General features: G+C 56.2%; 38 protein-coding genes and 1 pseudogene (1 of these 39 cut by a window edge). 24 read left to right on the top strand and 15 right to left on the bottom strand.

The genetic code is table 11. The annotated features are described in order from the left end of the window. Positions 1-189: 189 nt before the first annotated feature. A complete protein-coding gene (locus H6F46_RS11780) occupies positions 190-624 on the top strand; it encodes a GPW/gp25 family protein (RefSeq protein ID WP_190354954.1) in 435 nt (144 codons plus the stop codon). A 209-nt stretch (positions 625-833) separates the two neighbouring features. On the opposite strand, the gene H6F46_RS11775 is transcribed toward H6F46_RS11780, so the two are convergent. After that, a complete protein-coding gene (locus H6F46_RS11775; RefSeq protein ID WP_190354955.1) occupies positions 834-1,148 on the bottom strand; it encodes a hypothetical protein in 315 nt (104 codons plus the stop codon). A 347-nt stretch (positions 1,149-1,495) separates the two neighbouring features. On the opposite strand from H6F46_RS11775, the gene H6F46_RS11770 reads away from it, so the two are divergent. The 3 genes from H6F46_RS11770 to H6F46_RS11760 all read left to right on the top strand — a co-directional run bounded on the left by H6F46_RS11770 (position 1,496) and on the right by H6F46_RS11760 (position 7,078). Then, entirely contained in the window at positions 1,496-4,621 is a 3,126-nt protein-coding gene (locus tag H6F46_RS11770; protein ID WP_190354956.1) for a hypothetical protein, read from the top strand. Positions 4,622-4,697: 76 nt separating this feature from the next. Continuing rightward, positions 4,698-5,525 carry a DNA adenine methylase gene (locus H6F46_RS11765; RefSeq protein WP_190354957.1) on the top strand — a complete coding sequence of 276 codons (828 nt, stop codon included), beginning with the start codon at positions 4,698-4,700 and terminating at the stop codon, positions 5,523-5,525. Next, a complete protein-coding gene (locus tag H6F46_RS11760) occupies positions 5,525-7,078 on the top strand; it encodes a DEAD/DEAH box helicase (RefSeq protein WP_190354958.1) in 1,554 nt (517 codons plus the stop codon). Before H6F46_RS11765 ends, H6F46_RS11760 begins: the two co-directional genes overlap by 1 nt. 973 nt (positions 7,079-8,051) lie before the next feature. Here the strand turns inward: H6F46_RS11760 and H6F46_RS19345 are convergent. From H6F46_RS19345 to H6F46_RS11740, 4 genes and pseudogenes are all read right to left on the bottom strand, one after another. Then, positions 8,052-8,741 carry a tyrosine-type recombinase/integrase gene (locus H6F46_RS19345; protein WP_242027917.1) on the bottom strand — a complete coding sequence of 230 codons (690 nt, stop codon included), beginning with the start codon at positions 8,739-8,741 and terminating at the stop codon, positions 8,052-8,054. A 222-nt stretch (positions 8,742-8,963) separates the two neighbouring features. Next, positions 8,964-9,140: pseudogene (locus H6F46_RS19865) on the bottom strand (Arm DNA-binding domain-containing protein); the annotation flags it as partial. Between the two features lie 124 nt (positions 9,141-9,264). Then, complete coding sequence (locus H6F46_RS11745; RefSeq protein ID WP_190354960.1) at positions 9,265-11,787, bottom strand: GAF domain-containing protein; 2,523 nt, start codon at positions 11,785-11,787, stop codon at positions 9,265-9,267. A 412-nt stretch (positions 11,788-12,199) separates the two neighbouring features. Then, on the bottom strand, positions 12,200-15,349 hold the full coding sequence (locus H6F46_RS11740; RefSeq protein WP_190354961.1) for a hypothetical protein: 3,150 nt from the start codon (positions 15,347-15,349) through the stop codon (positions 12,200-12,202). A gap of 471 nt (positions 15,350-15,820) precedes the next feature. Here H6F46_RS11740 and H6F46_RS11735 point away from each other — a divergent pair, with 471 nt between their 5' ends. The 7 genes from H6F46_RS11735 to H6F46_RS11705 all read left to right on the top strand — a co-directional run bounded on the left by H6F46_RS11735 (position 15,821) and on the right by H6F46_RS11705 (position 23,318). Then, complete coding sequence (locus H6F46_RS11735) at positions 15,821-18,202, top strand: IMS domain-containing protein (RefSeq protein ID WP_206753588.1); 2,382 nt, start codon at positions 15,821-15,823, stop codon at positions 18,200-18,202. Between the two features lie 115 nt (positions 18,203-18,317). Continuing rightward, on the top strand, positions 18,318-19,463 hold the full coding sequence (locus tag H6F46_RS11730; RefSeq protein WP_190354963.1) for an AEC family transporter: 1,146 nt from the start codon (positions 18,318-18,320) through the stop codon (positions 19,461-19,463). A gap of 221 nt (positions 19,464-19,684) precedes the next feature. Next, positions 19,685-20,413 carry a L,D-transpeptidase gene (locus H6F46_RS11725; RefSeq protein ID WP_242026245.1) on the top strand — a complete coding sequence of 243 codons (729 nt, stop codon included), beginning with the start codon at positions 19,685-19,687 and terminating at the stop codon, positions 20,411-20,413. Positions 20,414-20,443: 30 nt separating this feature from the next. Then, a complete protein-coding gene (locus tag H6F46_RS11720; protein ID WP_190354964.1) occupies positions 20,444-21,100 on the top strand; it encodes a L,D-transpeptidase in 657 nt (218 codons plus the stop codon). Positions 21,101-21,366: 266 nt separating this feature from the next. After that, positions 21,367-21,597, top strand: coding sequence for a DNA-directed RNA polymerase subunit omega (locus H6F46_RS11715; protein ID WP_099534409.1), 231 nt, complete (start codon positions 21,367-21,369; stop codon positions 21,595-21,597). Positions 21,598-21,763: 166 nt separating this feature from the next. Then, positions 21,764-22,369 carry a hypothetical protein gene (locus H6F46_RS11710; protein WP_190354965.1) on the top strand — a complete coding sequence of 202 codons (606 nt, stop codon included), beginning with the start codon at positions 21,764-21,766 and terminating at the stop codon, positions 22,367-22,369. 31 nt (positions 22,370-22,400) lie between these two features. Continuing rightward, entirely contained in the window at positions 22,401-23,318 is a 918-nt protein-coding gene (locus H6F46_RS11705; protein ID WP_190354966.1) for a calcium-binding protein, read from the top strand. A 23-nt stretch (positions 23,319-23,341) separates the two neighbouring features. On the opposite strand, the gene H6F46_RS11700 is transcribed toward H6F46_RS11705, so the two are convergent. From H6F46_RS11700 to H6F46_RS11690, 4 genes are all read right to left on the bottom strand, one after another. Continuing rightward, on the bottom strand, positions 23,342-26,173 hold the full coding sequence (locus tag H6F46_RS11700; protein ID WP_190354967.1) for an EAL domain-containing protein: 2,832 nt from the start codon (positions 26,171-26,173) through the stop codon (positions 23,342-23,344). A gap of 186 nt (positions 26,174-26,359) precedes the next feature. Further along, a complete protein-coding gene (locus H6F46_RS11695; RefSeq protein ID WP_190354968.1) occupies positions 26,360-29,392 on the bottom strand; it encodes an HD family phosphohydrolase in 3,033 nt (1,010 codons plus the stop codon). A gap of 237 nt (positions 29,393-29,629) precedes the next feature. Beyond that, positions 29,630-29,776, bottom strand: a complete 147-nt coding sequence (locus H6F46_RS19140; RefSeq protein ID WP_190354969.1) for a hypothetical protein — start codon at positions 29,774-29,776, stop codon at positions 29,630-29,632. Between the two features lie 106 nt (positions 29,777-29,882). Then, the gene (locus H6F46_RS11690; protein ID WP_190354970.1) at positions 29,883-30,770 is read right to left on the bottom strand and encodes a hypothetical protein; all 888 of its coding nucleotides are present in this window, start codon (positions 30,768-30,770) and stop codon (positions 29,883-29,885) included. 226 nt (positions 30,771-30,996) lie between these two features. Between H6F46_RS11690 and H6F46_RS11685 the strand changes: the two genes are divergently transcribed. Beyond that, on the top strand, positions 30,997-31,383 hold the full coding sequence (locus H6F46_RS11685; RefSeq protein WP_190354971.1) for a peptidoglycan-binding protein: 387 nt from the start codon (positions 30,997-30,999) through the stop codon (positions 31,381-31,383). Between the two features lie 483 nt (positions 31,384-31,866). After that, the gene (locus tag H6F46_RS11680) at positions 31,867-33,456 is read left to right on the top strand and encodes an NAD(P)H-quinone oxidoreductase subunit 4 (protein WP_190354972.1); all 1,590 of its coding nucleotides are present in this window, start codon (positions 31,867-31,869) and stop codon (positions 33,454-33,456) included. Between the two features lie 141 nt (positions 33,457-33,597). Here the strand turns inward: H6F46_RS11680 and H6F46_RS11675 are convergent, their stop codons facing one another. Next, positions 33,598-33,840, bottom strand: coding sequence for a hypothetical protein (locus tag H6F46_RS11675; protein ID WP_190354973.1), 243 nt, complete (start codon positions 33,838-33,840; stop codon positions 33,598-33,600). Between the two features lie 465 nt (positions 33,841-34,305). Between H6F46_RS11675 and H6F46_RS11670 the strand changes: the two genes are divergently transcribed. The 7 genes from H6F46_RS11670 to H6F46_RS11640 all read left to right on the top strand — a co-directional run bounded on the left by H6F46_RS11670 (position 34,306) and on the right by H6F46_RS11640 (position 44,481). Then, positions 34,306-35,793: a DUF2157 domain-containing protein gene (locus H6F46_RS11670; RefSeq protein WP_190354974.1), complete on the top strand. Its 1,488-nt coding sequence runs from the start codon at positions 34,306-34,308 to the stop codon at positions 35,791-35,793. 130 nt (positions 35,794-35,923) lie between these two features. Next, entirely contained in the window at positions 35,924-36,613 is a 690-nt protein-coding gene (locus tag H6F46_RS11665) for a GDYXXLXY domain-containing protein (protein ID WP_190354975.1), read from the top strand. Between the two features lie 201 nt (positions 36,614-36,814). Next, the gene (locus H6F46_RS11660) at positions 36,815-37,513 is read left to right on the top strand and encodes a biopolymer transporter ExbD (protein WP_190354976.1); all 699 of its coding nucleotides are present in this window, start codon (positions 36,815-36,817) and stop codon (positions 37,511-37,513) included. 222 nt (positions 37,514-37,735) lie between these two features. Beyond that, complete coding sequence (hisIE, locus tag H6F46_RS11655) at positions 37,736-38,383, top strand: bifunctional phosphoribosyl-AMP cyclohydrolase/phosphoribosyl-ATP diphosphatase HisIE (RefSeq protein ID WP_190354977.1); 648 nt, start codon at positions 37,736-37,738, stop codon at positions 38,381-38,383. A 161-nt stretch (positions 38,384-38,544) separates the two neighbouring features. Beyond that, complete coding sequence (locus tag H6F46_RS11650; RefSeq protein WP_242027916.1) at positions 38,545-39,399, top strand: SDR family oxidoreductase; 855 nt, start codon at positions 38,545-38,547, stop codon at positions 39,397-39,399. A 130-nt stretch (positions 39,400-39,529) separates the two neighbouring features. Then, complete coding sequence (locus H6F46_RS11645) at positions 39,530-42,556, top strand: ATP-binding protein (RefSeq protein ID WP_190354979.1); 3,027 nt, start codon at positions 39,530-39,532, stop codon at positions 42,554-42,556. 608 nt (positions 42,557-43,164) lie between these two features. Continuing rightward, positions 43,165-44,481 carry a response regulator gene (locus H6F46_RS11640; protein ID WP_190354980.1) on the top strand — a complete coding sequence of 439 codons (1,317 nt, stop codon included), beginning with the start codon at positions 43,165-43,167 and terminating at the stop codon, positions 44,479-44,481. Between the two features lie 36 nt (positions 44,482-44,517). Here the strand turns inward: H6F46_RS11640 and H6F46_RS11635 are convergent, their stop codons facing one another. Next, positions 44,518-45,492 carry a hypothetical protein gene (locus H6F46_RS11635; protein ID WP_190354981.1) on the bottom strand — a complete coding sequence of 325 codons (975 nt, stop codon included), beginning with the start codon at positions 45,490-45,492 and terminating at the stop codon, positions 44,518-44,520. 405 nt (positions 45,493-45,897) lie between these two features. Between H6F46_RS11635 and bchH the strand changes: the two genes are divergently transcribed. Beyond that, positions 45,898-49,785 (top strand): magnesium chelatase subunit H, encoded by a 3,888-nt coding sequence (bchH, locus tag H6F46_RS11630; protein WP_190354982.1) that lies wholly within the window; start codon positions 45,898-45,900, stop codon positions 49,783-49,785. Between the two features lie 80 nt (positions 49,786-49,865). On the opposite strand, the gene H6F46_RS11625 is transcribed toward bchH, so the two are convergent. Next, complete coding sequence (locus tag H6F46_RS11625; protein WP_190354983.1) at positions 49,866-50,018, bottom strand: hypothetical protein; 153 nt, start codon at positions 50,016-50,018, stop codon at positions 49,866-49,868. Between the two features lie 218 nt (positions 50,019-50,236). Between H6F46_RS11625 and H6F46_RS11620 the strand changes: the two genes are divergently transcribed. Continuing rightward, complete coding sequence (locus H6F46_RS11620; RefSeq protein ID WP_190354984.1) at positions 50,237-50,962, top strand: calcium-binding protein; 726 nt, start codon at positions 50,237-50,239, stop codon at positions 50,960-50,962. A gap of 239 nt (positions 50,963-51,201) precedes the next feature. Here the strand turns inward: H6F46_RS11620 and H6F46_RS11615 are convergent, their stop codons facing one another. Beyond that, a complete protein-coding gene (locus H6F46_RS11615; protein ID WP_190354985.1) occupies positions 51,202-51,618 on the bottom strand; it encodes a hypothetical protein in 417 nt (138 codons plus the stop codon). Positions 51,619-52,361: 743 nt separating this feature from the next. On the opposite strand from H6F46_RS11615, the gene rimO reads away from it, so the two are divergent. After that, a complete protein-coding gene (gene rimO / locus H6F46_RS11610) occupies positions 52,362-53,684 on the top strand; it encodes a 30S ribosomal protein S12 methylthiotransferase RimO (protein WP_190354986.1) in 1,323 nt (440 codons plus the stop codon). 23 nt (positions 53,685-53,707) lie between these two features. On the opposite strand, the gene H6F46_RS11605 is transcribed toward rimO, so the two are convergent. Continuing rightward, entirely contained in the window at positions 53,708-53,860 is a 153-nt protein-coding gene (locus H6F46_RS11605; protein WP_190354987.1) for a hypothetical protein, read from the bottom strand. Positions 53,861-53,889: 29 nt separating this feature from the next. Here H6F46_RS11605 and H6F46_RS11600 point away from each other — a divergent pair, with 29 nt between their 5' ends. Beyond that, the gene (locus tag H6F46_RS11600) at positions 53,890-54,255 is read left to right on the top strand and encodes a phage holin family protein (protein ID WP_190354988.1); all 366 of its coding nucleotides are present in this window, start codon (positions 53,890-53,892) and stop codon (positions 54,253-54,255) included. A gap of 133 nt (positions 54,256-54,388) precedes the next feature. On the opposite strand, the gene H6F46_RS11595 is transcribed toward H6F46_RS11600, so the two are convergent. Beyond that, positions 54,389-57,671 carry the 3' portion of a PAS domain S-box protein gene (locus H6F46_RS11595; RefSeq protein ID WP_190354989.1) on the bottom strand. 527 nt of this gene lie beyond the right edge of the window, so the window shows 3,283 of its 3,810 coding nt (coding positions 528-3,810); its start codon lies off the right edge, out of view; its stop codon occupies positions 54,389-54,391.

Raw genomic sequence — 57,671 nt, 5'->3', positions numbered from 1 at the left:
GTGGGGTAAGGGCTTGAGACTGTACCTGTCGCCTGTTGCCCTGCATTGTCGATGGCTATAAAAAGCTGAAAGTACCGCCACTCCGTTGATACACCCCTGTTGGGCGGCAAAAATTAGCGGCCATCGTCGTTAACCGTCACCCCATTGGGACTGGTGCGATGGTGAGGGGGTTGGCTCATCCGTCACCCCATGCCGATCATCGCCACGCCATCCACGCCCTACCCTGCGATTACCGCCCAATACCAATCGGCTCGGTTGCAGCGGTTGGGCAATGCCACCAACCAAGGCGACACCCTTGGCCAAGTCCTGACGGATTTGGATGAGTTAGCCCAAAGCATCCGAATCATCCTGACCACGCCCAAAGGGAGTGACCCGTTGCGTCCCGAGTTCGCGACGGATATTTACCGACTGATTGACCGCCCGTTGGCAGAAGTGCGGTTGTTGCTGGTGAGGGAATGCGTGAACGCGCTCCGAAACTTTGAACCCAGGATTTCCCTTGATCGGGTGGAAATCCTGGGTTCGATTGACCGGGCCGATATCCCGGTTGATTCGGTCTATGCGGTTGTCCACTGGTCGCCAGTAAATTCATCTATCAGTGCGGCCACGGCAGTGTCCCTGGCATAAAAAAACCGGCGCAAGGCCGGCGGGAAAAATCAGGGGAGATGCACTTTCGACAGCTCGTAAATCGCTCGGAACAGATCAGAGGGTGGGCGGGTAGCGAGCCACGCGATCAAGTCTCTCAATTTCGCCACTTGATCGGGGGGCCAGTCAATCGGTTCGTTCTCTCTCTCTTTCGTGAGCATGATGCCTTCGACTCTAGCCACAAATATCTATTATGACTCGTTTTGAGTTCTGGTGACTTCATGAATAATTCTGAGCTGTTGATCAAAGGGGAGAGACCGGATCTGACTCACCAGCGTCTCGACGATGCGCCCATGGGCGTTTTTGATGTCATCGAGCGATAACCGTCCGGCCAAATAAGTGTCGATCAAATCCACCGGCAGGTCTAATGCCACGGCCAGCAAGGCCGCATGGCGAGAGGTCGGAGCCGTTTCGCCTTTGCGAATTTGATAAAACGACGCGCGATTGATTCTCATGGCCTCAGCAGCACCTACTTGATTGCCATAGACCTCAAGTAGGTAGTCCATCGCGTCCCAAAACCTTGAATCGTAATCCGTCATTACGTTTCCCCTGATTTTTAAAGAAAAGCTTGCCGTTCCCTAACAAGTTTTGATAAGATAACGGCAAGACCAGTATAGCGGTTTTATTGTCCTATGCTTCCTGTTACCTGTCTAGCAGCGCTGCAAAAGCGGTTGATTTCGGACTCTCGTACTTGGGGACGGCTCAAAAAAAGAGCCGCCGCCGAGGGTAAGACTCCCTCTCTTTGGATCGCGGATCGTGTGTGGCACTCTTCCGATTCCGGCACTCTCTCGGATCGGGTCGCCTCCGTTGATTTCGCTCACTTCATCGCATCCATCTAGAGAGGGACACAACCATGGCGACTGCTACTTTCAAAGTTTTCACCCGTACAACCCCTTGCCCGATCTGCGGTGCAACATCCGAGTGCCGTGAGGCTACCGACCGCAATGATGGCCGCCGTCAAGTTCACTGCCGTGGGAACGCTCAAGCCCCGTCCGGTTGGGGGCATGTTGGCGAGGATTCCCACGGGTTTCAAATTTTCCTTAACCAGTGGGATTCAAAGCCATCCCAGCGCGACCCGGAAGAAATCGCTCGGATGCAGGCGGAACGGGAAGCCGCAACGCGGGCCCATCTCGATTCATTGGTTCCGTTAGCCGATCGGCACAAGGTCTACTTCAGCCCCAAGCTTCTATCCGCTCAAGCGCTGACCACTGCCCATCGTTCCGAACTGATTCGGCGCGGCTGGTCTGAGGCGATGGTGGATTATTTTGAGTCCCTTGGGTGGCTCCGGTCTTGGAAGGTGGGAACGCCTTATCAGAATCACCCCAAGAACCTGGCTGGTTTTGGCCGCAACCGTGCCACCGGCAACGATGGATTGGCGATCAGTGCTGTGGTCAAGGGCAAGATTGCAGGGTTTCAGGTCAAGCCCGACGAATCCGTTGAGGGCCGTAAGTATGTGTGGATTTCCCGCAACGAAAACGCCGGACTGAAAGAGTTTGGCGGCGAATTACCCCTATTTTTATGGCGGCATCCTGAGACCGAGGGGAACGCGATCACCCATGTGGAAGTCTCCGAAGGGGCGCTCAAATCAGCGACCATTGCCCAGCGGGTTTGGGCTGAAGGCAAAATCGATTGGCTGGTAATCGGCGCGGGTGGCTCCAATTGGGCCTCTGCCGAAACTCAATGGGTCAATCTGTTGCAGCACTTGCCTGCTAATGCGACCATCACCCTCTCCCCTGATTCAGGCGCGATCAAAAATCCCCACGTTTCACGGCAGATGAGCAAGTTGGCTGACCTGCTGGCTTCCCACGGCCGGGCGTTGACGGTTCGGTGGTGGGGCCAATTTGCCAAGGTCAGTGGCGACGACCCTGACGAGGTCGGGATTGATGAATTTTTAAAGGCTCCCATCCTGACTTGGGAGCAATACACCGCCGTTTCGGATGAGGCTGATCCCGTCAAGGGCAAGTCGCTTTTATGGGATGCGCCTATCTCCCATCAGGGCCAATTGGGCCGGTGGGTTGTGGACAAAACCGAACTCGCTCGGATGAAGGCGGCCGGCGAGTGGGCAGAAGGGATGGAACCACCCAAGCGGTTTCGCCCCAATGCCAACTTTGACTTTCAGGTTGAGGCTGAAATCGAAGCCGACCCTGGCCAGTACGGTGCGGGGTTGCGGCTTCGATTTCAGCGTGAAGGCGAGGATGTGAGCCGGGTCGTGACCTTGCCCGCCGAATCCTCGAACGATGCCCGGTCGATTTACGCCACACTGACTCGCGGCGCGGGCCGCTGGTTCGCGTCTACCTTGACCACCCAAGAGTGGCAAGGTCTACTCGCTAACCGTCAGATTGAGTATCGGGAGCGCGGCGGCCAGCTCTATCGAATGGTGAGCGGTATCGGTCGCCAGTCCGATGGGTCTTGGGTCTTTCCGGGTGGCATCGAATACACCGTTGATGGCCAATTCCGTGAGCGCTCGAAATGGGTTTATACGAATGAGTTTCGGTTAAACGAGGCGGGTGAGACCACTTCCCTCAAAGAGCCGTCCATTGCCAAGCCGTCTGACACCGCCATCCCTGACTGGATCAATGGACTGGCTGGCTACTTTGGCCCTACAGGATTCGCCCAAGCCCTGTTCTTGGGTGGGTTCGTAGCCGCCGGGGTGCATTTCGACACGATTCAAGAGCAGGAAGGATTTTTTCCGATCCTGAACGCGATTGGGTCGGCTGGTGTTTCCAAGTCCGTGACTGCTGAGGCTGCGTTGGCCCTGGTAGGACAGCAGGATTGCGGCATGATTGCCAGGGCCTCGGTTCCCCAGATTTACACCGAAGGCGACCGCCGCCACGGGTTGGCCTTCTGCCTAGATGACCCGGATCGGAATGATCCGAATGTTGACGAACTGCTGAAAGGCTGGTTTAACGCACTGACCCGATCCGTCACGGGCAAGACCCAGAAGCCACACTCACCAATCATGGCCACGTCCAATCACGCCATCGGTGAATCGCACCCCGCCGCGTTGAGCCGGATCCTTCAGGTTCCCTTTCCGAAAGAGCCGGTCAATGGTGATGGATGGGATGCGATGCGCGAAGCCCTAATCGGTGCATCCGGCGGATTGGGGCAAATTATCGCTCTTGGCTACCCGAAAGCCGCAATCTCCGAATACGCGAACACTTTGCGGGGTAAGTTGCCCGACGCTCACTCTCGGGTTGCCCATAACCTGGCCCTGGTGGGCTGGTACGCCAAAGCTTTATGCCGCTTGGGTGGGGCTGATGAGTTAGTTATCGATGCCTACATCGACAACACCCTCATCCCCCTCTATAACGATGCTGACAAAGCAGGCGACCCGTTGCGACTGTTCATCTCCCAACTATCAGCCCTGAAGTCCAATGACCGGGTTGGCCGTTGGAATGCCACACCCCACACCACTAAGGATGGCCAAAAATGGTTGGCCGTGAATATGGCATCGGTCTGGCCCGAGATCGAGGATCGCTTCAACCCGGTTTACAGCCGGGAAACCATCACCCAGGCGATTGAGCAAGCCGGTGGCTCACGGCGCGGGACGGCTCGCTTCCATGAATCCCGCGACGCATCTCTCCACTACCGTCGCAAAACTCAGGACGGTGATGCCACGGTCAAGGTGGGCACGGTTCCGGGGCGTTGTGTCCTACTTCCCCTCGAACTGGCCAAGTCTCTCGCCTCAGACGTTGAGTTGAGCGCACCCAACCAAAGCACCGAAACCGAAGAGTCTGAACCCGTCACGACTGAACCCGTTGCGGCTGAATCCGTTCAATCTGAACCCGTCACGCCTGAACCTCAATCCATTTTCCCCATCCCCCTCAACAGCCCCGTGGTGGCCGTGATCCAGGGAGCAAGGCTTTATCAGACCTTGATCGCGTGGTCTCCCGATCTATCGTTTGCCTGCGTTCAATCCTCTTCAGGTGTTCAGACCTGGGTAGCAAGGGGATGCGTAGTGCCTTTCGCTGATGAGTGATTTTGTAGTCAGAGTATTGACGCTTCATACTCTGACTGTTAATCTGACAATACTTGAACTATAAAACCTCATCACCATGGCGACATTCTCAATCCTCAAGCCCATCTTTCGATATCCAGGCGGAAAATCCCGCGAGGCGGGGAATCTGGTCAAAATCCTGGGCATCCCCTCCGGCTATTTCGTTGACCTGTTTGGCGGTGGTGGCTCTCTATCCCTGGCTGCTTTTTCGGGTGGTGGAAGGGTTTGGATCAACGATCTCCACACGGGCCCGTTTTGGGTCTCTGCCGTATCCAATCACGTTCAACTGCTGTCCCTCTGTGAGTATTGGTTGCGCCAGCTCGATTCAGGGGTTCCGGTGGCGGCGATCTTATCCGCGCTGGAACGCCCAGAGTCAGACCCGGTTATTGAAGGGGCCCGCCTTTGGGTTCGGAACCGTCTAACCGTTGGTGGTGTGATCGATGGGGCCGGCCCGTCTGACGGATCCCGGTTCAACCAAAACGCAATCAATCGGCTGCGTTCTGCTTTGGGTGCGATCCACGTTGACCGGGCCCGGTTTAACGCTAGCCAGCAGGACTATGCGGATGTGTTGCCTCACCTGACGGCACGGGACGCGCTATTCCTCGACCCGCCCTATGAAAATGCGGCCAAGTCCAGACTCTATGGATTCCGTGGTGAGCTGCATACGGCCTATCGCCATGAGCAGCTACGCACCCATCTTGATCGTGTGCCGTGCCGATGGCTGATGACGGTTGAAAACACCGATCAAACCCGGACGCTGTTTGCCGATTTTTATCAACGCCCTTGGGTCAAAACCTACGGGATGGCAGGTGGCATCAGCGGCTCACGATCCAAGGGATCCGAATTGTTGGTAGCCAATTTCGACTTGACGGGGGTGGCACTGTGATGACCGGATTGCTTTTTACCCCCCAAGTCGAGACGGTCGCCAACCGCTGGCAACCCCTGAACGCTGCCTCGTCAATCCCGGTCGCCATCCGCCCCCAAGCGTTTGAGCTGCGGGATTACCAGAAAGCTCTGATCACGGGCATCTATCGCTCATGGGAGCAACACCGCCGCGTAATGGCCCAACTCCCCACAGCCGGGGGTAAGACGATCCTCTTCGCAGGCATCGTGAACGAATTCGTTAGTCGGGGTGAGGGCGTGTTGGTTCTGGCCCACCGGACTGAACTAATCCGTCAGGCTCACGGCAAAATCTTTGACGCTCTTGGCCGCCGTGTTGGGGTCGGGATGATCAAGTCAGGCATCCACCCAAGCCCGTTAGCCCCGGTGCAAGTGGCCTCGGTTCAGACCTTGGCCAAGCGGGCTAAGCCCGCGGCCGGGTTGGTCATTATTGATGAAGCGCATCACGCCAGCGCCAAAACGTACCGGGATATTTTGAGCCATTACCCCAGCGCCTTTGTCTTGGGAGTCACGGCCACCCCATGCCGCACTGATGGCAGTGGGTTCGATGACCTTTTCGATGTGCTGGTTTGCGGCCCGTCCGTTGCGGAAATGCTGGCACGGGGCTATCTGTGTCCCGTTCGGGTACTGGCTCCTGATCCGTCCGCTCGGATTGACATGAAGGGAGCCAGGTCTCGCAAAGGTGGCGACTACTTAGAAGGCGAGTTGACTGAGCGCGTCGATAAGGTTTTGGGGGAAGTAGTCCCGACCTGGCAAGAGTACGCCAATGGGAAGTCAACCCTCGTATTTGTGCCCTCAATCGAATCAGGCGAAAGCGTCCTGAAGGAATACCGTGATGCGGGAATTGGGGCGGAATTGCTAACAGGAAAGACGGGCGAAAAAGATCGGGAAAATATGATTTCTCGATTCACGAAACGCGCCTATCCCGTGTTAATTAATGTTGGGGTTCTCACGGAAGGAACCGATATTCCCATTGTGGAAGCAATCCAATGTCTACGCCCAACCGTGAGCCTTGCCCTGTGGTTGCAGATTATTGGACGGGCAATGCGATTGCACCCGGACAAGGTTGATTCAATCTTGATTGACCATACCGAAAACTGGCTAAATCACGGACTCCCTGAACAGGAGCGAATCTGGACACTCAAGGGTATCGAAACCTTTGAGGCAAAGGAAAAGCGAGAACGCAAAGAGCGCGAAGAAAAAGTGCGCGATGAATTTGTCCAGGCTGAATTAGATTTGGGGATTCTCAAGTTTGTCGATGTGTCCACGGATCGGGGTGCAAGGATTGCGCTATCCCTCGCATCATGGGTGGGAACCTGCAACAAGCGTGGGTACAAGAGGATGTGGGTTGCCTACCGCTTTGAAGAATTTTTCCCTGATGCATCCCTTGAAGAGTGTGGGTTATTGCGCCGGGTTCTCGGGTATAAGCACGGCTGGGAGAAGCATTTTAAAGCCAAGCTTGAAGAGAAAGAGCTGCAATCAAAATTCGCGGTCGGCTCCCCTCAGTATCAGACTATTGATGTTTCGGCGGTGGCGTAAATGTGGAGCTTCCCTGATAAGCACATCAAGTCCTGTCGAAAGGACTGGCGTTGCGACGGTTGCGGAATCCGCCTACCTGTCGGTAGCGAGCTTTTCAAGATGAGTGGAATCGGAGACGGCGGCTTCTCTGAGGACGTTCTTTGTCCTGAATGCTATCGGTATTTCCGCGAAAACATCGAAGAGTTTTGGGATGAAGACGAGAGAGTTTATTCGTATTACCGTGGCGAAATTGGAGAACGCCGAAAGGAGTCTGATGCAATCTCGTAGCCCTCCCGTCTATTCCCTTCCTGTCTTCATCCATTTCACCCAATAGTGCCATGCATTCCATTGTTCGAGACCGCGAAATTGCCGACCTTCAAAAACGCATTGATGAGCTGACGTTTGCGCTCAACAAATCCGACTCGATTCGAGTTAGCTATGCGCGATTGCTAGAGTGCGCCCGTGACGGATTGGCGGTGGCATCTCGCCTAACCGACGATGATCGGGTACTCGAATCAGCCAAGATTCTCGAAGACTTTTTTAGGGGTGAATCATGAGGGTAAAAATCTACGGGCAATGCATTAATCTCTCGGAAGCGAGCGGGTCAATTCTGGTTACAAAAATTGGCTACGGAGTGTCTGGCAATCCGTCAGAAAATGCCGTGAAGTTAGCGGGTGCAATCTGCCAAGATTTCGACAATTTTTTCGATTACTACGAACGCGAAACCGCCCACGCAATCTATGCTGAAGTCCTTTCCGTCGTCTACGGCCGCAAAATGGGTTGATAAATACGTCGCCGCCGACCTTCTGAACGCCCGACCCGAAACCTTGGCACGATGGCGCAACCCAAATTCTCCAATTTACAAGGGCTGGATTGAAGGGGTTCATTGGCGGGCTGGGGTGAGTAGGACAGCGGCGGCTGAATACAACTTAACCGCTCTCAATCACTGGAGAAATCACGACCCAAATGCCCATCAGGCTTGGGTGCTGGCCTATCAATCAAGCAAGTCGATTAGCTCAGGATTGCCAACTAAATCGGCGTAATAGGTAAAGAGCGTTTTCACTGAATGCCCCATGGAATTGGCAATTTCCACGGGGCTTTTTCCGTGCTGAAGTAGGTGGGAAATTAATGTTTTCCGAGTCACGTAAGGACGGCGGTAGGGAATGTCCAATGCTGTGAACGGTTTGCGCCAATACCAATTTAGTTGGCTGGCCGTCCAGGCTCTCCCTTGCGGATCGGGGAAAACCGGGTCAATTTTGCCGCGAGCCTTCCGATATTCTGCTAACCACTTCTGAAGGGATGGCGGCAACGTAATTAATCGGGGCTTGCGATTTTTCACAGATTTTCGCACCCGTCCCACGACCGCTTCTCCGATCCAAACCTGTCGGCAATCATCGGAAACATGCCGCCACAGCAGCCCAATCACTTCCCCTGTGCGGCAACCCGTCCCAATCTGAAACCGGAAAAATCCAGCGGCGGGGCTTTGATGCTCATCAAGCCAATTAGCGATTAAGCGAATCTCTTCTAGGCTGAACGGCTTGGGCGGTTGCGGTGCAATCCCCCTCACATCTTTGACCACCCAAGGGACGGATCCCACCAAACCCTGTTCAACTCCCCAGCGCCAAACAGTGGCCAGCGATTCAATCCGGTGGCGTACCGTAATCAAAGCCAGTCGACCGCCCATTGACCGAATCAGCTTCGCACCGTCATCCCGAGTGAGTTGTCTGCTGTCTGTTTCAGCCAACCCCGCCCGATCCAAATCAGCCAAGATTGCCTGGTACTTTTTGAGGCTACCTGGGTCAAGTCGATCCTTCTGTGATTTGCAATATCGCTCGATTAGGGCCCGGGCCGTCAACACCCCACCCGAGTGCTGCAATCCAATCCCGTATTTTGCCAATGTGGGGTCAAAATTTCCCGTCTTCAAATCCCCTTCGATCCTGGCTGCAATCGATCTGGCCACCGCCCAATCAACCGGGGTATTCCCTAACCCCAACGCCGGACGGTGTTGCTTGCCCTGGTGGCGAAACCTTAGATGCAACCGGCCGCGCTGTTCCCAAACTGTCACACTGCCTTTCGTCGCCATGATGCTCAAAAAATGCTCAATCAGCATCAGGATATCCCCAAATATCCACAAGTTACGACAGGAAAGTGGAGGGGTTAAATTCCTGAAAGCCCTTGAAATCATTGGCTTTGGGTGGATGAGAGCGTCAAACTCCCGGCGTATTAAACACCCCATCCCAATATTCCGGGGGCGGGCAATCCAGATACTGGGTTGCCCGTTCTATATGGAGTTTCACGGAATGATCATGGGGCCGCAGTTGTTGGGCGGCGGCAAAATGCACCATGGCTTTGTGGAAATGGAAGCGGTTAAAGGCTTCTTTGCCCAGTTCGTATTGCTCCAGGAAGGTTTCATCTTCAAAGGAGAGGGGACGGGCGCGATCGCCAATCAGTTCAAAGATGCGAATTGGTTTGGTGCGGCCTTTCACCCGTACCCGATCGAGTTCGCGCACCCAGAGCCGATCGGCACAGCGCTCGTAGGTGGCTTCGCTGAGGATGATGTCACAGCCATATTCTTTGGTTAGCCCTTCCAGGCGGGAGCTGACGTTCACGGCATCCCCGATCGCGGTGTAGTCCATGCGCCGTCGGGAACCGATGTTGCCCACAATCACTTCGCCGGAGCTGATGCCGATGCCAACCCGAAGGGGCGGTCGATCAGTGGCCACCAAGGCTCGGTTAAACACTTTCAGGCGATCGCGCATATCCAAAGCCGTCAGCACCGCTAGCCAGGCGTGATCCTCTTCGAGGGGCAACGGCGCACCAAAGACCGCCATCAGCGCATCGCCAATGAACTTATCGAGCGTTCCCTTGCGATCGAAAATGGCCTCCACCATGGTTTCAAAATATTGATTCAGCAGGGCCACCACCTCCGTGGCATCCAGGGCCTCGGCCAAGCTGGTGTAGCCCCGGATATCGCAAAACAGGATCGTCACATCCTTGCGCTCACCGGTCAGCATGTCTGCCCCCAGTTCCACGGCCCGTTCGGCCACTTCGGGGGTCATGTAGCGAGACATGGTGGCTTTGAGTCGTTGTTCGCGGCTGATGTCTTCTAACACCACCAAACCGCCCCGCACTTTGCCATCCAAATCCGTCAGGGGATTCACGGCTAGGTTGACGTTGCGATCGAACAGTTGCATATCATCGGGATTCAGATACTCCAGCGGGCGGGCCGGATCGTTCCATAGCCGCACTTGATTGTTGCCCTGGGGCACAACCCAGACGGTTCCCTCTTGGGGGCTGAAGTAGCGCCCGACCCGCAGGGCCTGCTCAGGAACCCGATGGCGTGCGCCAGTGCTGAGGCTGTCTTTCAAGCGCGTTTCCAAGGACTCGATCGGGATAATTTCCCACACGGGCCGTTTCAGGAGTTGCTGTTCCCAAATGGTTTGGATGCTGCGGCGGCCCGCCATCCCATCCCGCCGTACCGGACAACCCAGCAGTTCCAAGGCGGCTTCGTTGATTGTCACCACTCGCCCTTGCAGGTCGGTGGAAATTACGCCATTGGACAGGCTGCGCAGGATGTCTTTTTGGTACTGCTGTTCCGTGAGTACGCTGTCAAAGAGACGGGCGTTTTCCAGGGCAATGCCGGCCTGGGTGTTAAAGGCCCGCATGAAGGCTTCATCGGAAGCGGTGAAGTTGCCCTGTTTGCGGTTGAGCAGTTGACTCACGCCAATCAGTTGCCCCGAGGGGTCAAAGATCGGCAAGCAGAGGGCATTGCGAGTGTTCAGGCCATGGGGGCGATCGAGCAGGGCATCAAAATCTTCGTGGGAAGGGGCATAGCTCAGGTTCAGGGGCTGTCCCTTGCGCACCACATGGCCCACCAAACCCCGATCGCTCGACACCTCCAACGATCGCCCGTCTGCAAAGGTGGTGCGCAGCCGGCCCGTGTCCCGATCGAGCCGGTACAGCGTGCCATATTCCGCCTGCATAAAGTCGCGGGCTTCCGCCATCACCGCCTGCAAAACCCGATCCAACTCCAGGCCCGTTTGGGCAAACAGGGTGGTGACCTTCAGCAGCGCCGCCACCCCGCGTTGGTTGCGAGCCGCCTGATAAAAAGATTGGCAACTTTCCAGAATGATCCCGATCGATTCTGCAAATTCCCGAAAGCGGGCCTCATCTTCGCGGTCAAAGGCCGGCGCAGTGGTTTTGTTCAGCAGTTGCACCACGGCCACCACGGCCCCATCGGTGCTGCGGATGGGCATACAGAGCAAGGCCTCCGTGGGGCGATCGCCCAGACCATCAAAGGCCAGCTCAAACCCCGCCGCCTGCTGCACATTGGCCATGTTCACCACTTCACCCGTGGCAGCCGATCGGCCCGTAATGCCCACGTTCAGCGGAATCCGAATTTCATCGGACTCAGGCACTTGATCGCCATTGGGCCGGGCCCAGAGTTCCGCGCGATCGGGATCCAGCAGAAAAATGGTGGTGCGTTCCGCCTGCAAAATCAGCCCAATTTTGAGGGTCAAGGCATCGAGAATTTGCTCCAAGATGCTTTCGAGCGCCGCATTATTGACCAAATCAAAGGCGCGCAAAAACTGCTGAAACTCCGCTGTGATGAAGTCCAGGAGGCAAACAAATTCCGCAACCGGAAGATCCTGAACCCGTTGGGTGAGCAAGCCCACCCGATCGGGTCGCGTTAACGATGCCAAAAAACTGCCAGTGCCAGCAAAAGTCATGACGATGGCGCAACCCAAAGGAGCAGAGGCGCAAACACAAAACGGAACCAATCAAATCAAGAATTCAGCCTAACCGCAAAGGGCCAGCTCCCCACCCAACGCCCCTTTGCAACCCACTTTATTGTTAGACCGAGGAGGAATAATTCGCCACCGATGGGTTGAAATTGCCCCACCGCCGGTTTTCCGTCAGTCAAAGCAATTCAGTCAAAGCAATTTAGTTAATTTAGCTAATTCGGTGAATTCAGCCAATCAAGCGCAAGGGATCCAACCCTAGCGCAACCGTAACGGAGCTTTGATCGTGCTTGGGGGCATCCACCCAACCGGTCTTTTCCCATGGGAGAGATTGATTGGTTATACAAACATTTGCGATCGTACCCCGGAGAGTTCTCTCTAGTCCCTGAGGTTTCACCCTCTAGGGGCTTGGCCAAGGGATGGTTTTCTGCTGGGCGATCGCATCTGTTAGGGCCTGGGCCCCGTAGCGATTGAGGTGGCTTGGATCCGAAAATCGATCATACTTATTCACCCAAAGCCGCGAAAGATTGAGGTACAACAACGGCTGTGAGTTCATGAATTGGTGAAACTTTTGCTCATAGGCCGATCGGGGTGGATCTAAATAATCATCCGTCAAGGGCACATTCACAAAAGCTACCTTTACTCCTCGCTGTTGGGCATATTGCAGAATTCCCGCTAGCGCATCAAACTGCTCGCCCCCCAAGGAAAAACTACGGTAATCGCTATCAAAATCCCCCGGAACCCGTGGGTAGGTTTGATAGTACGTAGCAGGATCAAACTTGACAGACAGGGGTAAGAAGCCGTGTAAATCCACTACCCCATCACGCCCTGCACCGGCCGTGGCTGCCACTTTCCCCAAGTGGGCCCGGGCCCCCTGCACCAAATCGGGCAGGGCAGGACTGAGACCCCGACGGAGGGTCTCGCGAGCACCCAATAACGCAAATAGATCCCACCCTTGCCACCGATCGCGCAGGGTGGCCTTGAGACTATCACGACGGCTATGCACCTGGGATAGTCCCGTGGTGCGCTCCTGCAACCAAGCTTCCACATCTTCGGGGGTGGGGATGGTTTCGACGGTGGAGCCTAACCAAGATTGACGCAGCAGGGCCGGAGCTTCGCGGGTGCTGGTGAGGCTACCGGGGCGATCGGGCGGTTCCGGTGGTGGCGCTGTGGCCCCGCTCGGAGCACTGACCAGCGGGCTGACAGGGCGCGGAAATTTTCCCTGCTGAAGGGCCCGGTAAGCGGGTGAGGCGGCCATGGCTTGGTAGGTGGCATCGGCCCGCCCACTGTTAAAGGCGCGAGTGCCATCGGCCCAGAGAATGAGCTTGGGCAATTGCTCCGGCGGCAAAATTCCCTGCACGATCGCCTGCACCACCTTGGCCGTGGCCCCATTGATCCCAAAGTTAAAGATTTTGAGCTTGGGATGGCCATGACGAGCCAACTGATCGCGCAGGCGGGCGGGATCGATGCCGCGCAGGGCCCGGGAACTGCCCACCACCAAGACATCGGGCACACCTTCCCGCAGCACAAACTGCTGATAGAGCAGAAGTTGCCGATCAAACTGGGGGCTATTGAAACTGGGAAACTGGGGCGGTTCCGGGAGCACCTCCGCCGCTTCGGCCGGGCCGCTGGAAAGATTCAGCAGGGCCGAGGCGGAACGGCGGGCTTGGGCGGCCGAAGACAGGGCCCATTCGGGCCGGGCTGCGATCCAATCCAATCCCACAACGAGGCTGCACCCGATCGCCCCGGCGCTGAGGAGAGGGAGCCATGGGGCCGGTTCCGGGCGATCGGAATACCAAACCCGAGTGCGGGTGTTGGGATGGGCGGTGGCTGACTCGGCCGGTTCCGCATCCGTGGTCCAAACGCCCGTGGCCGTGAGGGTCGATCGCGCTTCCAACCAAGCCCGTTCCCGAAACTGAGACCAAGACCAGCCCGATCGCCCCGCACCGGGCAACGACAGGGGTTGCAACGATCCCCGCTCAATGGGCTGATCCAGCTCTGGATCGAACGCTGGGGAATGCGCCGGGGAATCCGCTAGGGAACGGGCCCGATCGGAGCCTTGGGGGGAATGGGATTCGGTGGCGGAGGCTTCGGCCGCCCGGGCCACGGCTGCCTCCGCGCCCACAAAATCCGGAACCGCATCATGGGAACTGAGACGGCCAGAGCGGGCGGTGAAATCTTCGGCAAATTGCCATTGGGGCTGTTTGCTGCCGGCGGCCCGGCCATAGATCCGCACCCCAGATAGGCCCGGCACTTGCAGATCATGGATCAGCTTGGCCACGGCGGTCGTTACGGCGGCCTGCTCGGGGCAACGGGGCCCATCCAACATCACATGCAGCAAATCGCCCCGCCGACAGAGCTGCACCCGCAGCCCGCCGGAAGCCATCCATTGATCCAAATGCGGATTAATCAGCCGCTCCAGCAAGAACACCTGAGCCGCATGATCATCACTTTGGGCCAGGGTGAGGGTGGACTCGGCCAAGTCTGATCGGCTGGCCGCTGGCAAATCCATCCATTCCACCCACTGGGGCGTGGCCTCCGGGCGATCGGGACAGCCATAGAGCACCAAGGAATGGATGCCCTGCGGGGCGATCGCCCGCACCAGGGTGGAAACGGTGCTAATCACCTCCAGGGGCGTGGCCAGGGCCGATTCCTGAAGTTTCGCGAACACATGCAGCGTGGACTCTTCCAACACCGCCGAAACAGATTGGGCCAAACGACTGCCCAAGGTGCGATCGAGCAAGTGCGAGAGGGCCTGCACATCCCCCCAACGGGCCCAATCAAACAACATTTGGCGAGGAGCCGTCAGGTTCACCCGCAAAATCCAATTCGGTTCCGGTTCCGCAACGGCCTGGCCCAACACATAGCCATCCCGGAAGCCGTCTAGGTTCAGTTCCCGCAAGGCCAGGGCCATGGCCGGCCCCTGGGCAACCCAATCCACTGGTTCCGCCACTTGGCAAATGGCCCAAAGGCGATGGCCCGTAGCCCCGTTCGGCTCTCCCTGAATCACCCGGGGGCTGGGGGTGATTTTGACCGTCACCTTGGCTTGAATGCCCGATCGCTTCAGGGTTTCACCCACCTGCTGGGCGGCCCGCTGGGCCAAACCGGCCCAAGCGGCCTGGATGGGCGGCGCGTCGGGTGTTGAGGTCGCTGGCAGCGGCAGGGCCGCAAATTCCTCCGAAGCATCCGCCGCCTGCATCACATCGGCAACCGTCGGCATTGGGGCTGCGGTGGGAGCGGTGGCCATCATGGAAGGCTCCAGCACCACGTAGCGCGTCCAGGCCGGCTTGGTTTGACCCAATTGCCGACCATAGAGCAACACCAGCCGGGGCAAGGTTTCCCAAGACAACTGATGCAGGGGCGATCGGGTCAAGCCTTGGCGAAACCGGGCTTCCAAAACTGCCGCATCGGGACAGGTCAACCCTTCGCAAAGCACGTGCAAATGGGTTCCCGCTAGGCGCACTTGCACTTGCAGGCCTGGCCAGTTCAAAACCCGCATCACCCAACTATCGAGGGCCTCCGGTGCAAGATTTAACGGTGGCGAGTCCACGGGTCCCATTACATCTCCCATACTTGTCGCAAAGGCTAGCATACGAGTGCCGTTTGCCCATAGCGAATCCGGAAGCCTTGAATTAACAGAATATCCCCGAAACGGGCATCAACGGCTACGCTGTCTAGACTTACGCTGTCTAGACTATTGAAAAGCGAAATGCAGGGTTTTGTTGTCCAAGGTCGATCGCCTGATTGATGACCGATGGCTCGCCTGAATCGTCTGATCGATCGCCGATTGACCAGCCACTTGGATAGCCCAAATAACGCCTAGCTGTTCTGAATCCTCGGGAATGATCGTGATCATCTTGCGAGGCTCGATCGAGATTGGGCCGGCGTTGAAGGCGATTGTGCTGAAACCATCAAACCAGAACCGTTCAACCTCCCTTTGTCCGTTCCGTCCAGACCCCAAAAAGCCGTCAGTTCGCAAAATAATGTGGTATCGATTGATTGTTGTTGTTAGACCGCGAGGGTGGCAGTTGTGCTGATCCCCCTAGACTATTACCGAATCTTGGGCTTGCCGATCCAGGCCACCACCCCGCAACTGCAACAGGCCTATCGCCAGCGGAGTGACCAACTGCCGCGCCCGGAATATTCCCAGGCCGCCATTACCCTGCGGCAGCAGTTGATCGATGAGGCCTATCGGCAACTGAGTCAGGCCGCCAGTCGGCAGGCTTATGATGAAACCTTTTTGGCCGGTGGGGGTGGTTCGGCTCCGCCGCTGCTGGATGCTCAAGGCCGTCGCCGGGCGAAGCCGCCGGCCGATCGCGCCGAAACCCCCATGCTGGATCTTGATGAGCGCCAGTTTGTGGGGGCACTGTTGCTGCTTCAGGAGCTGGGGGAATATGAACTGGTGCTGGAGCTGGGCTATCCCCACCTGAGCAATCCGGGCACGATCGAGGCGGGCCGATTTGGCGAACCGCAATTGGCCTTAGCAGACATTCTGCTGACCGTGGTGCTGGCCTACCTAGAACTGGGCCGCGAACAGTGGCACCAAGGCCAGGCGGAACCGGCCGCCACCTCCCTCAAGATTGCCCAAGAGTTGCTGTTGCACCATGGGCTGTTTGCCAGCTTGCGGGGCGAAATTCAGGCGGATTTGTACAAATTGCGGCCCTATCGCATTTTGGAGCTGTTGGCCCATCCGGACGAGAACAGCGTGCAACATCGCCAGGGCTTGCAGTTGTTGCGCAGTATGTTGAAAGAACGCGAAGGCATTGATGGTCAAGGGGATGACCGATCGGGCTTGGGCGTTGAGGACTTTCTGCGTTTTGTGCAACAACTGCGGGTGTATTTGACCACGGAAGAACAGCTCGCCCTGTTTGAAGCGGAGGCCAAGCGCCCCTCAGCGGTGGCCACCTTCCTGACGGCCTATGCGGCGATCGCCCGGGGATTTGGGCAACGACAGCCGGCCTTTGTGCGGCAAGCGAGCTTGCTGTTGCGCCGGTTGGGCAATCGTCAGGACGTGTTCTTGGAGCAGGCGGTTTGTGCATTGCTGTTGGGACGGCCCGAAGAAGCCACGCGCTACCTGAGCCAAAGCCAAGAACAGGAAGCGATCGCCCTGATTCGTCAGCAGTCGGCCGGTGCGCCGGATTTGTTGCCGGGCCTCTGTGCCTACACGGAACATTGGTTACGCCATGAGGTGTTTCCCCATTTCCGGGATTTGGTGCAAGGGGGTGTTTCCCTCAAGGAATATTTCGCGGATGCTTCGGTGCAAAGCTATCTGGAAGCCTTGCCGGAAGGGGAACCACCGGAGAATGAATGGACAGTGGTTCCCGATCGCGCTTCCGTGAAAGCGGCCACACCGATGACAGCAAACCGGGGATCGAACCGCACCTTGGCGGCCCTGGCCGAATTGGGCGATCGCCGGTCGATCGACATGCCCCAGTTTCCCTGGCAACGGCCTACCCCTGTGCCATCGGCCGCCAACCCGATCGAACCCACTGCCAGCACCATTCGACCGCTGCCTTTGCCGGAACAGTTGGGAACCCAAGCCACCCAACATGATCCAACGGCCCAGGACTCCGGCGCGGTTGCCCGGGCCTTTTCGGACTTTGCGGCTCCGGGTTCCGCGCCGCCGCCCAACAACGTGATTCCCCTCAGCCGGGCTACGGGAGCCAACACAGGAACCAGCAACATGGGCAGCAGCGGGCGATCGACCGTGGGAGCCGCGCCTCCGCTACCCCCTGGTGGGGCCGATCGCCCCAGTCGCAGCCGTCAGCGTTCCGATCGCCCCGCCCGGACTCGGGGTGGAGGCGGCGATCGACTCCCGATCGCGATCGGGGTCGGGATTATGGTGATTGGTCTTGGTTCGTTCCTCATTTGGCGCGTGTTCCAAGCTTTGGGCGAAACCTTCCAAGGGGGGCCCAACCTGGAGGGAGAACAACCGATCGTCCAGCTCGATCGGCCCGTGATTGAAATTCCGCCGCCGCCCGCAGTCCCCAACCCGGAAACTGCCCTCACGGCCCCTGGCCTCAACCCGGAAACCGCCCAACAACTGGTGCAAACCTGGCTGAGCGCCAAAGCTGCCGCCATGGGCCGCGAGCACCAGGGAGAACGCCTCACGGAAATTTTGGCAGATCCGATGTTGCGCACCTGGCGGGCCCGATCGCGCGATGCCCTCAACCAAAAACTGCACTGGGAATACGAACATCAGGTGAAGCTGGAGGATGTGAAAGCCACGCCAGACCAGCCTGATCGCGGTCAAATTACCGCTGAGGTGCGGGAAGTGGCCAAACTGTTCAAAAATGGCAAGCCCGATCGCGCCGGTTCCTACAACGAAGTGCTGCGAGTGCGCTACGAAGCTCAACGCAAGGACGGGCGCTGGTATCTACGTGATGTTAAAGTGATCCGATGATTGGGTTAACCCATGGTTAAACGCCAGCTTGCTGAGCGGGTCGATCGGCCTTGGGCCCTAAACCCAAATCACCGTCCCTGCACCGGGCTGGCCTACGGCGATCGCGTAGTCCCGTATGGCCGAAGTACTTCTACATGCCTACACACCACTGTTGATTTGGACAGGGTTGGGACTTTTGTTGGGGCCCTGGTTACCCCGTTCTTGGCCACGACTGGTCGGGCGATCGCTCTATTGGGTTGGTGTGCCCCTCGAAGTCTTTTCCCTCGCCCGCCACACCAACTTTTCAGGCCAAATGGGTCTGGCTCCGGCCGGCGCGGCTCTCGCGGTGGTGTTGGGAGCCTTGCTGAGCTTGGCTTCGCTGCATTACCTGATGAGTCGCGATCTGCGTGTTGACATGCCGCCCGATCGCCCGACGGGGGGCCTTTGGGGGCGGCATGGCTCTGGGAAATTCGCAACGGCGATCGCCCTCAGCACCTCGCCCGCCCTGGCCCCGATGGTGACGAATTTGGAGACAAATTTCGGGGCAGATTGTGGAATAGATTGTGGGGCAGACCTCGCGATCGATGCGATCGATCCGGCCAAGGCTCCGGAAACAGTCCCTTGGTGGACAGAACCCGCCGCCCGAGGGAGCTATATCCTCTCCGCCATGCTGGGGAACACGGGTTTTGTGGGCTTGGCGATCGCCCCTTTGTTTTTGGATGCCAGCTCAGCGGGATTTCCAGCGTTTTACGCAGTGTCCCAAAACGTGATGGGAACCTATGGACTCGGGGTGTGGGTGGCCAGCACCTTTGGTTCCACAGGGGCCGATCGCAGCCTGTGGGGTCAAGTCAAAACCATGGCCGCCGTGCCCTCTCTTTGGGGATTTGGGTTTGGGGTGGCCAGCCAACCGATCGCCCTGCCCTCCTGGATCGAAACCCTGTCCCATGGCTCCGTGGGGCTGGTGATTCCCACGGCGTTTGTGTTGATGGGCATTCGGCTCAGTCAACTGAAAGGGTGGGACTGTTTGCGGGTGGCGGCCGTGCCGGCCCTGCTCAAAACCATTGCCGTGCCGGCCCTGTTGGGACTGGGGGCGATCGTGGTTGGGATTGATCCGCAATTACGCCTGGGGCTGGTGTTGATGTCCGGAATGCCCACGGCCTTTGCTTGCCTGATTTTGGCGGAAGAATACGACCTCGATCGCTCCATGATTGCCACCAGCATCGCCCTCACCACCGTGCTGGTTTTGCTGGCCATCCCGATGTGGCTCAAATTGTTCGGTTAATGACCATAGGGGAAAAATTCAGCATTGAAATTCAGCATTGATATAAATCGCTTCCGATCACTTCAGGATTGGAGAGCGCAGGTGCAACAAGATTCGATCGGGATCAGGCCGCTCCCAAGGCCGCGCTAAAATGGCGAGCGATTTTGCAAGCCTCGGTTCATCCACCGCAAGCCTGCCTACCCCCTTCCGGATTGGGTCAAATTTGGTGTTAGGAACGCATTATGCACACTCGATCTACTCTGCCTTGGGCTTGGCAATTGGTGCAACGACGCACCCGTCGAGGATTGGCCTTGGGCCTGGCGATGGCCGCCTCCTGGGCAAGCGCTGGGCCGCTGCCGGTTTTGGCCAATCCTGTTCCGTCAACCATCGCTGCTGAGGGCCATGGGTTGAACGACTCGATCGGGCGGGCCCCGGAAGCCGCCTCACCCGCTCCAACGGTGGTTCCCGCCAACATCCCCACCGACTCAGCCAACCCGAACGCAACTCCCGGCTCAACTCCGGCTCAACCCCCAGCCCAAGCCCCCAATTTGTCCCCCAGCCCCACAGCAGCGCCAGCGGAACTGCCCGTGAAACTGGTGTTGCGACTGCGGGAACGGCGGGTTTATGTCTATCGGGGCGATCGGGTAGAAGTCAGCTACCCGGTGGCGATCGGGAAACCTTCCACCCCCACCCCCACCGGCACTTATCGCGTGTTCCAAATGGTGAAAAATCCCATTTGGCGCAATCCCTGGACAGGCCAGGTCACCAACCCCGGCCCCAACAGCGCCCTGGGGTTACGCTGGATTGGGTTTATGGAGCGCTCCAACGGCATCATTGGGTTTCATGGCACGCCCACGGTTAACTCGATCGGGCGGGCCGCCTCCAATGGCTGTGTGCGGATGCGCAACGAGCATGTTGTAGAACTATTTGAAAAAGTGCAAATGGGAACCACCGTTGTGGTTGAACCCTAGGCCTCTCTGCCTTGAATCCACACCCAACCTATGCAGTTCCAGCAACCGCCGCATTTTGGGGACTCTTCTCGCCCCTTGACCCTTCTGGCGATCCTGGGTCTGGGCTTACTGTCCGGGGGCCCGGCCTGGGCAGAGGGGCCCCAACCGTCCCCCAATCCGCAACCCCGCCCCGTCCAGGCCGTTAACCCAGCCGCCAATGAGTCGCCCCTGGAGCGGCCAGGCCTGTGGCCCCCGATCGTACAAACGGCCCAACCGCCGTTGCCCGGTTTGGGCCAATATCAAGCCCATGTCCCAGTCGTTTCCAGTGCCCTGGTGTTACGGCTTGGGGAGCGGCGGGTTTATCTCTATCGCGGTACGGTGATGGTGCGCAGCTATCCCGTGGCGATCGGGCGGGATGGTTGGGAAACGCCCACGGGCCATTTTCAGGTCATTCAAAAAACAGTGGATCCCGTTTGGCAGCATCCCTTCAACGGCACGATCGTCCCGGCGGGAAAAGATAATCCCTTGGGGGTTCGTTGGATTGGGTTTTGGACCAATGGTGACAACTCGATCGGCTTCCATGGCACACCTAATCCGGAGCTGATCGGTCAAGCGGTTTCCCACGGTTGTGTGCGGATGCGCAACGAAGACATTGTGGATTTATTCGATCGGGTCACGGAGGGGATGCCGGTGCGGGTGGAGCCATGACGCAACGGACTAAAGCCGGACTGGCACGGGACTGAATCGGAGGTGGGCCAGTGAGCCGGCCCACCTGGGCCCATCCCCGATCGCCCTCCCGGGAACTGGTAATCTAAACAGGCTGGGTACAGGCGATCGGCCGCTCCGTGATTTTGCGGCGCTTGCCTGCAACCACGGTTGAGCGGCTCCTGTTGGGCCCGTTGCCAACGGCCCTGCTTCTTCCGCAACCCACAGCAACCTCGTCTCGTTGAATTTGCCCCATTCACTAGCCAACCATGTCTAAACTCGACAAGCCCTTTGACACGTCGGATTTGATGTATCGTGCTGCCTCGCTGATTTCCGAATCGTCCAATCGCTACAAAATCACGGTGCAGGTGGCCAACCGGGCGAAGCGTCGCCGCTACGAAGAATTTGACACGGGCGAAGAATCTGCCATGAAGCCGGTGATTCGCGCCATCATTGAAATGTCCGATGAGCTGACCCAGCCGGACATCATTGTCTCTTAGTTTGTTTTGTTTCTTAGTTTGTTTCTCAGTTTCGTCAGTCTCCTAATGGCGCTTCTGAACGTTGGTTCTGTTCGGAACGTTATTTTTGAGCGTTAATTGGGGGTTCGGCCCGCCCGTCCGGAGCGCGGTCATCTCGACCGCCCGGATCAACCAAGATTCAGAATCCATGAAGCGAGCACGGCAGTTTATGACTCTGTTGAGCGGAAACGGGCGGCGATCGGGGCGTTGGCCCGGCCTGTGGGGCGCTTGGGTGGCCTTGGGTTTGGCGATCGCCCTGATGCTTCGGGGCCCCGCGATCGCCCAACTGCCTCCTTCCACCAATGATGTTTGGCGGCAGGTTTATCAAGTGCTGCCGGATATTCCCCGGGAAGATCACTACATCAACCGCGAGTCCCGAGAGGTCGATCGCGGCAGCAGTTTATTAGCCCGCATGATTCGCTACCACGTTTACCAAGTGGGGCGATCGCCCTTTTCGCGATTGGATTGGAAACTGACCCTCGCGGACTATTTGGGCCTGCATCAATACATTCCCGAAACCAGCTATCCCGGCAATGAACGCCTCACGGAAAATCCCTTGGATGGGGACCAGGCGGCCGTTCGACGCTTGAACCGGGCCCAGCGCGATCGGTTGGTGAACACCCTGGTGATTTTGTTTGACCCCAACGGCAATCGGGGTGAGCTGCCCACCGCTACCCCCGGCCCCACCAATACCCCGCGTCCCACTCCGGTGCAACCTCGACCCGGTAGCGGTGCGGATTTGTTGCGCCTTTAATTGGTCCCCATTGAATTGGTCCCCATTGACCATGGCCGACAATGATTACGAATTCGGCAGTTTCTTTAGCCTGTTTGCTGCCGATGGATTACCGGATACTCGCTTGATTCGCGATCCGCTGTCGCCCGATGATGGAACCCGACCGCGTTTTTTTGATCTGAGTGCCAATGGGCAACAGGGCGATCGGGTGCGGATTCCGTCCCTGCTGACGGCCTATCCAGGGGGTGTGCGGGCCCTGAATGGCGATGATTTGGTGCAGGGCAGCGAGGCCGCAGACATCATCTATGGCAACGGGGGCGGCGACTATCTGGAAGGCAACGGCGGGGCCGATCGCCTGATCGGTGGGCGAGGGATGGATTACCTCAGCGGCGGGGCCGGCAACGACACCCTATTTGGCAATTTACAGGCCGACTATCTCTATGGCGGTGAAGGGGATGATCTGCTGCTGGGTGGTCAGGGGGCCGATATCCTGACCGGTGAGGCCGGCAACGATACCCTCGCAGGGGACTTGGGGCGCGATCGGCTCTGGGGAGGTCGCGGCGCGGATACCTTCATCCTCCGGCCGGGCGATGCCCCAGCTAACAGCGCGATCGGGAGTGAGCAACCCCGTACCACCGACCCAATTTTCAACGTGGATGAGCTGGTGGTGGATATCATCCTGGACTACAACGCGGCCGAGGGCGATCGCATCCAGTTGGCGGATGGTGTGTTGCCGGCCAATGTGCGCCTCAGCCAGCGCTACTTGGTGATTGGCGATTCGCGCGACCATGCACCTGAGGGGCCGTTTCCGCCAGGATCGATGATTCGGACGGCGGATTTTCGGGTGGAGGCGATCGCGGCCACGCTGATTACGGATAGCAGCACTGGCCTGGCTCTGGGGCTAGTGCGCGGTGCCAGTCCCGATCAGATCAGAATTGTGGGTCTGAATGCCGGAGGGGTGCCCACCTAAGCATGAATCGCTCCGGCCCCTGCTCAGGGGTTTTGGGGATCCAATTCCTGGGGATCAAGGCGTTCGGCGGCGTAGTTTAGGGTGCGATCGATGGTGTCGATCAGGGCGCGGTTGGTGGCCGGAGCCGATCGCTCCTGGGGCGATCGAACAATGGTTAACCGCGGCCGGGGCGGTCGCACGCGCCTTTGCCAATTCGTCATCCAAGCTTCCAAGGTGTGGGGGGTGCTGGCTGGACAGAAAAAGAACCCTTGCACTTGCCGACAGCCCAACCCCTGCAAGGTGCTGATGCTGGAGATGGTTTCGGCTCCTTCGGCGGTGACGGTTAGGTCTAACTGCTCGGCCAGGTTCAAAATGGCAGCCACGATCGCCCGAGGTCGTTCTTGGCGATCGAGGTTATGGATAAATGACTGATCAATTTTCAGCCCCGACAGTGGCAATTGGTGCAAATAGCTGAGGGACGAGTAGCCCGTGCCAAAGTCATCAATCACCCAGCGCACCCCCAGGATCGCCAGGCGATCGAGCGTGGCCCGCAACTCCGGGGAGAGGTGCATCAACAGGCTTTCCGTAATTTCCAAAGCCAGGAGATTGGGGGGCAGCCCCGTTTCTTGCAAAATGGCCTCCACTTGCCCCACAAAGTCCGCCCCCGTCAGTTGACGAATGGAGCAGTTGACGGAAATGGGCAACTCTTGACACCAGGGATAGGCCGATCGCCAATGCTGTAGTTGCTGGCAGGCTTCCCGCAGGGCCCACAGCCCCAACTCCACAATGATGCCGGTTTCTTCCGCGATCGGGATGAACTCCGTGGGGGCGATCGACCCACGTTGGGGATGGTGCCAGCGCATCAGGGCCTCAAATCCCTGGATCGCTTGGGTCTCCAACGCCACCACCGGTTGGTAGTGCAGCACCAGTTCTCGTCGAGGCAGCGCCCATTGCAAATCCGAAGCCATCTGGAACCGACTGAGCACCTGGGCATGCATTTCCCGCCGGAAGACTACGCAAGTGCCTTTGCCCCGCTGTTTAGCCGCATAAAGGGCAATTTCTGCCTGACGCAGCAGGGTTTCCGCATCCAACTGAGGATTCACCCAGGTGATGCCGATGCTGACGCGCGCAAAAATTTCCAAACTCCCCAGGTCAAAGGGTTGGGCAATGAGGGTTTGCAGTTGAATGGCGCGATCGATCCCTTGGTCATAGCTGGCCAATCCTTCCAAAAACAGCGTAAATTCATCGCCCCCAAACCGAGCCAGCACCTCATTGGGTTGCAAATGGGCTTGCAGCCGCTGGGCCAATAGGGTTAGCAACTGATCGCCCACCCAATGGCCCAAAGAATCGTTCACCAGCTTGAAATCATCCAAGTCCAAATGCAGGATGGCGCTATAGTGACCGGGCCCGGCATCAATTAACCCTGGCCAGGGCTGAGGGTTGAGGCCGGTTGCCAAGGGCGGTTCCCCCGGTGGGCCCATGGGGTGGATCATGCTTTGGGCCATATTTTGCGCCATTTGCTGTTCTATTTGCTGCTCCATTTGCTCTAGGCGATGGTCAATGGCTTGCAGCAGGGTGTGGCGATTGGGCAAATCCGTAAGCGGATCGTGGGCGGCTTGGTGGGCCAGGGTTTGAAAAGATTGGGCGAGCTGCTCCGTCATGGCGTTGAAGGTGTTGGCCAGGCGATCGATTTCAGCAATGGGCGATCGGGGTGCGCGATCGAGCCAGTTCCCTTTGGCCAAACCCTCCGCCGCCAAGACCAGGTGTTGCAGCGGCCGAGTCAGCCATTGGGTCAGCCATCCCCCCACCGCCGCCACCACCAGCAACATCACCAAACAAGCCACCACCGTTGTTTGCAACTGAGCGGCGATCGGGGCGTAAAAATCGCTTTCAGGCACCACAATCACCACCCACCATTGCAGACCGATCGCGTTTTGGAACCGAGTGGCCTGGCCCAAATAGGCGCGATGGTTCACGGTCAGGGTAAAGGATTGGGGATGGGCAGCGGCAGGGGGCTGAACTCCGGCTTGCGGGGCTGCGGGATTCGTTGGGGCGGTGATGATGCGATCAGCTGCTAGATGTTGGGCCGTGGCCCGAATCACCGGATGCAGGGATTGATCAGCCTTGATGCGGCTGGGTTGGGGCTGATTGGGCCAAACCAAGGGCGTGTCGGTGGAGGTGGCGATGAGCTGCCCATCGGTTTCCATCACAAAAGCCAAGCCCGATCGCCCGATCGGCAGGGTTTTCAGAAACCGGCTCACCGCTGACAGATACAGCCGCGACGTGACCACCCCAATGACGCGCCCAGTGCGATCGCGCACGGGCTGGCTCACCGGCAGCGCCAAAATTTGCGGGTTGCTGTGGAGCTGAAAGACCGAATTCCAAACCAAACGCTCGGCTTTGAAGGTGTCGCTGTACCAACTCCGGCGGCGCGGATCAAACACTTGGGCCACGGAGGTCAGTGTGCGGTTTTGATCCAAATCAAACCCCAGCATTTTGCCGTCCGTGGCTCGCCCGGCCACCTGCAATTGGCGAGCGCTGCGATCGTCGGTGAACTGCACAGCGGCAAATTCCCCATCCTGGCCGCCATAGGCCACGTTGTCCACCGTGCCCTTGAAGATTTGGAAATATTCAATCAGGCGCTGTTCCCGATCGCTCGGATCCAAAAAATCCACCCGCCCCGTTTCCGAATCCTGGGCCATCAGTTGCACCACCTGGATCGGGGCTTGCAAACTTCCCTGCAAGAATTGCCCAATTCGCAGGCTGGTTTCTTGGCGCAGGCGGGTGCTGTTGGTGGTTAGCAGATAGTTGGCATGTCGCCAGGCGAGCCAACTGGTTAGCCCAATGGCCCCCACCAACTGAATCGCCACTGGCATCACCAGCAGCCACCGCAGAGGAACCGATCGCTCTCGAAGTCCGAATGTTGAGATCGCCTTGGGGTTAATCAACAGTGATTAATTTGCTGTGGGTTACTGACATTTTTGCAAAAAGGCGAGCCAATCCCGATCGTTCGGTGGTTGAATCAATTCTGCATTTCTGCATTGCTGCATTTTGAAGTTGCACTATTTGGCGCAGGAGTTGGCCGCCGGTTCTGCCGCTGGCCGATCGGGCACGTTTAAAGCGGCCTTGGGATAGGCAATTCGTTTGTGGTTAAACTGCTGCCAAACCGTAACGAATACTTCCGCAATTACCCGCAGGTCTTCCCGACTCAGGCCCGAGCAAACGAGCTGATTGTCTTGCCAGCGGGCCCGCAACATTCGATTCACCAGTGCCAAGGCTTCCTCATAGGTGGCATTTTCCAGCGATCGCAGGGCCGCTTCGCAGGAGTCCGCCAGCATGACAATTCCTGTTTCCCGCGATTGGGGAATGGGGCCCGGATACCGAAAATGGCTTTCCAGCACCGGACGTTGATCTAAATTGCAAGCTTGGTAGGGCGATCGCCCTTGGGGGGCCTTGTCCTGTTGGATTGTTTCGAGGGTGGTTGTGGCGCGATCGGGTTGGTGGGCTGGATTTGCTTGACCTGCTCGATCGGCTTGGTCTAAGCGATCTACGCGATCGAATCGGCTCGATCGCTCCACAGAAGTTTGCTCTAACCCGAAATTGGCTGTCTTGGCCCGCTGCTCTCGCTGTTCCTGTTGTTGCTTGGCTTGGTAATAGAAATAGGCAATCAGCATCGTGCCTTGGTGTTCCGGAATAAAAGCTTGGATGGCCTTGGGCAACCGGGCCCGCCGCGCCATCACCAAGCCTTCGCTCACATGCTTGCGGACAATTTCCGTACTCAGCCAAGGATCCGCCAGCTGATCGTGCAGATTGGGCCCGCCCATTTGGTTTTCGATGAAAGCGCGGGGGTTATGGAGCTTGCCGATGTCGTGATAGAGCGTGCCGGCCCGCACCAGTTCCACATTGCAGCCGAGCGATCGAGCCGCCGCCTCCGCTAAACTCGCCACAAACAGGGTGTGCTGAAACGTGCCCGGCGCTTCCGCCGCCAGTTGCTTCAGCAAGGGGCGATTGGGATTCGCCAACTCCGCCAGGCGAATCGGAGTGACCAAATCAAACAGATGTTCCAGGTAGGGACTGAGGCCAATGGCGATGATCACCCAAATCAGCCCCGCAAACCCGCATAGGGCCGCTGAACCAAGAACCGTCAGCCAAACAAATTCGGCCGCGGCACTGTTGATTAGGTTCATGACCAGGTATAGCCCTCCTTGGGCGATCGCCACGCCCCCGCCCAACAGGGCCAAGTCTTCGCGCGATCGGGCCCGACCGGCCCAGGCCGCAGCCACCAAGCCTCCCGCCGCCACGATCAAGGCATCAACCCAACTCACCTCCAAACCGGGGGGCAACAGCAGCGCCAACAGCCCCACCAAAGACATGCCCACCAGGGAGCCGTAAAAACTGCCACTGAGCAGGCCAATGGCAGACAAATTGGCCAGCATGGTGGGGCTGGCCCAAGGCCAAGTGGCCCCCATGCTGATCAACAGGGGGGTGCTGGTGGCCAGCAGCAGCAACAGGAAGCAGTCTCGCTGGCGCAGTCGGTGATAGACCCGGCGCTCAATTTGCCAAAAGGCCACGATCGCCCCCGAGACCAACAGGAATAGCCGCAGAATTGCTCCCCAGTTCACATTCCGAGAGCTGAGACCATAGCGATCGAGCAGGGCAAATTGGCCCGCATCAATGCGTTCACCCTGACGAACAATGGTTTCGCCCATGCGCCGCGACACGATCGAAAGGGGCACATCTTCCGCCGCCTGTTCAGCCAAGCGGCGGGTGCGATCTGGATCTTCCGTGAGGGTGGGGCGATCGATCGTGCCCAGCAAAAGCTGTTGAGCCAGGGCCCGACCTTCCAGGGGAACCACCAACGCCACATGGAGTTGCACCGCCCGTTCAACGAGTTCCGGCGGTAAACCGGGCGCGAGGCCCTGCACCAACAGGTTTTCGAGGGCCACCAAGGTTTTAGCGCGGGTGGCCTGCCATTGGGTATCGGTCAAGGTGAACAGATCCACCGTGTAGTCCTGTTGCCCAAAGTCTTGCATCACGGCTTGGGCCATGGCATAGCGCTCGCGGGCCTTTTCAATGGCACTGATCACTTGCCGCAGCGCCGTTTCACCGGACTGAATGCGGTAGGTTTTGAGGGCAACCACCAGGGGGTGTTCTGCTGAAATAGGCAGAACTTTGCCGGAGGCCAGGGAGGGCTTGAAGGGGTCAAACCCATCCGATCGCCCCGTGGGTCGGGGAGTGGGGTGGGGGGACGCTTGCCCCAGGGCCTGGAGCACCTGTTGCCAGTCCGCTTCATTGAGCGATCGCGCAATTTGTTGCAGGTCAGTGGACAGGTTTGCCGACGGCCAATAGGGAAACTGACCAGCCACCTGACGCAGTTCATCACTCCGTTCCAGCCGACGTTGCAACTCGGCCGCCAACTGTTGGGTGGCATCGGAGTCCATTTTCAGGGCGGGCACAATGCCGTTGCGGGCTGCCTCTCGACGGCTGCGCGTGGTGACTTGATCTACCACTTGGGCATCGTAGGGGGCAACGATATCCTGGGGGGCGATCGAACCAATGCCGTAACGCGGTTGATTTAACCAAGGCTGGCTCATGGTGGCCGTCAGAATAATCGCCCCCAAAATCCCTAGCAGGATGGTTTGCACCCGCTGACGGATCGATCGGGCCCGCCGCACATAGGGTTGGCCCATGGTTTGGCAACAGAGACTATGGCAAGCGCCGCGAATCACCCCAACTCCTCCGTTGATCGTCACTCGTTGAACCAGTGAACTCAGCCGACGGTTCAGCCAGCCAAGTCGCTCGGGCCAAAGCTGCCCAAATCCGTGCCGGGTCGATGGGCTGGGGGGCAATGGCGGCAATGGCGGTACTGAACCAGGCGGGGAAACGCTGCAAGAATTGGGCCCCAAGGGCGATCGGCCGGGGGATGGGTCGCGAAATGGCTCGGGCGATCGGCCGCCCACTGGCTCCACCGGATCCTCCGCATCTTCTAGGGAACCCTGGCGAGGTGGCGGTTCCTGCGCACTGGCTTCGGAGTCGGTGTGGGATGGGGCAGGCTGTTGCCCATCACGCCCCATCGGATTGGCGGGGGTCAACATCTGGGAGGCTCTCATTTTGCCCCTAACACCCTGCGCCGATTGCGCCAGTAGCCATTGCAATCCAAGTCACCATAATCAGTTCCACCCAATTGATTTGACCCAAAGAATGGGCTGAAAAATGCCATTCTGAAGAACCATCGGAGGTCATCCCAAAAGGGTCTCGTCTCCATGTTCATCTTGCAGGGACTCTGTCGGTACTTCAACCGGTTGGCTGAATTGGCCATGATCCCATGGGATTCATTCATCACTCTGGCCAACCGGTTGCTGGACAATTTCAACAGTCGTAGCGCTCTCGCAAAGATTGCGCAATGGGTTAACACCGGCCCCATGGCAGGATGGGGCCAGCCACCACCCGATCGCCCCATGGCGGGATTGGGGTGGCATCTTGGCAGTATCTCAGTTGATTGAAGCGTAGGGCATTTTATCGGTAATTTTGGCTGAATCGTCCCCAGTCGCGGATTTTGCGGGGTGCAATTGCTCCGCGTTCAACTCAGCGTCCCACCCTGAAATGGGTAATCAGGCGATCGCCCTCTGCGATCGAGTCGGTTAGGGGATATTGGGGCAAGCGACCCGACCAGCGATCGATCAACATCTGCGATCCCTGAATGGCCCGGGTCAGCAGCCGATCGGGCACAATTGCCCCCACATCGGCCGGAATGGCCGCGCAGCCCCCCACCGCACCCACCAATACTCCCGACCACAAAACCGCACTGGCCGACTGCTGTTGGCAGCGGGCCAAACTGCTGGCCCAGCGGCCACCGCTCGATCGCAGGCTATGGAGTGCCACCAAAATAGGCAAGGTTTCCGGCGTGGCCGCCCGCAGCCGTTGGGGCCAATCCAGGGCTAATCGATCCAACGTTTGCCAATCGCTGAGAATGTTGACCACCGACGGCCACAGGGCATTGGAGAGGGCATTGGAATGGGTCGCATGGGCCGCAGGATCGAACTCGGTTTCCTCTCGATCGCCCTGGGAGAATTCCAGCGTGGCAGCATTGGGATGCACCAACACCCAAGCCAACACCTCCGCCCCCAAAATTACCGCTTCGGGCAAAGGCTGGTCCATCGCCTGAGTCCACAGTTGGCGCAACACCAAAGGGCGATCGAACCAGCGCAACAGCAAAGGCAACAGGGCCAAGCCCAACTGATCGCCCGGCCCCGCCATCAGCGGCTCCAGTGAGGCCAAGGCCAACAGCCCCGGATCCGGGCCCGCCTGTGCGCCAACGATCTCTGACAATTGGAGGGCCCCTTGCAAAGCCGCGTCCAAATTGCGTCGATCGCGCTCCCAGGTTCGATCGAGCTGGTGAAGTGCCACCAAACCTCCCACAAGGGCCCCTTCAAATCGACCGTGTAAACTGACGGGCCAATCGCCAAAACTCATGATTTGCCAAATCCAGCGCGATCGCGCGACGAGCGAATCTCTAATCTAAGGGATCTCCAATTCAAGATGGATGGCAAAAAACCGTCCAAGCTTGATCCTTGATTCCCGATGCTCCGCTGTGCGGCTGAGAATTCGTTCTTGAACCATTGCCTAACTGTTAATTAGCCCTATGGCTTGGAACCGCCTCCTTTCCATTCTCGAACATTTCAATTGTCCTAGGCTGGCCATGGCTCCAAATCCTGCATCGGCCCGAAAAGCAATTGCCTTCACCCGGCTGGGAATGCTCCTGAGCCTGGGGGTGATCGGCCTAGGCATCAGTCTCAGCCTGGGCATGGGGCCCGCTTGGGCCAACTGCCCGCCGCGTCGGGAACCCCTGCCCAACTTGGGCCCCGGTGACAGTGGCAGCGATGTGCGCCGACTTCAGGGCATTTTGGCGCTCCTGGGGTTCTATCAAGGCCCCGCAGACGGAACCTACGACACCGCTTTGGCCAACGCTGTTCGTCTTTTTCAGGAAACCCAAAAACTGGATCCCAGTGGTGAAGTGACCGCCGAAACTTGGGATGCTCTGCTGCCCAATCCCAACTGCCGGCCCCCCACCCGCTCCGATCGCTAGGGCCTTGGGGCGATCGACCGCAGAAGCTTGAGCGTTAGGTACTTCCCGAACTCCCAAATCCCCCAATTTTTCCCAGAGTCTCCACAATCAAGGTCCAAGACTCCAAGCTGAAGACTCAAAACCCAGGGGAAGAAAGCATCCAAGGGTTAACATCCAAGGGTTAAGTAGCAGGCGTTAATCAACAAACGTTAACCTTGATTGATTCTTAAGAATTAATAAATTCCAAAAGCGATCGCGCCCGCAAGGGGAATTCCTGCCAAAAGCTGCATAGCAAAAAATTAGGAAATAGCCACAAACTGCAACGGAACTTTAAAGAGTTCAAAGTGCTTTGTAACCAAAGTATTAAGCGATCGCCACGGGATCGATCCCATTGCTTACACTGTCAGCAGAGATGGCTAAAACCATCACCACTCAACGCTTTGAGTAACGCACCCACTAACGCTTTGCCAAGTCGCGATCGCACCTAGCGACGCAAGACTTCCTATGAACTTTCCCTGGCTGACGACCTCCATTCTCCTCCCCATCGTCGCCGCCCTGATCGTGCCCCTGTTGCCCGACAAAGACGGCAAAACCGTACGCTGGTTTTCGTTGGGAGTAGGACTCATTGACTTCATCCTGTTGGTGTATGCCTTTTGTACCCAGTACGACTTCGGCAACCCCGAACTGCAACTGGTGGAAAGCTACACCTGGGTTCCCGAACTCGGCCTGAAATGGTCAGTGGGCGCAGACGGCCTCTCCATGCCCCTGATCCTGCTGACGGGCTTCATCACCACCTTGGCCATCTTGGCCTCCTGGCCCGTCACCCTCAAGCCCAAACTGTTCTACTTCCTGCTGCTGGCCATGTATGGCGGTCAAATCGCCGTCTTTGCCGTTCAGGACTTGCTCTTGTTCTTCCTGGTCTGGGAACTGGAACTGATTCCGGTGTACCTGCTGCTGTCGATTTGGGGTGGCAAAAAACGCCTCTACGCCGCCACCAAATTCATCCTTTACACTGCTGGCGGCTCGCTGTTTATCTTGGTTGCCGCCCTGGCCATGGCCTTCTACGGCGATACGGTCACCTTTGATATGCGGGAGCTGGCCCTCAAACCCTATGGCCACACGCTGCAACTATTGCTCTACGGCGGATTTTTGATTGCCTACGCCGTCAAACTACCCATTTTCCCGCTGCATACCTGGTTGCCCGATGCCCACGGGGAGGCCACGGCTCCAGTTCACATGCTGCTGGCGGGCATCCTGCTGAAAATGGGTGGCTATGCCCTGGTGCGAATGAATGCCGGAATGTTGCCGGAAGCGCACGCCACCTTTGCGCCCGTGTTGGTGATTTTGGGGGTGGTGAACATTGTCTACGCGGCGCTTACCTCCTTTGCCCAGCGGAACCTGAAGCGCAAAATTGCCTATTCCTCGATTTCCCACATGGGCTTTGTGCTGATTGGCTTGGGTTCCTTCACGGACTTGGGCATCAGCGGCGCGATGATGCAGATGGTGTCCCACGGGCTGATTGGGGCGAGCCTGTTCTTCCTGGTGGGGGCCACGTACGATCGCACCCACACCCTGATGCTGGACGAAATGGGCGGCGTGGGCCAAAAGATGCCCAAGATCTTCTCGATGTTCACGGCTTGCTCGCTGGCATCGCTGGCCTTGCCGGGGATGAGCGGCTTTGTGGCAGAACTAACGGTGTTCCTGGGTTTTGCCAACAGTGATGCCTATTCGCTGCCCTTTAAGGTGATTGTGGTCTTCCTGGCGGCGGTGGGGGTGATTCTCACGCCGGTTTACCTGCTGTCGATGCTGCGGGAAATTTTCTACGGCCCGGAAAACCAGAAATTGGTGTCCCACGAGGTGCTGATCGATGCGGAACCGCGCGAGGTGTTTATCATCGCCTGTCTGCTGATTCCGATCATTGGCATTGGCTTCTATCCCAAGCTGTTGACTCAAATCTATGACTCGACGACGGTGCAGCTAACGGCGCGCCTGCGTGATGCGGTGCCCACTTTGGCGGGTCGGGAAACGAAGCCGATCGGGCTGATGCCGGGCGCAAAACCGTTGGTGGCTCCGGCGATCGCCCTGGAACCCTAGGGGGGAACTCCTGAGATACAGGACGCTCTCAATAGATTTAGAGCCGGGCCACAGTGTGGCCCGGCTCTTGTCAGTTTTAACGATTCTCATTGCAGGTTAGCTGCTGGGGATTCGAGGCGGGAAAAGCTCCGCAGCCATTATTTACAGGGTGCTGCTGAAGAGTAGACCCCACAGGGCCCCTGCGGCCGCCAAGGCGAAGAGAATGTTGGTGAAAAAGCGTCCGGTTTCGGCATTGAAACCCAGGGCCTTATCTTCGCGCCCCGCTGTGAAAAACAGGGACCAAGCTTGATTGAGGTTGATGGTTTCGCCCGTTGAGTTGAAGTCAGGGCGGAAGACGACGGAGTCAAGCAGGTAACGATTCGAGAAGTCTAGATCGGTCTTCATAACAGTCCTTGAGGGGGGGGTAGAGATGGGGGAGAACAGCGTGGTGGGGGGCCGGTTGGGTGTTGTGTTGTTGTTAATAACCATAACATTTAATAAAAATTATTTACAATCTATTGACTTAGAAAATGTTTCGTGTTTACCGAACCTGATCGGTGAAGCCTCCTGATCGCCCCTCGACGGATTTGGGCATGGATTTGGGCAAGGAACTGAAGTCGGCCCGTAGGGCAGGTGGCATAGGGGATGGATTGATCGCCCCGAGAAATGCCAAATTGGATGCCATCGGGGCGATCGGGCTGGGAACATTGACCCATCGGGGATTGCCAGCTCTTGAACCCTAAGTTTCATCAACCGTTTGTTGCTAAGAATTGTCCCACTGTCCCCGGTCATGGTCGTTGGATCATGCCCCCCGGACAGGCCGGGAGACTGTCGATCGCGTTGGCCCGCAATTAGGGGAGGATTGACTGCGTGATTACCGAGCGCTTTCGTTATCAGTTGCGCCAGGAGGCCCGCCAGTGGGTGACCGATGGCCTGCTGCAACCGGAACAGTTCGATCGCCTAGCCGATCGCTATCAGTTCCGAACCCTCGATCAGGGGGCCCGCAACCGTTTCGTGACCATCCTGTTGTGTTTGGGAGGGGTGTTGTTAGGCTTGGGGGTGATCACCTTTGTGGCCGCCAACTGGCAGCAATGGCCCCGGGCGTTTCGGGTGGGAGTGTTGTTGAGTGCCCTGTTGGGCGTTCAAGCTTTGGGCTTTTATTTGTGGCGATCGCCCGCTCCTCGGTTGGCTGGGCAACGCCGCTTGGGCCAAGCCCTGCTGTTGTTGGGTGGGCTGCTGTTGGGGGCGAACTTGGCCTTGACGGCTCAGATGTTTCACCAGGGTGGCCCCTTATCGAGCCTCTACTTCATTTGGGGCGGCGGTGTGTTGACCATGGCGATCGGGCTGCGGTTGATGCCCCTGGGGTTGCTGGCGTTGATTTTGACGATCGTGGGCTACTGGTCAGGTCTCTATGACTGGTGGGAGCCGGAACCCAGTTGGCAGCGAGCGTTGGCGGAGCACATGCCCTTGGTGAGTGCCCTGGCTTTTTTGCCCCTGGCCCATGTGACGCGATCGCGCTTTTTGTTTGGCTTGGCTTGGTTGTTCACGCTGGGAACCTTGCAAACCAACTTTTGGTGGAGCTTGATGCACCCTTGGGTTGCCAGTGTGTTGTCTTTGGCGCTGCCCTTCGCTTTGGGTTGGGGATATCGCGATCGACTTTGGCCGGCCGTGCAACGTTGGTGGCTGCGGTTGCCGCTGCCCCGGACTTTGCGCCATTGGCTCGTGCCCGGCGGGGCGATCGACCCAAGGCCACTGAATTTTCAAAACATCACCCAAAATTTGACCATCCTGTGGCTGATGGGCACGTTTTACTTCACCAGCTTCTGGTTCTTCTGGGAAGGTTCCGGTCGCCAAAGCGGTTCCTCCACCGATGGCAATATCTATGACCCAGCGCAATTCGTCCCCTGGCTGGCGGTGGATGTGGCCGTGGCGGCGGTGGCGGCGGTGCTGATGTGGGCGCGGCGGAGTCGCGGCGCGGCCATGGGGGCCGATCAATGGCTCACCGACGCGGTGCTTTGGGCCCTGGTGTTGTCGTTGGGGTTGACCTTGGGTTGGCACTACAACGTGGCGGCTCTGCCCAGTTTGGGGACATTGCTGGCTAATGTGTGTCTGTTCCTGTTGGGGGTGGGGCTAGTGCGCGAGGGGCTATCGGACGGGCAGCGCTTGGCCTTTTGGGGCGGTCTGTTGCTGTTGGTGTTGGATATTTGGACGCGGATGCTGGAGTACAACACAGATTTGCTGCTGAAGGCGCTGGTGTTTGTGCTCTGTGGTGTTGGGGTAATTGCGGCGGGTTTGTGGTTTGAGCGATCGGTGCAAACGCTGAATGGGTCGAATTCTTCACCCACGGTGCGATCGTGAGCGATCGGGACTTGCGATCGCTGGCGATTCGCCCCGATCGCCCTGCCAAATTAGCGCTCATCACAACCCCGTTCCCGTGAATTCCCTGCCATTCATCAATTCCTTGTCATTTATTTTGGAAACCTGAACCATGACCCAAGATCTGATTTCCCCGATCGCCCCAGATAGTCCCCCTCCGAAGGCGGCCGGCTGGCGATTTTGGATCCCGATGTTGTTGCAGTTGGGCCTGGCGATCGGAGTTCCAGCTCAATCGGCCATGACCTACTACTGGGGGCGAGCTGTGGTGTTGCAAACCCGCCCGGTGGATCCCTACGACTGGATGCGGGGCTATTCCCAAACCCTCAGCTACGACATTAGCCAGGTGAGCGTTTTGGAAAAGCTGCCCGGCTGGGAAACCATCGCCACCGATCGAGATCAAAAACAAAAACCGCAACTACCCTATGAACGGCGGGAGTTTTACCTGATTTTGCAACAACCGACCAACACCGCCACCGAAGACCCCAATCAACCGCCCGATCGACCCAAGCCCTGGCAACCAGTCGCCATTCGTCCCGATCGCCCGGGCCAACTGCCCGTCAACCAAGTGGCCCTGCGGGGTGAAATCATGGCCGCCATGCCCCGCTACAACCTGGAAACCTATTACATGGACGAATCCAAGCGGGATCAAATCAATGACCAAATCAATGGCGTGAACCGCATGAACTGGGCACGTCCCCGCACCAATCGCCCCTTGCCGTTTGTGGTGGAAATTCGCGTGGGGGCTGATGGGCAGGCCGTGGCCCACAGCCTTTGGATTGAGCAGGATCGCTATCAGTTTTAAAGATGGTTGCGAAGTAGTAGCCTGTAGGGTGGGCAATGCCCACCAACGCATAACCTCATGGCATTTGCGACCCAATTCCATTGCGCTAGGTCAAGGCCGTATCAATTTCGATGCCCAGATTTGCAGTGCCGATCGTGCCATTAATTCGCATAATCGAATGAATTTCTGAATCAAGTTCTGAATCAATTTCTGAATCAATTTATGAAAATCAACCTCGACTCGTCCGATCAAGAAATTCGCATTGAGATCGTGCCGCTGATCGATGTGATTTTCTGTATTCTGACCTTTTTTATCCTGGCGGCGATCGGGCTGACGCGCCAACAGGGCATTGGGGTAGACCTGCCCCAAGCCAGCACGGGCCAGCCCCAGATGCGCAAGTTGGCGATGGTGGCCCTCAGCCCCGCCGGTCAGTTGTATTTTCAGCAAGCCCCGGTGACCAAAGAGGCGCTGCTGACCCAACTGCAAGCCTTTAAGCAAGCCCAACCCGACGGGACGATCGTCCTCTATGCCTCCCAGTCGGCTTTCTATAGCGATGTGGTGGCGGTGTTGGACTTGCTGCGATCGGTTGGGGGCGATCGGGTGGCTCTGGCCACCTTGCCCAGCGGCCAAAACCCAGCCCAGCGACCGGCCGACAACTTCGACCCGTTCGGCAATCAGCCCCTCGTGCCCAATGATCCGAGTCAGGGGGGCGATTTTGGGAATCCGGGTTTCAATAGCCCTGGCTTTAATAATTCCAATCCCAATAATTCCAATCCCAATAATTCCAATCCCAATAATTCCAATCCCAGCAGCCCGAATAACCCCGGCTTGGGCGGCAATGGTTTGAATCAGCCGTATTTGTTACCCAATCAGTCACCGGCTCCGGCGCAACCGGGCGATCGACTGCCGATTCAGCCCTAACGGACGGCGCAAGGGTGGGCAGATTATCCGGTTGGGTTAATCGAGGCGCTTGATGGGCCCTTTGGTTGGGCGATCGGGCGGAACTCGATCGGCCCCGCAGCTGGGAAGCGATGGAAAGTTGCTATGATTTGTCCTGCCATTTGGCGGCCGGTTGGCGCTGCAACATTGCGCCCGAGGGCCAATGGTTTGCCCAATCCTCACCCCCCCCACAGCAGCGATTCTATGGCCACCGATCTTGAAGCTTTGCGCCGTGCCGTTCCAGTCGATCGCATCGCCTACAACGAACAAGGATTAGTCGCGGCGATCGCCCAAGACTATCTGGATGGCACAGTGTTGATGATGGCTTGGATGAATGCGGAATCCTTGCAAAAAACCCTGGAAACTGGCGAGGCTTGGTACTGGAGCCGATCGCGCCAAGAACTGTGGCACAAGGGCGCAACTTCCGGACATATTCAAAAGCTCAAAAGCATTCGCTATGACTGCGATAGCGATGCCCTTTTAATGACCATTGAACAGATTGGGGATGTGGCTTGCCACACGGGGGCCCGCAGTTGTTTCCACCAAGTGGATGGGCAAGTGGTTCCGCCGCCTGCTGATACGTTGTCGCAGGTTTTTCAGGTGATTGAATCGCGCAAGGCTAACCCAAATCTTGAGTCCTATACCTGCAAATTGTTGGCCGGTGGGGATAACAAAATCCTCAAAAAAATTGGCGAAGAAGCGGCCGAAGTGGTGATGGCTTGTAAGGATGATGATCCGGAGTCGATCGCCTCAGAAGTGGCGGATTTGTTTTATCACACCCTGGTGGCGATCGCCCATCATCAGGTGGATTTAAAAGCGGTTTATCGCAAGCTTCAGGAACGACGCGGTTAAAGGCTCGCTGCTTTTTGAGTGATTACTTTTTGGGCAATTGCTTTGTAAGTAATGACTTTTTGGGTGATTACTTTTTAGGTGATTGCTGTTTCGAGCTTGGGATTCATTTCCCGTTGTGGATTTCCTGTTGTGGATTTTTTTGTTGATCTCCCGTGTTTTCCATGATGGACGCTGCAATCAATCGCTCAGGGTCGGAGTCGGTGATGATCTTGGGCTGTGGCTATGTGGGCCGGCCAATGGCGCAATATTGGCGATCGCAAGAATTGACCGTCACCGGCACGACCACCACACCCGATCGCTTGGCGGAGCTGGCGGATTGTTGTGATCGGGCCCTTTGCTTGCGGGGGGATGATGAAGCGGGGTTGCGGTCGGCCCTGGCTGGGCAAACCACGCTGTTGGTTTGTTTGGGGCCCCGGCGATCGGGCATTTATCGGGAAACCTATTTGCACAGCGCCCAAACCCTGGCGCAACTGTTGCCTGAATTGCCCCAACTGCGCCAGGTGATCTACACCAGCAGCTATGGGGTTTATGGCGATCGGGGTGGGGCTTGGGTGGATGAAACCACGCCGCCCCAGCCCACCACGGACAATGGCCAAATCCTGCTGGAAACCGAGCAGGTGTTGTTGGGTGCGGCGCGGGACGGTTTGGCCGTTTGTGTGTTTCGGTTGGGGGGCATTTGTGGGCCCGGGCGCGAGGTGGCGGATATTTTTCGATCGGCCAGTGGCCAAGGGCGGCCGGGCAGTGGCCAAGACTGGAGTAATTGGATCCATTTGGATGACATTGTGGGGGCGATCGCCTTTGCCCGAGCGGCGCGGTTGTCGGGGCTATATAACCTGGTGCATGACGAACCCTTGACCCAAGCGGAATTGCTCGATCGGGCCTTTCGCCGCCGAGGGTGGCCGGGGGTGACTTGGAATTCAGCGAAATCGGCCCAGCGTCCTTACAATGCGCGGGTTTCCAATCAAAAACTCAAAACAGCGGGTTACCAGTTTCGATCGGCCACGATTCCGCTGTAGGGCCCTGATCAGGAGCTGGGCGATCGGGCCCTGGCGATCGGGCCGGTTGGTGGCAGTTGGGGGGAGGGGACGGCGATGATGGGGATGGGCCCGCCGCTGGCCCGCTGCCCCCTGACTCGGTATCTTCACTGTGACTGAATCTGGCTCTGCACCTGAATTTGCCCGATCGCCCCGTTGGCCCCTGAGCAAATTAATTGTCCTGGTCACGACCTTGCAAGCGTTGGTGGCCGTGGGGCTAACGGGGCAAGTGGTACTCGTTCAAGGACAACGGGCCGTGGATGCGCTGATGAATCGCCTTGGCTCCGAGGTCGATCGGCAAATTCAAACCTACGTGCATCAATACCTGAGCGAGCCGTTGCGCCTCAATCAGCTCCATGTGCAGGCTTTTGCGGCTGATCAGGTGAAGTTGACGGATTTTTCAGCGCTGGAAACCTATTTCCACGGAAAGTTGCAACTGTTTCCCCTGGTCACCACCACGGAATTTGGAACAGCGGTTGGTGGCTCCTTGGAAGTTCGGGAATTGCCCAGCAGCACCCTAATTAAACGGAGCGATCGATTGGGATCGGGCTTGCGGCGAACCATCGAGGTCGATCGCCAAGGGCGGCGCGTCCTCAAAGACAGCCAGCTCTATGATGTGCGCAATCGCCCCTGGTTCAAAACGGCCCTTGCCGCCCGCAGACCCCAATGGACTTCGGTGTTTGCCTTTTCGGGAACGGGGGAATTGGGCATTTCAGCGGTGCAACCCCTGTACGATCGCACCGGACAACTGGTGGGGGTGTTTGCCTCTGACCTGGCCTTGGAAGGAATCAGCACTTTTTTGCGGGCCCAAAATATTGGCCACAGCGGGGTGGCGGCCATTGTGGAGCGATCGGGCCAGGTGATTGCCACCTCCACCAACGACCCAATCTCCCCGGAAGGAAAACGAATTCGGGCCAAAGACCTCAAAAATTCAATTTTGCAAGCGGCCGTTACCACCATTGAACAGCGCTTTGGCACTTGGGCCGCCATTCCGCCCAACACCCCAACCACCCAACTCACAACCAAATTCATTGGCCCCACCCAACAAACCCGGTTGCTGGTGCAAGTGTCGCCCCTGCGCGATCGCAACGGTTTGGACTGGTTGTTGGTGACGGCGATTCCGGAAGCCGACTTTGCGGGGCCGGTGATGGCCGCGCGTCGAGACATCCTCACCATCATGTTGCTGGCCTTGGCTGTGGCGATCGGGCTGGGGTGGTGGATTGGGCGGCAGGTGTCGCGGCCCTTGGTGAAACTCTGTGCGGCCACCGATGCCGTGGCCGCCAATCAGCTCGATCAGGTGGTGATGACGGAAGGAACCGCCGAAACGGATCAACTAGCCCGGGCCTTCAACACCATGACCCAGCAGTTACGACAGTCCTTTCAGGAGTTGGCCGCCAGCAACCAAGCCCTGGAAGAACGGGTGGCCGAGCGCACAGCATCCCTGCAAACCAGCGAAGCCCGTCTGCGCAGCATTGCCCAAAATATTCCGGGAGCCATTTTTCAGTTCAGCAATCACGAGGGCCAATGGACGATCGACTACATGAGTGATCGCGTCAGCGAGCTAACGGGATTCAGTGCCGAAGAATTCATGGCTGACCTGGGCCGGTTTATTAGTGCCATCCACCCGGACGATCGGGACGGCTACATCGAATCTGTGAGCCGCGTGGTGGACAACCCCACGGAATGGGCCTATGAGGCCCGGTTGATTCGTCCCGACGGTTCCCTTCGTTGGTGGCAAGGCGCTTCCACCCCCCGGCGTACCGATGACGGCACGGTTGTGTTTAGCGGCGTGTTGTTTGATATCACTGCCCGCAAACAGGCGGAACTAGCCCTGGCGGAAGCCAAGGAAGCGGCGGAAGTGGCCAATTTGGCCAAGAGTGAATTTTTGGCCAACATGAGCCACGAGTTGCGCACCCCCTTGAACGGCATTTTGGGTTATGCCCAGGTGTTGCAGCGATCGAGCAATTTGCATGAAGAGCAACTGGCCAAAATTGGCGTGATTCACCAATGTGGCACTCATCTGCTGACCCTGATCAACGATGTGCTGGATTTGGCCAAAATCGAAGCCCGCAAAATGGAACTGCACCCCACGGAATTTCACTTTCGGGCCTTTCTGCGTGGCGTAACGGAAATGTGCCGTCTGCGAGCGGAACTGAAGGGGTTGCAATTCGCAGAAGAAATTGCCGATGACTTACCGGAAGGCATCCGCACTGACGAAAAGCGCCTCCGCCAAGTGTTGCTCAACTTGCTGGGCAATGCGATCAAGTTCACGGACAGCGGCACGGTCACCCTACGTGTGTTGGCCATGGGGGGCGATCGGGTGCAATTTGAAGTACAAGACACGGGCGTTGGCCTAGAAGCAGATCAACTCAGCAGCATTTTTCTGCCCTTTGAGCAGGTGGGCGAGACCAAGCGCCAAACGGAGGGCACGGGTCTGGGGCTGGCGATCTCCCAACAAATTGTGGAGCTGATGGGCGGTCAAATTACCGTCGAGAGCCAACCCCAAGTCGGCAGCAGCTTTCGGTTTGAAGTGTCCTTGCCGGTGGCGGCCGAGTGGAGCCGCCATTCCCGCATGACACAACAGGGGCAAATTGTTGGCATTCAAGGGGATGCGCCCCAAGTGCTGGTGGTGGATGACAAGTGGGAAAACCGGGCCGTGCTGCGGGAGATGCTGGAGCCGATCGGGTTTGTGATTCAGGAAGCGGAAGATGGGGCTGTGGCTTGGCAGTTTTTGGAGCACCATCGCCCGCAGGTGGTGATTACGGATTTGTTAATGCCCAACTTGGATGGCTACACCCTGATTGATCTGATTCGTCGCCATCCTGAGTTGCAGCAATTGCCGATTATTGTGTCCTCTGCCAGCGTTTTTGAGAGCGATCGACAACAAAGCTTGGACGCGGGTGGCAGCGACTTTCTGCCTAAGCCGGTGCAAACCCACGAGCTATTGCACCTGCTGCAAAAACACTTGCAATTGGTTTGGGTTTATGAAGCCAGTGCAATCGCCCCGTCACCCTTGGCGCAGTCGGCGGCGGAACCCGACCTGCCCCCGGATGCACTCATTTACCCGATTGACTACCCGATCGACCCCGAGTTGTTGGAGCAGCTCCCCTGGCCCGCAAAGGCAACTTCAACGCCCTGAAGCGCCAAGCCAAAGCCCTGGCAGAACAGGATCCAACCCTTGCTCCCTTTGCCCAACAGCTCAAGAGCCTGGCCCAGGCGTTTAACGATCAGGGAATTTTGGAACTTTTAAGTCAAGCGCCGGGGCGATCGAGCGCGAATTAACGGGGAAGGAAGCGTTAGACCAAACAGAAACGGGTGATCGGGATCTCCGGTCAATTAATTGGCTGAAAAATTGCTGAAAATAGCTTTTTTCGAGAGAATAGAGACCATCAAAGGTCTTCAATAACTTTCTGAAACTTTCTGAGGATCATGAAGTTGAGCGCAATAATCGTTCAAATCATCAAGCATTTATGATCCCCTGGATCATAATTCATCACAAAAACCGGCAAGACCAGCCATTCAGAATCTTCCCAGGAAAAGTCTTGCTTGTTCTTAATGATTAGTTCATGATTGTTGATGCCTTAACCTGATTTTCAGCACTTTCGATCCAGCGCTTCATGGGCCCAGTCATTTCATTGGCCAAGCAATTGGTCAAGTGATTGGTGATCCTTCAATGGCGATTCTTAAATGGCGATCCTTCAATTCTCCCAGCACCCTTTTTACTGCAAAACCTTCCATCCTTGAGCCATGTCCCTCGATGCCGCTGAAAATCGTCCCACGATTCTGATTGTGGACGATATGCCAGCTAACCTTAGTTTGCTGTCTGATTTATTAGATGATGCGGGGTTTGAAGTTTGGATCGCCCAATCTGGAGAAGTGGCGCTCGATCGGGTCAATTTTGCAACCCCAGATTTGATTTTGCTGGATGTGATGATGCCAGGAATTGACGGGTTTGAAACCTGTCGCCGCTTGAAGGCCAATAGCCAAACATCCGCCATTCCCATCATTTTCATGACCGCCCTCTCGGAAGTGGATGATAAGGTGCGTGGTCTCAATTTAGGGGCTGTGGACTATATCACCAAGCCCTTTCAACAAGATGAAGTCCTCGCGCGGGTGCGCTTACATTTGCGTTTACAATCCCTCACCAAAGCCTTAGCCGATCGCAATCAAGAATTGGAAATTCGGGTGGCTGAGCGCACAGCGGCCCTGGAAAAAGCCTTGGCGGATTTGCAAGACACCCACCTTAGTTTGGTGCGGGCAGAAAAACTATCCAGTCTGGGACAGTTGCTATCGGGAGTGGCCCATGAAATTAACAATCCTGTGAATTTTATTCATGGCAATCTGGTTCATGCCTGTAATTATGCAGAAGACTTGATGAATGTCTTGCAGCTCTATCAAATATTCTATCCAGAGCCGCCAGCGGATTTGGCAACCCAAACCCAGGATTTGGACTTGCCTTTTATGATGGAGGATTTTCCAAAAATTTTGGAATCCATGCGTTTAGGCACTGATCGAATTCGCGATTTGGTCGCAAGTTTGCGCAATTTTTCGCGAATGGGCAGTCAACAGCTCGCCCCAGCGGACTTGCATGAAGGGTTGGAAAATACCCTCATCATTTTGCGCCATCGATTAAAGTCCAAGGGCAGCCGATCGGAATTTAAAATCATTCGAGATTATGGGGAATTACCCCTCGTTGAATGTTCGATCGGGGAAATGAGCCAGGTTTTCATGAACTTGATTGCTAACGCGATCGATGCCTTGGATGACTTGGACTGGGAGCACATGAGCGGTTTGGAACCGGAAATTAAAATTCAAACCCGATCCCTGAATCAAAAATGGGTGCAAATTATCGTTTCTGATAATGGGCCAGGGATTGAACCGGAGGTGCAGCAGAAGTTGTTTGAAGCATTTTTCACCACGAAACCCACGGGTATTGGCACAGGACTAGGGCTGGCGATCGCCCGTTCAATCGTGGTCGATCGCCACGGTGGTCGGCTCGATTGTGAATCTCAGATGGGTCACGGCGCTAAGTTCATTCTCGAAATTCCTGTTACTCAGCCCTAACCAGAAACCTCATCAGAAACTTCATCAGAAACCTAATCAGCGGCCATTGATCAATCGAGATAGGTTCAGGAGCGATCGGGCGATGCGATCGCCCGTTTCTGGATCTTTCCAATAGCCATTGTGAGAAAGCGGATTCCAGCTTTCCCAGACTTCTCCCGCGTTTACGTTCAAATCTTCCTTCACTGCCCGTTGAAAAGCTGAATTAATGGGTCGTAATGGATAGGCAATCACATCATCAGAATCGTAAACATTCACCCATTCGGTGGCTGAGTTCAGTTGAGGATAATGTTCTGTCAGGCGGGGGGCCGGAAACTGAATCGGCAAGCCCCCATCGCGATCGCGCAGTGTCCAAAGGGCCAAGGGACTGCCCAAGGTGTAGTACAAACTGAGGGTTTCACCCCGTTCCAAGGGGCTATTGCCCACTTGGCGCAATACCGATTCTCGAAAGAGTGATTCTGCTTCGGTATTGTTCCCAAACTCCGCTTGCAAATCCAGAAGATAGTTATAGGAAACGATCGAGCCAAGGCTATGACCAATCACGCAGAGGGGTGCTTTGGGACCAGCTTTTTGGGCCAGGGTGTGCAAAGTTTGGGCACAAAATCGATGAATGGCGTGATAGGAATGGCGACCGCGCGGACTAACCTGATAGGCAATGGCATCGGAAACAAAGGACACCATAAATTCTCGGATTCGATCCCAATTCATGGCACTTTGGCGCTGGAATCGGGCCCACAAATCCTGTTGGTTTCCTTCCAAAACCGTTGCCCAATACACTGGAGCCATCACGAACCGCTGATGATATTCCTTGTCAGAAATGCCTAGTTTACTGAAGCGATCGATTAGATTATTTTGCAAGCTGCGAATAAATTCCGGTTGGTCAGCTTTGCCGCTGTTGTAGTCAGGATCACCGGCTCCAATGCCATGAACCACGGCGATCGCCACCTTTTGCCAAGCAGCACCGGCAGCATCACTCTCAGGACTTTGGGATGTGGGGAAAAAGTTGGGGATCATGGGTTTCTCCAGTCCAGGTTTCGTAAAAATTTCGTCAAAATAGATAGGCTGGGGCGCAATTGGTCACCGCTGCTGGCCAGGGATCGGAGTCTTTGGGCGATGGCAATTGCGTTTCGATTGAACGACAGGGCCCCAGGGAAACAGCCCAGCGAAAAGTCAGGTGATGCTAGCTTAGCAAGTGGCTCCGCCTGGCTCCCAAGGGGCGATCGACCTCAGTTCTGGTCAAGTTCTGGTCAAGTTCCGGTCAAGGGCCGGTTCAGTTTTGATCAAGCTTCGATCGGGTTCCGATCAAGGTCTGGTTGGTTTTCGATCGATTGCCGACCAATTACCGATCGATTGCCAATTAATTACTGATCGATTGCTGATCTCCTGCGTTAAATTCCGCTCGCACTACCCTCCATCACCATGAAGCGCATTGTTCTCATTGCCGGGTTCGAGACTTTTAACGCCGATTTGTACCGAAAAGCTGCCCACCGGGCGATCGAGCGTTGTCCTCAATTGCAAGTGACCACTTTTACCGATCGTGACATTACGGAACAACCCGATCGGGTGGCCGCAGCTTTAGCAGAAGCCGATGTATTTTTTGCCAGCCTAATTTTTGACTATGAGCAGGTGCTTTGGTTGCGCGATCGGGTGCAACATATCCCTATTCGTTTGGTCTTTGAGTCGGCTTTGGAATTAATTTCCCTCACTCAGATTGGGGCGTTCAAAATTGGTGACAAGCCTTCGGGGATGCCAAAGCCTGTGAAGTTTATTCTCAGTAAATTTTCCAGCGGCCGAGAAGAAGATCGACTGGCTGGTTATCTCAGCTTTTTAAAAACCGGGCCCAAACTGCTGAAATTTGTGCCGATTCAAAAGGTACAAGATCTGCGCAATTGGCTAATTATCTATGGCTATTGGAATGCTGGTGGCTTGGAAAATGTGGCCGCCATGCTCTGGATTTTGGCTGAAAAATATTTGGATCTCTCGATCGGGGAAATTGCCCCACCGATTGAAACGCCCAATATGGGGTTATTGCACCCTGAATATGCGGGCTATTTTTTGAATCCTCAAGATTATTTGAACTGGTATCGTCAACAACGATCGCCCCAGTTGTCGGAGCCTCCAATTAATCATCCTGATCATCTTGATCATTCGGGGCGATCGACAATGGAAGGCTCCAAAATTGCTCATGATTGCCCGGTAGTAGCTATTTTGCTCTACCGAAAACATGTGGTGACGCAACAGGCTTATATTCCTCAACTGATTCGCCATTTTGAAGCGGCTGGTTTGCTACCCCTGCCCATTTTTATTAATGGCGTGGAAGCCCATGTGATTGTCCGAGATTGGCTGACCACCAGCCATGAACAGCAACAACGGGCCCAGGGCGATCGGGAATTGAAATCCCTGACGGCTGATGCGGTGTTGGTGGATTCAATTGTTTCCACGATTGGATTTCCGCTGGTGGGTGGCCCTGCTGGCTCCATGGAAGCTGGGCGACAGGTGGCGGTGGCTCAGCGGATTTTGGCAGCTAAAAATGTGCCCTATTTAGTCGCCGCTCCTTTGCTCATTCAAGATCTAAAATCCTGGACAAGGCAGGGAATTGGCGGTCTCCAAAGTGTGGTGCTGTATGCCCTGCCGGAGTTAGACGGGGCAATTGATACTGTGCCCTTGGGTGGCTTGGTTGGAGATGATATTTACCTGATTCCGGAGCGTGTTCAACGGTTAACCAGTCGCGTCAAAAACTGGATTCAACTCCGCAAAACTCCACCACGCGATCGCAAGTTGGCAATTATTTTATATGGCTTTCCACCGGGGTATGGGGCAACGGGAACAGCGGCCCTGTTGAATGTTCCCCGATCGCTCTTGAAACTGCTGGAGTCTTTGCAAGCTCAAGGCTATGACGTGGGTGAATTGCCCACCGACGGCGAGGCGATTATTCAACAGGTGAAAGCTGCCGATGATCGTTGGTCTTTGGGCCATCCTTCCCGATCGCACCCACACCAGGCTCCCTTGAATGATGGCTGGGTTCCAGCTCAAATCCTTGATCAATGGTTAGGATATCTCGGCAGTTCTCGGATTCAAAAACAGTGGGGTGGTCTCACGGAATCGGGTATTAAAACCTTTGGGGATGAGTTGTACATTGGGGGCGTTTACTTTGGAAACGTTTGGATTGGGGTGCAGCCGCCTTTGGGTTTGCAAGGCGATCCCATGCGCTTGATGTTTGAGCGAGACTTGACCCCCCATCCCCAATATGCCGCATTCTATCAATGGTTGCAGCGGGTTTGGCAACCCCACGCGATCGTCCATTTTGGAATGCATGGAACGGTGGAATGGTTGCCGGGATCTCCCTTGGGTAACACGGGCTATTCTTGGTCAGATATTTTGTTGGGAAATCTGCCCCATTTGTATATCTATGCGGCCAATAATCCTTCGGAGTCGATCTTGGCAAAGCGCCGGGGCTATGGGGTGTTAATTTCCCACAATGTGCCTCCCTATGGGCGAGCAGGTTTGTATAAGGAATTGGTGAATCTGCGTGATTTAATTGCGGAATATCGCGAGGATCCGCAGGCGAATACGGCCCTGCGGGATGCGATCGCCCAACGGTTAATTGACACGGGACTCGATCGGGATTGTCCGCTGCCGGAAGCCCAACAATTGGGGGTGGAGCTGAGTGTGGAAACCCTGAAGCTGTTTGGCCCCGATTTGCTCGATCGCTACTTTGCAAGGGTTTATCAATACCTGCAAGAACTAGAACAGCGTCTTTTTTCTAGTGGGTTGCATGTGTTGGGAGCTGCACCCAATGCCGAGCAGCTATTGTCCTATTTGGAAGCCTATTTTGAGGCGGATTTACCCCGATCGGTCTTGGAAGCGATCGCCCAAGGATCCGACCTCGATCGCCCCCTGAATGCCTATCGATACTGGTTCCAGCAGGAATATCCCAATCGATCGTTTGAGTTGGATCCCAAGGTCTCAGAACGGATTCAAGAAGCCATTCGTTTGCGGGATTTGCTCAACCAAAATACCGATGAGCTAACGAATTTATTGCGGGGCTTGAATGGGGAATATATTCCGCCCGCACCGGGGGGAGACCTGTTGCGGGACGGGCCCGGCGCATTGCCCACGGGCCGCAATATTCATGCCCTTGATCCTTACCGAATGCCCTCCCCAGGAGCCTACGAACGGGGCAAGGCGATCGCCCAGCAATTGATTGCCCAACACCAACAGGAACATGATCAGGAACCGAACAGCTATCCCGAAACCATTGCTGTGATGCTTTGGGGTTTGGATGCCATTAAAACCAAGGGCGAATCCTTGGGCATCTTGTTGGAATTAGTGGGTGCAGAGCCAATTAAGGAAGGTACGGGCCGAATTGTTCGCTATGAGTTAATTCCTCTGGCTCAATTGGGTCGTCCTCGAATTGATGTGTTGGCTAATTTATCGGGCATTTTTCGAGACAGTTTCGCCAATATTTTGGAACTTTTGGATGATCTGTTTGCGCGGGCGGCGGCGGCCGACGAGCCGATCGAACAAAACTTCATTCGTAAACACGCTCTGGAGCTTCAGGCCCAAGGGGTTGAAAATCCCAGTGCTCGGCTCTTCTCAAACCCGGCAGGAGATTTTGGCTCCTTGGTGAACGATCGCGTCAATGATGGGAATTGGGAGTCTGGTGATGAGCTGGCCCAAACTTGGCGATCGCGCAATGCCTTTAGCTACGGTCGGCGCGATCGGGGGCAAGCCCGCCCAGAAGTGCTCGATCGGCTCTTGGCCACCACTGGGCGCATTGTCCAGGAAATCGACTCCGTGGAATATGGCTTGACGGATATCCAGGAGTACTACGCCAACACCGGAGCCTTGAAGCGTGCCGCCGAACAACAGCAACAGCGCTCCGTCACCGCGAGTTTTGTGGAAAGTTTCGGCAAAAACACCCAACCCCGCGACTTAAACAGCCTCTTGCGGTTGGAATATCGCACCAAATTGCTGAATCCCAAGTGGGCCGAAGCCATGGCCGCCCAGGGTTCCGGCGGGGCCTTTGAAATTTCCCAACGGATGACGGCCCTGTTGGGCTGGAGCGGCACCACGGATTTTGCCGATCGCTGGGTCTATGACGGAGCCGCCGAAACCTACGCCCTCGATCGAGCCATGGCCGATCGCCTGCGCCGCGCCAATCCGGAAGCCTTCCGCAACATTGTTGGTCGTTTGCTGGAAGCCAATGGCCGTGGATTTTGGGCCGCCGATGAGGCTGTGGTCGGCCAACTGCAAGCCCTCTACGACGAAACCGACGCGGCCTTGGAGGGGGTGACCAATCCGTAAGCCGCTCAACTTCAGCCACTCAATTGGCCACTCAATTGGCCACTCAATTTAAATGCCCCCCAACCGGAACCCCCTTTCAACTAGGGCCGCGATCGCGCGATCGGGAACGACAACGCCGCCGTCAGCGTCCCCAGCCCTAACCCGGATCCGAAAAGACCGCCACTAATGGCACGATCTCTGGGGGGGAAACTTCTCAGGGCGATCGTGCTGATTTGCCCGCCAATGCCAGTCATTATTCAAGACTGGACTTTACGGGTTGGAATCTGAAATTCAAGGCCGGAATTCAAGGCTGAGTTCAGCGGGAGCACAAATCGTGCTCAAGTTTCTGGAGGAACTGGTTGCACACCATGAACGAACTAGCCCCCACAGCGGTCTAATTCAAGGCTCAACGGCTAAACAGTCCCTAGGCTAACCAGTTCCGGAACTATTCATCGATTAGGAGTTTGTAATCATGGCTATTGGCCCTAACCCCCCGTTTTACGATCTCGACGATACCAATAACTTTTTCTCCACTAGCTCGCTGTCGGCGGAAGTGCTCCGTACCACCCCGGCAGGCGTGCGGGGTTTGGGGGGCGATGACCAAATCACCGGCAGTGCCCAAGCGGACATCATCTACGGCAACCTGGGCAACGACAGCCTCTATGGTTTGGGGGGCAATGACACCTTCTATGGTGGTCAAGGTGACGATCTGTTGGTGGGTGATGGCCTCAATTCCACCGGGGATGACGTACTCAGCGGCAACAAGGGCAATGACCTGATTTTGGGTGGCGTGGGTAACGACATCCTGCGGGGTGGTCAGGACAACGATTTCCTGAATGGCGAAGAGGGCAATGACACCCTGGTGGGCGATCTGGGACAAGATACCCTGGTGGGTGGGGCTGGCGATGATCTGTTGGTGTTGCGGCGGGACACGGCGGCGGTGGCTGATGCCAGCGGGGCGATCGCCGCAGATTTCATCGTGGATTTCGGCACTGGAAACGATCGCATCGGTCTAACCGGCGGCCTGCAGGAAAGTCAGTTGCAACTGCTGGCGATCACTTTGAACGACTCCGGCGGCGGCTCCACACCCAGCACGGCGATTACGTTCAACGACAATGGGGTGTTCAAAACCTTGGGTCTGGTGTTGGGCAAAACGCCCACCGAGCTGGCCGGTAAGTTCGTGAATACGGACTTTTAAGCCGACTAGGCCGACCTTGCGGCCGACTGTCTAACTAACCTTTCAGCCGGTTGTTTAGGCTAAGGGTTCCGCTGATGGGATTAACACCCAATGGGATCAATACCTGAGGGAGTTAACACCCAATGGGATCAATACCTGATGGCACTAACACCTAATGGGATCAACACCCAACCGGTGGCATCAGTGGCCAATGGCGGGTAAAGGGTAAATTGCGGGCAAGGGGCTTCAGCCCCTTGTCTTCAGGATTCACTCAGTAGCTCTCGGGCCCAGGCTTCTTCTTCGGGCAGCTCGTCCAAGGAGGGCCGGGTTTCCCGCAGTTCGATCGCGGCGGGAGTTGCGATCGATCGGGTGCTGGTGCGGCTTTTGGGGCGCAGTGCGCGTTCGGCCTCTTCAGCGCTGGCACGGGCTTGGTGCAAGAGCTTATTGCAGCGCTCCCAAGGGTTCGATCCATTCAGGGCCTCAAGCTGGCTGCTGCGTTCGTTGGCCACGGTGGCCAGGGCACGCAACACGGCAGAAAATTGGATGCCTTCGCGATCGAGGGTATCCAGCATGGGGCGTAACAATTCGCACAACAGGGTGTTGCGATGTTCAGCAATCAACGCGCCGAGTTCGCTGGTGTTAATTGCGTCGCTAATGCTTTCGGGTAAATGTTGCATAGCTTTGTGGGCAATAGCGGAGCTGTCAAGTTTCATGCGATTTTCATGCGATTTTCAAAAATTCCTCATGAATCGCCGGCTGATGCACCCTCGAAACGCGGTTAACGCCACCTTGCGTTTGCGCTCAAAACCGATCACGGGCGATCGAGCACGATCGGGAACGATCGGTGAGCGATCGGTTAGAGACCCATTAGCGATCAACCCCACGATCGGCTACTTAACCCTTACGGTTGCCCCGTATGCTGCCAGGAATGGAGCAGCGGGTTGGTGATCCCAAACAAAGCAGCCTTGAGCTGGCAATGGCAGGCTACCGGGAGTTGCACCAGTCTTGTCCGTATAGTTGGGACAAATTGAGGCGATCGTCGATACAGAGACTGCCTATCTCTTCCTCTAAGGTACAGTGCCGATCGGGAAAATTCCGTGCAGATCAGCCAGAAGGAGAATTCCGCACAAGGGGCGATGGCGGATTGGCGGCTCCGGGCGATCGGCCCCATTGCTCAACTCTAATTTCGCCAGCCCAAGCCCCCTCAAGCCCCAGGCATTGCCTCATCCGTCTCCCATGTATCACCCCATACATCACCCCGCGCATCACCCCAGTCATACCATTCCCCACCCGCCAGAAATCTGATCAAAATCCCTGGGATCGATTGGACGCGCAATTTGGGCTGATATGGTGAATAATTGTGGATTCGACTCTACTAACCCCTTAACCCCTCGCTTCAACGGCACTGCAACTGCAAGCTATGGCTGGAAAACCCACGATCGCCGTTACTCACCTCGGTTGCGAAAAAAATCGCATTGACACCGAGCATATGATGGGCCTGCTAGCCCAGGCAGGCTATGACGTGAGTGCCAACGACGATGCGGCAGACTACGCGATCGTCAACACCTGTAGCTTCATTCAAGAGGCGCGGGAAGAATCGGTGCGCACCTTGGTTTCCCTGGCGGAAGCGGGCAAACGAATTGTGATCACGGGCTGCATGGCTCAACACTTTCGGGACACCCTTTTGGATGAAATTCCGGAAGCCGTGGCCGTGGTGGGCACGGGCGACTATCACAAGATTGTGGATGTGGTGCAGCGAACGGAAGCGGGCGAGCGCGTTCAGGAAATTTCGGAAGAACCAACCTACATTGCCGATGAGACCGTCCCTCGCTATCGCACCACGGCCGAAGGCACGGCCTACCTGCGGGTGGCGGAGGGGTGTGACTATCGCTGTGCGTTCTGCATCATTCCCCACTTGCGGGGCGACCAGCGATCGCGCTCGATCGAGTCGATTGTGGCCGAAGCCCACAAGCTGGCCGATGAAGGGGTGCAAGAGCTAATCTTGATTTCCCAAATCACCACCAACTACGGCCTAGACCGCTATGGCAAGCCCAAGCTGGCGGAGCTGTTGCGGGCCCTCGGCGAGGTGGACATTCCTTGGGTGCGAATCCACTATGCCTATCCCACGGGGCTGACAGAATCGGTGATTGCGGCCATTCGGGAAACGCCGAATATCTTGCCCTATATTGATTTGCCGCTCCAGCATTCCCACCCGGAAGTGCTGCGATCGATGAATCGCCCTTGGCAGGCCAATATGAACGATCGGCTCTTGGCTCAAATTCGCGAGCAATTGCCCAATGCCGTCATGCGCACCACGTTCATTGTGGGCTTTCCCGGCGAAACGGAGGAGCACTTTGAGCATTTGTGCGACTTTGTGCAGCGCCACGAATTTGATCATGTGGGGGTGTTTACCTTCTCGCCCGAGGAGGGAACCGCCGCGTTTAATTTGCCCAACCAACTCCCGCAGGAAGTGATGGATGGTCGGCGCGATCGACTGATGGCCCTGCAACAGCCCATTTCCCTGAAGCGAAATCAGGCCTACGTGGGCCAAACGGTGGATGTGCTGATTGAGCAGGTGAACCCGAAAACGGGACAATTCTTGGGTCGATCGGCTCGGTATTCTCCCGATGTGGATGGTTTGGTCTATGTCACTGGGCCGGCTCGCCTGGGGGCGATCGTCCCGGTCACCATCACCGCAGCCGAACCCTACGATTTATTTGGCGAGGTTGCCGTCTCCGCCTAAAGAATTTGCCCCGCCAGCTCTACTCAAATCCGAGAGCGATCGCTCAGAATTGAAAAGCGCGCGGGCTGGCTTTCCCAAGGAGCCATTTCCGAAGGGGCCAGCTCTCGCCGCTTCAGCCCATCCACCGCCGATCGGACTCCCGCCGCGACTGCCCGATCGAATCGTGGGTGGATCAACCGGGGTGTGTCCCCAAGGATGAGGAATTGTGGTTTCTTTTCTGATCGTGGCCGTCGTCATTGCCGTCGGCCTGATTCTGCTAACCTATTTGCCGTTTGGCGTGGAAGTCGATAGCCCTTGGAAGGCCTTGATCGCCGGTATTGTTTTGGGCGTTTTACAGGGGTTGGCGCGGGCCGTTCCCGGCTGGCTCACCTTCTTGCCCAAATTGCTCACGCTGGGCTTGTTTTCTTTAATCGTTAGCACCTTGCTGTTTGGTTTAGCTGCTTGGTTGGTGGAAGGTTTCCGCCTCAAAAATGGCATTTGGAGTGCCTTGCTGGGGGCAGTTTTTATTAGCATTTTCCAATCGTTGGTGCTGGGAGTTCTGGGAAATTTTCTGCCCGTTCTCAACCAATAAGATAGCTAAAGCGATCGGTCAATGGCAGCAATTTCTCAAGTACTAAACTTCTGATTCTTTTGCTGCAAAGCCATGGAGGACAAGGGGCTTAAGCCCCTTGTCTGTACTGGTTTTCTGCCGTTAATTTTTCGTTTCAATCCTGATCGGAGCTGGGATATCGATTGGGCAAGTCATCGCTAGCCAACACCCAAGTATTACGACCAAGGGACTTGGCTTGGTAAAGGGCCCGATCGGCCGCTTGCACCAAATCTTGGCAGGGGCGATCGAGCTGAGGCACTTGGCTGGCAATTCCCAAACTCACAGTTACATGATGGGTAATTCCTTGGTGCTCTGAATGGAAAATTTGCAGATTCAAAACAGTTTTGCGAATCAATTCTGCAATTTGGGTTGCACCACCAGAATCGGTGTGGGGCAACACCACCACAAATTCCTCACCGCCATACCGAGCCACCAAGTCTGTGTTGCGCTGAAGTAATCCATCAATCGATCGCGCAATGCTAATTAGACACTGATCACCGGCTGGGTGTCCATGCAAATCGTTATATTTTTTGAAGAAATCCACATCAAATAAAATTAGTGAGAGCGGTTCTTGAATTCGCTGACACCGCTGCCATTCTTGTTGCAAAACCACATCAAAACAGCGGCGGTTGGCAATTTGCGTGAGTCCATCGCGGTTACTCAAATCATTGAGCTTAATGTTAATTTCTTCCAAAAAATGATTAGCCTGTTGGAGTTGCTCCGCTTGCGATCGAAACTGTTCCAATAGTTCAGAATGTTGAATGGCGATCGCCAACTGATCCGCCACCTGTTGCAACAATTCGGCTTCATCTCCTTGCCAAGAGCGGGCACTAGCACAGGCCTGCACAATCAAAAGTCCCCAAACATGCGATTCACCATGGGGCAAAGTGCCCACAATGGCAGCCATCACTTGAGATTGTGCTCCCGTGGCTTCCATCAACCGTGCCAAGTGTATTTGAGGGCGATCGATCGGAACTTCTTGAATAATTTGTGTCCGAGGCGCAGATTCTGCCCTAGACCGTGACCAGAGGGTGTTGGTTTTGGGCCACTGTCGATCGCGCATGGGGGGATAGTCTGTTTTCACCACCTCTTGAATAATTGATCCTGAATAATTCCCATGGAAACGCAGAATAAAGGTGCGATCGGCTTGCAGGGTTCGATGCACTTCCGTCACCGCAATATCCAAAATTTCGCTCAGATCAAGACTGCTTTGAATATGTTGGGTAATGGAACGCAAGGTTCGTTCCCGATCGGCCTGTTGGCGAAGGGCGATTTGCGCTCGCTTGAGATGGGTAATATCCCGCGCCACAACTAGCAACGATTCGATTACCGTTGAACTAACCATCACATTCGATGACTGAGATTCCGCTGTCGCAGAATTGCCCAATGGGGCTGTGTTCAGCGCCGAACTGGCCATGAAGTTTTGCAGATGTTCCAAACTCGTCCAACGGGGTGCGGTCATCGATGCGCTGGGGTGCTCTCGATCAAAAATGGGCGTTTGCATCACCTCCGGAACCACCCAAGACTGAAAAATATGGCCACCGTCCGGCAACAGCATTTCATATTCTAAAAAAGCCTTCTGACCGGTTTCCAAAACCGTTGCCATCCCCTCATGCCACATCTGAACTAGGTCTTCTGGAAATCCTAACTCTCTGCTGGTTTTACCAATAAAATCCTGTTCAGCAATTCTGCAAAGTTGCAAAACCGTGCGGTTGACATAGAGAAAGCGCCCTTCCCGATCGCACCGCATAATGCAATCCGGTGAATTTTCTGCCAAATTGCGAAATTCCTGCTCCCGTTGATTGAGGGCCGCCTCTGCAAATTTGCGATCGCTAATATCCTCGATCGTCCCTACCATCCGGACTGGTTCCCCTTGCCCATTCCAAACCGCCTGCCCACGAATTCGCACCCAAATGTAATGACCTTGGGCATGTTGAAATCGTACTTCAATGTCATAGCGTTCATAGCTCTGAAGATGGGCCATTAAAGCTTTTTCCCACCGCTCTTGATCCTCAGGATGGATTTTTTGGGAAAAAGCAGCTTCAGCAAAGAGTTGTGGTGATTGAATTCCTCGTCGCTCTTCGCCCAACAGCTCTAAATAGCGTTCCGATACCAAAATGGAATCATCCAAAATATTCCAATCCCAAACGCCTTCACCAATACTCTGAATGGCGAGATTATATAAATCGTTAATGATTTTTAGATCATCAGCCAAGCGTTTTTGGTTGGTGATGTTGATGTGAAATTTTGTGACGCGCCAACCATTAATTTCAGAATCCCATTGCGATGTGCCGGTTACCATCGCCCAGCGCCATTCTCCACTTCGATGACGAAATCGGTAACTGAACTGAAATGTTTCTTCTGCCAAAATACTTTCGAAATTGGGCAAAACAATCTTTTGAAAATCTTCAGGATGAACAATCGATAACCACAATTGATGATTGGCTAAGAATTCAGAAGGATGATAGCCAAATAAATCTTCACATCCAGCCGAGCAGTAATCATAGCGATGGCTGTCATCGGAAAAAACATAGGCGCTCATAATGGCCGCAGCCGTGTTGCTTAAAACGGCATTGAGTTTAATTTCCGATTCACGCAGTGCTCGTTCTAAATGGACTCGTTCTGTCACATCCCAAAAAATGCCTTGAATGCCAATAATCTGGCCATCGCTATCACGAACAGGAGTCTTCACCACCTGCACAAGACTTAATTCAGAACCCTCTTGAGAGCCGCTCAGTGTTGGATGGGGTTCAATGACATCTAAAATATGACCGGTTTCCAAAACCCAGCGCGTTTCTTGGTTGTAGCGAGCTGCTAAATCATTGGGATAGAGGTCATAAACCGTTTTGCCAAAAATTTCTGAATCTGACAAATTTAGCAAGTTTAAAAATGCCTGATTGGCAAAGGTGCAACGCCCCTGACAGTCTTCACGAAAAAGGGATTGTGGTAATACATTGGCTAAGGATTGATAGTGGGCGTTGCTGCGGCGTAGGGCTTCTTCTGTGGCTTTGCGATCGGTGATGTCAATGTAAGCAATGGCGACACCATAGGGGTCTAATGGAATGGGGGCTGCACTGGTCATAATCCAGCGCAAAGTGCCATCGGGCCGCACAATGCCTTGCTCGATATTTTGAATCGGACAACCTTCACGTAAGGCCCGAATTGAGGGATATTCTTCGGCGGGCATGGGGCTACCGTCCGATCGCAAAATTTCCCACACTGGGGAATCGCAGGTGCGCTGAGTATGTTCTTCTTTGGAAACGCCTAAAATTCGTTTGGATTCTGGATTGGCTTCCAAAATCTGACCGCTGGCGTTAGCGATGGAAACCCCAACGGGCAAAATTTCAAAGAGCGTTCGATATTTTTGCTGACTTTCCTGGAGAGCATGTTCTAGTTGA

The sequence above is a fragment of the Limnothrix sp. FACHB-1083 genome (assembly GCF_014696485.1).
Taxonomy (GTDB): domain Bacteria; phylum Cyanobacteriota; class Cyanobacteriia; order CACIAM-69d; family CACIAM-69d; genus CACIAM-69d.
The sequence above is the reverse complement of the archived record's forward strand: the minus strand, read 5'-3'. Positions and strand labels throughout refer to the sequence as shown.

Bases quoted from the DNA above. Each gene is read 5' to 3' on its own strand.
- H6F46_RS11780 (WP_190354954.1), top strand. From the start codon at position 190: ATGCCGATCATCGCCACGCCATCCACGCCCTACCCTGCGATTACCGCC.
- H6F46_RS11775 (WP_190354955.1), bottom strand. From the start codon at position 1,148: ATGGACTACCTACTTGAGGTCTATGGCAATCAAGTAGGTGCTGCTGAG.
- H6F46_RS11770 (WP_190354956.1), top strand. From the start codon at position 1,496: ATGGCGACTGCTACTTTCAAAGTTTTCACCCGTACAACCCCTTGCCCG.
- H6F46_RS11765 (WP_190354957.1), top strand. From the start codon at position 4,698: ATGGCGACATTCTCAATCCTCAAGCCCATCTTTCGATATCCAGGCGGA.
- H6F46_RS11760 (WP_190354958.1), top strand. From the start codon at position 5,525: ATGACCGGATTGCTTTTTACCCCCCAAGTCGAGACGGTCGCCAACCGC.
- H6F46_RS19345 (WP_242027917.1), bottom strand. From the start codon at position 8,741: ATGGGCGGTCGACTGGCTTTGATTACGGTACGCCACCGGATTGAATCG.
- H6F46_RS11745 (WP_190354960.1), bottom strand. From the start codon at position 11,787: ATGACTTTTGCTGGCACTGGCAGTTTTTTGGCATCGTTAACGCGACCC.
- H6F46_RS11730 (WP_190354963.1), top strand. From the start codon at position 18,318: ATGGCCGAAGTACTTCTACATGCCTACACACCACTGTTGATTTGGACA.
- H6F46_RS11725 (WP_242026245.1), top strand. From the start codon at position 19,685: ATGCACACTCGATCTACTCTGCCTTGGGCTTGGCAATTGGTGCAACGA.
- H6F46_RS11720 (WP_190354964.1), top strand. From the start codon at position 20,444: ATGCAGTTCCAGCAACCGCCGCATTTTGGGGACTCTTCTCGCCCCTTG.
- H6F46_RS11715 (WP_099534409.1), top strand. From the start codon at position 21,367: ATGTCTAAACTCGACAAGCCCTTTGACACGTCGGATTTGATGTATCGT.
- H6F46_RS11710 (WP_190354965.1), top strand. From the start codon at position 21,764: ATGAAGCGAGCACGGCAGTTTATGACTCTGTTGAGCGGAAACGGGCGG.
- H6F46_RS11705 (WP_190354966.1), top strand. From the start codon at position 22,401: ATGGCCGACAATGATTACGAATTCGGCAGTTTCTTTAGCCTGTTTGCT.
- H6F46_RS11700 (WP_190354967.1), bottom strand. From the start codon at position 26,173: ATGCCAGTGGCGATTCAGTTGGTGGGGGCCATTGGGCTAACCAGTTGG.
- H6F46_RS11695 (WP_190354968.1), bottom strand. From the start codon at position 29,392: ATGTTGACCCCCGCCAATCCGATGGGGCGTGATGGGCAACAGCCTGCC.
- H6F46_RS19140 (WP_190354969.1), bottom strand. From the start codon at position 29,776: ATGCCACCCCAATCCCGCCATGGGGCGATCGGGTGGTGGCTGGCCCCA.
- H6F46_RS11690 (WP_190354970.1), bottom strand. From the start codon at position 30,770: ATGAGTTTTGGCGATTGGCCCGTCAGTTTACACGGTCGATTTGAAGGG.
- H6F46_RS11685 (WP_190354971.1), top strand. From the start codon at position 30,997: ATGGCTCCAAATCCTGCATCGGCCCGAAAAGCAATTGCCTTCACCCGG.
- H6F46_RS11680 (WP_190354972.1), top strand. From the start codon at position 31,867: ATGAACTTTCCCTGGCTGACGACCTCCATTCTCCTCCCCATCGTCGCC.
- H6F46_RS11675 (WP_190354973.1), bottom strand. From the start codon at position 33,840: ATGAAGACCGATCTAGACTTCTCGAATCGTTACCTGCTTGACTCCGTC.
- H6F46_RS11665 (WP_190354975.1), top strand. From the start codon at position 35,924: ATGACCCAAGATCTGATTTCCCCGATCGCCCCAGATAGTCCCCCTCCG.
- H6F46_RS11660 (WP_190354976.1), top strand. From the start codon at position 36,815: ATGAAAATCAACCTCGACTCGTCCGATCAAGAAATTCGCATTGAGATC.
- hisIE (WP_190354977.1), top strand. From the start codon at position 37,736: ATGGCCACCGATCTTGAAGCTTTGCGCCGTGCCGTTCCAGTCGATCGC.
- H6F46_RS11650 (WP_242027916.1), top strand. From the start codon at position 38,545: ATGATGGACGCTGCAATCAATCGCTCAGGGTCGGAGTCGGTGATGATC.
- H6F46_RS11640 (WP_190354980.1), top strand. From the start codon at position 43,165: ATGTCCCTCGATGCCGCTGAAAATCGTCCCACGATTCTGATTGTGGAC.
- H6F46_RS11635 (WP_190354981.1), bottom strand. From the start codon at position 45,492: ATGATCCCCAACTTTTTCCCCACATCCCAAAGTCCTGAGAGTGATGCT.
- bchH (WP_190354982.1), top strand. From the start codon at position 45,898: ATGAAGCGCATTGTTCTCATTGCCGGGTTCGAGACTTTTAACGCCGAT.
- H6F46_RS11625 (WP_190354983.1), bottom strand. From the start codon at position 50,018: ATGACTGGCATTGGCGGGCAAATCAGCACGATCGCCCTGAGAAGTTTC.
- H6F46_RS11620 (WP_190354984.1), top strand. From the start codon at position 50,237: ATGGCTATTGGCCCTAACCCCCCGTTTTACGATCTCGACGATACCAAT.
- H6F46_RS11615 (WP_190354985.1), bottom strand. From the start codon at position 51,618: ATGCAACATTTACCCGAAAGCATTAGCGACGCAATTAACACCAGCGAA.
- rimO (WP_190354986.1), top strand. From the start codon at position 52,362: ATGGCTGGAAAACCCACGATCGCCGTTACTCACCTCGGTTGCGAAAAA.